Source organism: Algibacter sp. L1A34 (genome assembly GCF_009796805.1).
Taxonomy (GTDB): Bacteria; Bacteroidota; Bacteroidia; order Flavobacteriales; family Flavobacteriaceae; genus Algibacter.
The window spans coordinates 1932501-1990171 of record NZ_CP047029.1 but is presented as its reverse complement, the minus strand read 5'-3'; the positions used below and the strand labels follow the sequence as shown (position 1 = coordinate 1990171).

Here is a 57671-nt window from a genome sequence, read left to right as displayed (position 1 = left end):
CAGATTTAAAATATCACGACTTTTTTATGGCCGAAAACAGTATTCTTTTGTCCGATATAGGTCATTATGAAAGTGAGCAATTCACAAAAAACCTTTTAGTAGCGTATCTTACAAAAAAAATCACTAATTTTGCCATCATTTTATCAAAGACAAATACCAATCCTGTTAAGTATTTTTAAAGTATGGCTAAAAAGAAAGAAGTAACTGTTGAAGACCGCTTAAGAGCTTTATACGATTTACAACTCATAGATTCTCGTATAGACGAAATAAGAAATGTTCGTGGAGAACTTCCTTTAGAAGTTCGTGATTTAGAAGATGAAGTTGCCGGATTAAATATAAGATTAGAAAAGCTTGTTTCAAGCTTAGAAGCTATAGACAACGACATCACTGGAAAGAAAAATTTAATGGAAGAAGCAAAATCTTTGATTAAAAAGTACAGCGAACAACAAAAAAACGTTAGAAATAACCGTGAATTTAACTCTTTAACAAAAGAAGTTGAATTTCAAGAATTAGAAATTGAATTGGCAGAAAAGCACATTAAAGAATTTAAAGTGCAAATCGAGCAAAAAAAACAAGTCATTTCTGAAACTAAAGATCGTTTAAAAGAGCGTCAAAATCACTTGAAGCACAAAAAAAATGAGCTAGATGCCATTTTAAGCGAAACAGAAAAAGAAGAGCAAGCTTTGTTCCAAAAATCTGAAGATTACAAAACGCAAATCGAATCTCGTTTGGTTGCTGCTTATAACCGTATTCGCCAAAATGTGAAAAATGGTTTAGCTGTTGTGCCAATTGAAAGAGGTGCATCTGGAGGATCGTTTTTTACAATTCCACCACAAGTACAAGTAGAAATTGCTGCCCGTAAAAAGGTGATTACTGATGAGCACAGTGGACGTATCTTAGTAGATGCTGCACTTGCCGAAGAACAAAAAGCGAAAATGGAAAAAATGTTTTCTAAACTTTAATTCATTTCCAATACATAAAAAAAGCCTTTAGTTAATCTAGAGGCTTTTTTTTATGCCTATATTTTTGGCGATCCCTTTGGGTCGGGCTTTCCACTAAAGTTTTGGCTCGATGCGCGCCTCACCAAAAGCTACCGTTGCAATCCCTATCGCGGGCCACTTTGCCAAAAACAGTATAACACGCTATCTAAATCTATATTTAAAATTAATCTGGTAGACTAATTTTATACAACTCCCTTTAAGTTTTCATAACTTTATACGTCTAAAGCCCAAGAACAAAATATATTTTATGAAACATATTATTCCAATATTAGCAATTACATTATTTTTTAGTTGCCAAAATACAGCACAAAACAAACAACAGCAACTAGACGTTCAAACCGCAGACCCTATAGAGATGCCTATTAAAAACGGAAAAGCACGCGCCTACTTTGCAAGTGGATGTTTTTGGTGTGTAGAAGCCATTTACGAAAGCGTAAAAGGTGTAGACGAGTCTATTTCTGGCTATTCTGGAGGTTACACTACAAAACCCACATACGCAGCAAGTAATACCGGCAAAACAGGTCATGCTGAAGCCGTAGAAATTATTTACGACCCAGAAGTTGTTAGTTTTGAAACTTTAGTTGATGTTTATTTTGCATCACAGAATGTAACTCAGGTTAATGGCCAAGGAAACGATCGCGGTTCTCAATACCGATCTATTATTTTCTACCAAAACGATAAACAGAAACAAGTTATTTTAAATAAGAAAGCAGCTCTTGCCGAAAAGCTGAATGTAAAAATTGCAGCCGAAGTTTATCCATTCCAAAAATTTTGGTTAGCCGAAGATTATCATCAAAATTACGAACGCTTACATCCTGATCATCCTTACATTAAAAATGTATCAGTACCAAGATTAAATAGATTTAAAGCTAAATTTCCGAAGGAATTATTGAAATCATCACATTAAATTATTTTCAGTAAAAACCCAAAACTATAAAATGAGAATACATAAGTATATTTTAGTATTAGCATGCAGCATTACGTTTCTTGCTTGTAACGATAAAAAAAAAGAAATTGTAACGTCTTCTCTTCAAGAAGAGACAGCACCTCAAGTAAAACCAGCTTCAAAAGCAGAAATTATTTTAAACCAAGCTATAGAAGCTCATGGTGGCGATCTATACAATTCTGCCAATTATAGCTTTACTTTTAGAGACAATACCTATCATTTTAAAAATGATGACCAAAATTACACATACACCAAAATTTTTAAAAAGGATAACAACATAACTACCGATGTTCTTAAAAACGGTAAACTTTATAGAACCGTTAATGGAGATACTATAAACCTAACCGATAAACAAATTAAAGGAGCAACTGGTGCAATAAATTCTGTTATTTACTTTGCTACGTTACCACATAAGCTAAATGATGCCTCTGTAAATAAAACTTATATTGGTGACATAACTATTAAAGGAAAAAACTATGCTGTTTTAGGTATAACATTTAATCAAGAAGGTGGTGGAGAAGATTTTGACGATCAATACCGCTACTGGATAAATACCGAAACAAAAAAAATAGATTACTTAGCTTATAATTATTCTGTAAATAAAAGAGGAGTTCGTTTTAGATCAGCTTACAACAAACAGGTTGTAGACGGTATTACTTTTCAAGACTACACAAACTACGAAGCCGAAGTAGGTACGCCATTAGACCAGCTTCCAGAACTTTTTGAAGCTGAAAAACTAAAGGAATTATCTAAAATTAAAACAGAGAACATTATTAACTTATCGACTAAATAATATTTTAAAATCAAAAAACAGACAGACTTGTCTGTTTTTTGATTTTTTTATTTATATTTGCACTATGAAACATTCTGAAGTAAAAAATAGAATCATTGAAACGGCTTCGTTCTTATTTTATAAGAACGGCTATAATTCCACGGGAATCAATGAAATTATTTCAGAAGCAGGTATTGCCAAAGCAACGCTTTACAATCATTTTAAATCTAAAGAAGAGATTTGCTTGGCTTATCTTAAGTTTAAAAACACCAGTTTCATTCAAGATGTAGAAGATTTTACAACATCGAAACCAAAAGGTAAAGCTCAAGTTTTAGCTATTTTCGATTTTCTCGAACTCTTTTTCAGAGATAAAGATTTTAACGGGTGTTGGTGTATTAAAACAGTTTCTGAAATCCCGAAAGACAACGAAATTATAAGAACAGAAATTCAATCGCAAAAACATAGTTTTATTGATTTAATATCAAAACTTATTACAAACAATTTAGAAAATGTAAAAGAAGCGCAAGTTAAATCTCTTGCCAGACAAATATACTTACTCTACGAAGGTGCTGTTGGCGAAAGCCATTTACACCAAGAAGATTGGCCAATAAAAGAAACAAAACAATTGTGTTCGCAAATCATATCTTAAAAAAATTTACACAAACAAAGACAGACTTGTCTGTTCAATTATAAATTATAAATTATAAAAAATAAATAACATGAAAGAATTCGAAAACAAAGTAGCCTTAGTAATTGGTGGAACAAGCGGTATTGGTAACGCAACAGCAAACAGTTTATTAGAAGGTGGAGCAACCGTACATATTGTAGGTAGAAATATTGACAAAGTAGCAGATGCTCCTAACTTAATTAAACATGCCGTAAATATTTCTAAAACAGAAGAAGTGGATGAATTAGTATCTAAAATTTCAGAATTAGAAAATTTAGATTTTCTAGTAAATGCTTCTGGTATTTTTGGCCCAAAACCATTTTTAGACCATACTATGGAAGATTACAACTCTTATTTAGATTTAAATAGAGGGTTCTTTTTCATTACACAAAGTGCTGCTAAAAAAATGAAAGCAACTCAAGGTGGGTCTATTGTTAACGTAGGTTCAATGTGGGCAAAACAAGCAGTAAAAGCAACACCATCTACAGCATATTCTATGCAAAAAGCAGGTTTACACTCTTTAACGCAACATTTAGCCATGGAATTAGCAGAAGATAACATTCGCGTTAACGCCGTATCTCCAGCTTTAGTAAACACACCTGTTTATCACGGTGTTTTTGGAGGAGAACAAGCTGCAGCAGAAGCATTGGTTGGTTTTAACGGCTTTCACCCTATTGGACGTTTTGGAGAATCTCAAGATGTAGCAAACAGTATTGTATTCTTACTTTCAGACAAAGCATCATGGGTTACAGGTGCTATTTGGGACACCGATGGTGGCGTTATGGCTGGTAGAAACTAAAACACAAAATTATAAAAGCCATAGCTAACAAAACACAAAGTGCTATGGCTTTTTATTTCATTTTAATTTGAATCCATTTGATTAATAACATTAAAATGGAATAAACATTTACATAAAACATTATGAAAAATATAATTTACGCACTATCCATCCTACTCCTTTTTGCGTCTTGTAAAGACAACACCTCAGCACAAACCAAAACAGTAGAAACAAAAATAGAAACCTCTATTCAGCATGAAAATGTAGCTTACAAATCCATCGAAGTCAATGGAATAAATATAGCTTACCGAGAAGCTGGTAATCCAGAAAACCCAAGTATCGTTTTACTCCACGGTTTTCCTGCATCATCACATCAATACAGAAAAGTATTAAATCAGTTATCAAACGAATATCACCTCATCGCTCCAGATTATCCTGGTTTTGGCAATAGTGATTTTCCAGATTCAAATACATTTGAATACACTTTTGATAACCTAGCTATAACCATAAATGCATTTCTTGAAAAAAAGAACGTTAATACCTATGCCATAATGATTCAAGATTATGGCGCTCCAGTTGGTTTTAGACTTGCTACAGCAAACCCTGAAAGAATTACAGCCATAATTAATCAAAACGGAAACGCTTACGAAGCAGGTTTAGGTGATGCTTGGAAAGGCATAAGAGCGCTTTGGAAAGACAGAAACGAAACTACCGAAACAGCGTTATTACCAGCGTTTTCTTTAGAAGGTTTAAAATGGCAATACACACATGGCGTTAGAAATATAGAGACCGTAAACCCAGATAACTGGAATTTAGATTACTTAAGACTTTCTAGACCAGGCGCTCATGCTGTAAATTTAGATTTATTTTACGATTACCAAAACAATGTAAAATTGTATCCAAAATGGCAACAGTATTTAAGAGATAACCAACCGCCTTTATTAATTGTTTGGGGTAAAAACGATGCTTTTTTTCCTGAAAGTGGTGCTATAGCCTTTAAAAAAGACGTTACAAATATCGATTATAACATTTATGATACAGGGCATTTTGCTTTGGAAGAAGATGGCGATGCTATTATTAAAAAAATGAGGAGCTTTATGCGCAAGCATACAAAATAAATACGTCTAATCTCTCAATCAGCAATTTTTAACCTGAAAACAAAAACAATGAAACACTTAATAATTATTTCAATTTTAAGCCTAGCATTATTTGGATGTAACAGTATTAAAGAAGATAACAAAAACAATTTCTTTTTACCTCCCGCAACCACATACAACTATGCCGAGATTGATAGTGTAAAATTGTTTTACAGAGCTGCTGGTGATAAAAAGAATCCGGTTATAGTTTTACTTCATGGTTATCCATCGTCTTCACATTCCTATAGAAATTTAATTCCTATGCTATCAACGCACTACTATGTTATTGCGCCAGATAATTTAGGCTCGGGTTATAGCTCTCACCTAGACCCGAAAACAACTAAATATACCTTTGATTTATTAGCCAATTATACTCAGAAACTTTTAGAAACACTCCACATTGAAAACTATGTGATGTATATGCAAGATTTTGGAGCTCCTGTAGGTTATAGAATGATGATGGAAAACCCTAACCGCATTGATGCTTTAATTGTGCAAAACGCAAATGCTTATCTTGATGGTTTAACCGAAAAAAGGCAAGCCTTTTTTAGAACCGCCCAAACCGACACCTCACAAACAAAATACGATTTCCTATACAATCTAACAGGAAAAGACGCCGTGATTAACAAGCAGTATTTATTCGATTTAGATGAAAGAAATATGAACATCCAAAGTCCGGATGCATGGATACACGATTTAGCTTTTCTAAATTCTAAAAAAGACAGAGACATACAAGTGCAACTATTTCAGGATTACAACACCAATTTATTGAGCTATCCAAAATGGCAAAACATGTTAAAGGAAAATCAACCTAAAACATTAATTGTATGGGGTAAAAAGGATTTAAAATTTAATGCGAATGGCGCTAAAGCGTATTTAAAGGATTTGCCAAACGCGGAACTTCATCTTTTGGATGCAGGCCATTTTGCTGCTGAAGAAAAAACAGGAGAAATAGCCGAGTTAATCTTGAGATTTTTAGACAAGTATGATATAAAATAAAAAGCTACTTTTTTTTTAAATCTTGGTGGCTTTTAAAGTAAAAATTAAAGGATATAATTTGTCATTTGTAACAAACATACCATTATCAGTTTTAGTCAAATTTGGTAACACATTATAAGGACTCTCATTGTGCTCAGTTAAATAATCGATGCGCAATCCAGCTTCGGTAAGTGCAGAAATCACTTCGCCTAAACCATGGTTCCACCCATATTCCTTACTTGTTATTGTAGATTCTTGGTTAGCGTAAGTCCCTTCGTACTCTTCATAAATTACCTCATCTTGCATATAGCCATATGTTATTATTGGTTTTTCATTTAAATAATCGAACATCCAAACTATCGGGTGAAATTCTGCCATAAAAAATGTACCACCTTGTTTTAGGCGTTCGGCTATCATTTTTCCCCAAGGTTTTAAATCAGGTAACCAACCTATAACCCCATAACTTGTAAACACAATATCAAATTCTTCTTTTATATACTGAGATGTTTCCAAGACATTGCAACATAGAAACTCAGCATCTAACTTTAATTCTTTATTTAAAGATTTAGCAAGCTTTATACCTTCATCACTTAAATCCACACCAGTACATTTAGCACCTAGCCTACTCCAACTTAATGTATCTTGACCAAAATGGCATTGCAAATGCAGTAACAACTTTCCTTTTACATCTCCCAAAGCTTCCAACTCATACGGCATTAAAGAAGATTTCCCTTCCTTGAAAGCTTCCATATTGTACATATCACTTTCGGCATGTACTTTTACTTTTTGATTCCAAGTGGCTTTGTTTGTTTTAAAATATTTACTATTATTTGTCATCTTCAAAGTATCTTTACAAAAAACTAAATTATGAAAAACTTCATCTACATAACTCTAATAACGCTATTAATTACAGCTTGTAAAGACAATACAAAATCAATTCCTGAAGCGAAACCATTAACCATTGCCAAAAAAATAGCCAATGCGCACGGTTTTGAAAACTGGGAAAATATAAATGAAATTGCTTTTACTTTTAATGTAGACAAAGATAGCACACACTTTGAAAGACGCTGGATTTGGAAACTTAAAACCAACGATATCAAATCTATAACGAATATGGATACCATTAACTACAACCGCTCTGCATTAGATTCTATTAGCTTAAAAGTAGACCCTGGCTTTATAAACGATAAATTTTGGTTGCTTATACCGTTTCAATTAGTTTGGGATTCTGGCACAACTATTTCAGAACCGGTTAAAACAGAAGCTCCAATAAGCAAAACGGCTTTAAACAAAATAACGCTAACTTATTCTAGCGATGGTGGTTATACACCTGGCGATGCTTACGATATTTTTTATGATGATAATTTTTTAATTAAAGAATGGATTTACAGAAAAGCGAATCAAAAAGAACCATCGATGATGACTACTTTTGAAAATTATAAAGACATTAATGGGTTGAAATTTGCTGTAGATCACAAAAAACCAGATGGTAATTGGAATTTGAATTTCACCAATATTTCTATAAGGTAAAACCGAAGGCTTTTAAGCTAAATTCACCTTCATTGTAAACAAAAACGAGGTACCTATATCTACTTCGCTTTTCAGGGATATACTACCACCAAGCATTTCAATGTAAGCTTTAGCGATGGCTAAACCAATACCAGAACCGTGCAAAGCGTTTTCGTTTTCAACATCAACTTGATAAAAGGTTTCGAATATATTTTCAAAATTATCCTCGTGAATCCCAATTCCTGTATCTTTTAAATTAAAGACTATATAGCTCTCATCTTGTCGCTCACATGTTAATTCAATAGTGCCTTCATCGGTATATTTTATAGCGTTTTTTATTAGATATTTCAACACCGATGTTACCTTATCACTATCCGAACTTATATAAGTATCTTGAACCGCTATAGTATTGTTCAGAATAAACTCCAAACCTTTTTCATGTGCTTCGGGCAAAAAAGCATTGTAAACCGTATTTATATTATCGGCAATATTAAACATTCTAATATTTGTAAACATTAAACCCGATTCTATAATAGAAATATTAATAATGTCGGTCATAATATCTAGTAATTGCTCTCCGCTAGTTTCAATAACCTCTATATATTCTTGATAGTTTTCATCATCTTCATTGTATTCTTTTAAAAACTGAGCGCAACCTAAAATACCATACATAGGCGTTCTAATTTCATGACTCATATTAGCCAAAAAAGCCGACTTTAATTTATCGGATTTCTCTACTCTATTTTTGGCTTCCAACACATTATTATGTTTTTCATAGAGTTCAGCTTGCAATTCATTTCCTTTCAATAAAGCGGTGTGCAGTTGGTTTATTAAAAATGAAACTGAAAAAACTAATAGTAGATTAAAAAGTAAGTTATTAACTATTATAATACCTAAGACCTGAAATCCAGATTGCTCGAATAGAGGCAGGTTAAAAAGCTCGAAATACAAACCAAATAACAAAATAGCATAAAAAATGGCAATAATTAAAATCGTAAATAGCCCATGCTTTTTGCCATTAAAAAGTGTTATTAAAATAGATAAAGCAAAAATTAGTACACTGCCATTACCCTCAAACCCAAGTACCGCAAACATTACAATGGACAGGACAAGAAAATTAATTGAAAATAATATTTTTTTGGTGTAAAAACTAAGCCCACGATAAAACACCGTAAATATTAAAACCAGCATAGTGCTTGTGTTTAACACTACAATTATGTTTTCGTTTCTAGAGACTGCAACATAAGTACTAGGCACATAGGAAAGTGACCCCAATACAAAAGTTAATAATAAAATAGAAATAAAAAGTTTATCTCTAAAATATGGCAAGCCTTCCTTCTCCTTTCTATCAGAAAATCCACTATAATGGATGTATCTTTGAAGATATGACTCCCAAATTTCACCTAGCATAAACTTCTATGTTTTATACGTTAATTCAATAAAGTTAAACAATTCCTACATGAGAAATAAGAATTCGGCTAAATTTTTATTTGATATAATTGTTTTATTTTTGCTAGAAACAGAAAAACCTTAAACTTTGCCTGAATTTAAATTAGGTCTAGAATTTGCAAAAGAGCAAGACCAAACCGACATATTAAAATCTTACCGCACTAAATTCCACTTGCCTAAAAACAAAAACGGGGAAGCACTTATTTACATGACGGGTAATTCACTTGGTCTACAACCAAAATCTACCAAAGAGTATATTAATCAAGAATTAGAAGATTGGGCGAACCTAGGTGTTGAAGGCCATTTTGAGGCTAAAAATCCTTGGTTGCCATATCATGAGTTTTTAACCGAAAGCATGGCAAATGTGGTTGGTGCAAAACCTACAGAGGTAATAGTGATGAATACACTTACAGCCAATCTACATTTTATGATGGTTTCATTCTATAGACCAACAAAAAAACGACATAAAATTTTAATTGAAAGCGACGCTTTTCCTTCAGATAAATACGCTGTAGAATCGCAATTACGCCATCATGGATATAACGATAAAGATGGTGTTGTACTTTGGAAACCTAGAAAAAGCGAAGAACTTTTAAACTATGACGATTTAGAAGACATTCTAAAAACCCAAGGCGATGAAATTGCCTTAATCATGATTGGGGGCATAAACTATTATACTGGTCAATTTTTCGATTTAAAACGTATCGCTACTCTTGGACATAAATATGGTTGCAATGTAGGATTCGATTGTGCTCATGGCGCAGGAAATGTTGAACTAAACCTACACGATTCTGGTGCCGATTTTGCTGTTTGGTGTACTTATAAATATTTAAATGCTGGTCCTGGAAGTTTGGGTGGCTGTTTTGTTCATGAGCGTCATGCTCACAATAAAGAACTTAATAGATTTACAGGTTGGTGGAGTCATAATAAAAAAACGCGCTTTAACATGCGTAGTGAATTCGATCAGCTTCCTGGTGCAGAAGGTTGGCAATTGAGTAATCCTCCTATTTTATCTATGGCCGCCATAAAAGCATCTTTAGATATGTTTCAAGAAGTAGGTATCGGTAAACTCGTTGAAAAATCTAAAAAGCTAACAGGTTATTTCGAGTTTTTGCTTAAAGATTTAGGTGAAGATACTATTAGAATTATTACACCATCAAGCCCAGACGAACGTGGTTGTCAGCTTTCCATTCAGGTTAAAAATGCCAATAAATCATTGCATAACAAACTAACTGAAGCTGGAGTTATTAGCGACTGGAGAGAACCCGATGTAATTCGTTGCGCACCCGTTCCTTTGTACAATTCTTTTGAAGATATTTATAGATTAGTTGAAAAATTAAAAACCATTTTAAATGAGTAAACAACAAAACGTTATAATTATAGGCGCCGGACTTTGCGGAAGTTTATTAGCTTTACGCTTAGGGCAACGCGGTTTCCTTGTTTCGGTTTACGAAATGCGTCCTGATTTACGAAAAATAGACATAAGCGCTGGCCGATCTATAAATCTTGCATTTTCCGATCGTGGCAACAAAGCTATGAAGTTAGTTGGCTTGGAAGATAAAGTAAAAGCGCTTTCCATTCCTATGCATGGCCGAATGATTCATGATAAAGAAGGTAACACATTTCAATCTAATTACAGCGGAAGGAAACATGAATACATCAACTCCATTTCTCGTGGCGATTTAAATGCTTTACTTTTAAATGAAGCAGAGCAACACAAAAATGTAAATATGTATTTCAATAAAAAATGCAAATCGGTAGATTTTGAAAACACCTCTGCATTATTTAAAGATTACGAAACCAAACTAGAATTCACAGAAAACGCCGATATTATAATAGCTACCGACGGTGCAGGCTCTGCTTTAAGAAAAAGCTACTTTTTAGGTAAAAAGTTTCTATTTAGTTTTTCTCAAGATTATTTATCTCATGGATATAAAGAGTTAAGCATTTTACCAACCAATACAGGAGATTACAAAACTCATAAAAACGCTCTCCATATTTGGCCTCGAGGTGATTTTATGCTTATTGCTTTACCTAATTTAGACGGAAGTTTTACAGTCACTTTATTTTTAAGTTACAGCGAAGGCAAATACAATTTCGATAATTTAACCACGCCAGAGCTAGTAGAAACGTTTTTCAAACAAGAATTTCCAGATGCTTTAGAATTGATGCCAAATTTAACCAAAGATTTCTTTGAAAACCCAACAGCAGCTTTAGGTACCGTAAAATGTTCGCCTTGGCATTATAAAGGGAATACGCTTTTAATGGGCGATGCCGCTCACGCTATTGTTCCATTTTATGGACAAGGAATGAATGCTGCTTTTGAGGACGTTGTTGAATTTGATGCTATTTTAGACAAACATGAAGGCGATTGGCAAACGGTTTTTACACGTTATGAAAATCACCGTAAAAAAGATACAGATGCTATTGCCGATTTAGCGCTCGATAACTTTTTAGAAATGCGCGATCATGTGGCGCATCCTATATTTCAAGAAAAGCGTAAAATAGAAATGGCTTTAGAAAAGGAATTTCCAACCAAATATTCTTCAAAATATAGCTTGGTAACTTTTAATGAAAACATAGGCTACCAAGAAGCTATGTTAAAAGGGCGTGCTCAAGATAAAGCTATACTGAATCTGCTAACCAATAAAAACATAACCCCATCGGATAATTTAGGTTCTATTCTAAAAAAAGTACAGCAAGAAACTGAGAAAATATTAAAGTCGAATTTTTCGATATAGATTGAAAACCCTACTTTGTTTTGAAGAATTACAGCTTCATAAATCAACTAATATTTAACATTTGGAATATGCACAATTCATTATAAATTGTAACTTTATAAAAAGTTATTTCATATTCAAAAACTAATAAAACATGAGTAAACTAGTTTCTCCTTTAAATTTTAAAGCTTGGATTGAAGAAAACAGACATTTACTAAAACCACCCGTTGGCAACAAAGTGGTTTGGAAAGATGCCGATTTTATTGTTATGGTAGTTGGTGGTCCAAACAGTCGAAAAGATTATCATTACAATGAAACTCCAGAGTTTTTCTATCAAGTTGAAGGCGATATTATTTTAAAAATCATTGATAAAGGCACGCCAAAAGATGTGCATATCAAAGAAGGTGATATTTATTTATTACCTGCAAAAGTACCACATTCTCCACAACGTGGCGCCAATACGGTAGGTTTAGTTATCGAGTACAAACGTCCCGAAGGCATGAAAGATGCTTTGGTATGGTTTTGCGAAAACTGTGTAACCAAACTTTACGAAGAAGATTTTACATTAGAAAATATTGAAACCGATATGCCTAAAATTTTCGATAATTATTACAGTGATCAGCACAAACGCACATGCCCAAATTGCAGTGAAGTTATGCAACCTCCCAAAAAGGTTGAAATTGAATAGCATTTTTTAAAACTTTAGATATTTCTATTTAAAGTCGTAATCTATAAACAACATAAAACTTTTTTCGCTTTCGCTGAAACAAAACACATGAAACGTAAACTTAGAATTAACGGACATTCTCACTTACTTCCTTATCCGGAAGAAATACCAGACTACATGCAAGAAAAAGGCATTTTCTGGGTAGATAAAGACCGGAAATTCATGCTTCAAAAAGATTGGAAACGCCCCGTAACCGACTCTAGTTTTTTTCTAGATGAAAAGTTAGAATGGATGGAGCGTAACAAACTAGATCATGCTGTAGTTTTAAACCTATCGCAACTTTACGGCAATGGTTTACGTGTTGAAGAAATGAAAAAGGCGTTACGTTTTCAAAATGATTTTAATGCACGTATACAGCGCGAACACCCCAGTAAATTTACCTGTGGCTTTGTGGTGCATCCAGGCTTTATTCGCAGTGCCTGTTGGGAAATTGAACGTTGTGTAGAAACCCATGGCATGCAATTACTTTGCCTACCAACCCATTATATGGATACCATTGGTACGTGGCGTTGTATTTTTGATGAAGAAAACGAACCTATTTTTGAGTTGGCTAACAAATACAACTTAGCTGTAGAAATCCATCCTTACGATGGTGAAAAATTTATAAAATTAGAAAACATATCCTGGCGTTTTCATCTTATTTGGATGTTAGCTCAATGTGGCGATGCATATCATTTTTTAACATTAAATGGTTATCAAGAAAAATATCCAAATATGCGTACTTGCTTTGCTCACGGTGGGCAATTGGCTCAAATTAACTTGGGTAGACGAATTCAGGGTTTCGATGGTAGACCCGATTTATTCGAAGGTAAACACCACCCAAGAGAGGCTGTTGGCCATAAAAACATATTCTTCGATACTTTGGTCCATGATACTGGCGGACTAGAATTATTGATTAGAAATCATGGCTCTAAACAAGTTATTATGGGGTTAGACGATCCGTATCCTTTAGGTGAAATGGAAAGTGATAAGCAATCATCTTACCCTGGGAAAATACTAGATTTAGCTGTTGAAAGAGAAATTATCACCAAAACTGAGTATGATGATATTTGGGAACATAATGTAATTCAATGGTTATGTGGTGAAGATGAAGCTGCTAAAGAAAAATTGATTAATAGGATTTTAAGTTAAAACGCAAAACGCCTTTCATATAAATAATGAAAAGCGTTTTGTTTTTAAAAAATATTATATATTAATTAACCTTGGTATCGTTAGCTTCTTCTTTTATTTCAGGTAGCAGTTCTGCAATTAAACTTGGCTTTTCTATATACTTATTAGCTACTTTCTTGATGAATTTTGGTGTTATTTCAGAAAGCTTTTCTTCATAGTTACTAATATCTTTAAATTGTTCTTTCCAATATACTTTATTGTACATGTAATTAAACCAAAAAGCGTTAGTTTCAAGAGCTTTTTTTCGATTTAACAGCCAATTTTTCTTTACATTTTCCACCTCTTTTTTAGTTGGCCCTTCTTTTATAAATTCTTTTAAAATAAATAAACTTTCTTTCTCTAAAACTTCAATATTTGCTGGGGAACAGCTAAAATTTATAGATGCTGAATACTTTGAGTATGGCCTACTCACATGCCTTAAATTAGCACGTACAGTATACACCCCTCCTTTTTCTTCTCTAATTATATTACGCAATCTGGTGTTGTATATTTGCCCAAATATTTTTAAAGCATCACTTTCTTTTTTCACATGTTTAGCTTCTTTATTAAAAGTAATTAATAAGGTTGCTTTATCTTCTAGTCCTTTATGAACACCAATACGCTCATCAGAAATCATATTTTTATAAGTTGATAGTTTGTATTCCTCTCTTTCATCGGTGCTTGGTAATGATGCTAAATAGGTTTCTGCATAAGTTTTTAAAAGGTCTTCATCAAAATCGCCAATAAAGAAAAAACTAAAATCCCCTGCATTTTCAAAACGCTCTTTATAGGTTTTATATAACGTTTTATATGGTACGGAATCTAGCAAACGTTCTAAATTACTATTCTCATTCATATTTATATATCTAGGGTTTCCTGCTTGTGTAACTTTACTAATTTCACTAGAAAATATGTTACTAGGACTCAATTTTCTGTTTTTCGTAACAGTTTTTATCTTATCTACATAAGACAAATACATACTTTCATCGTTATTAAGACTTGTAAAATTTAAATAAATTAATTTAAAAAGTGTTTCTAAATCTGTAGTTCGAGTGGTCCCTTTTAAACCCTCATCGTAGGTTGAAACAAAAGAAGATACACCCACTTTTTTTCCTGCTAAAAATTTTGATAATTCGTGTTTTTTAAACCCTCCTACCCCAGTAACCGTAACAATAGGCATTAATTGCCCTATACTTTTTACATCTTCATCAGACATTAAAGAATTACCACCATAACTAAATGCTTTAAATCTTACCTGTTCTTTATCGAAGTCCGTTTTCTTATAAAACACCCTAGCACCGTTGCTTAAAACTATTTTTTTTATATCATATAAATCATCTTCTTCAGAAACAATAGTCCCTTTTGGTCTTAAATCTTTTAATAATTGAGTTTTCAACTTTTTAGGCTTGTATTCTGTAATTGTACTATCTAATTCGGCTAAATTTATAGTTTCTAACAATTCCTTTTCACTAGATAAAACCAAACCTTCTTTTTCTGGAGCTGTTAATATTACGGCTCTATTATCTTTGTGGTAATAAAGATCAAACACATTATTTACATCTTGTAAACTAACCTCTGGTATCGTGTTTTTGAAAAAATCATATTTCCAGTCTTTAGAATACAATACCCAATTGTTTTTAAATTCTTGCTCTAAAAGACTTAAATAACTACTAGAATACCAATCATCTTTATTTTCTAAAAAGGTTTCATTACTAGCTAGCTTATCTTTTTTTATCTGATCTAATTCCTCTTTAGTAAAACCATATCGTTTAATACGTTCTAACTCAAAAACCATATGTTTTAAAGCTATTTGTATTCCTGCTTCACTTGAAGTGGCGTTTATTGAAAAGCTATTATGATATTTACTAATTGTACTTCTATAACTCACACCTGAGCCAATAAAAGGTGGTGTATCACTATTAGACAATTCTATTAATCTTCTATTTATCATACTAATCACCATACCTCTTACAATGCTTTCTCTTTGGAGTTTTAGTAAAATAGTGTTTTTTCTACTTGGATATTTATCCATAAAACTTAAGCCAATAGAAGTTGTTGTTTGCTCAGGGTCTGTAATTATTTTTACACGCAGCTCTTTATGATATGGTACACTATCATAAGCTAATAATGGCTTTTCATTTATTGGATTTATTAACCCCGAAAAATGTTTTTTAATTTTATTTTCGGCATAAACTGGGTCTATATCTCCCGCAACTATAATTCCCATTAAGTTTGGGCGATACCAATCTTTATAAAAACGACGCATATCGTCAGTTTTGAAATTTTCTATATTCTCTATTTTATCATCAGAAAAATATTTTAATTGCTGCATACCTTCAAATAGAAACTCTGCGCTTTCTTTTCCTATACGTAAACTTTTTCCTAATTTCCCTCTAAATTCTTCTAAAACCACAGGACGTTCAGCATTTATATCTTCATCTTTTAATAACATGTTATGTGACCAATCTTCAATAATTTGAAAGGCTTTGTCTATCTTTTTCAAGTCTTTACTCGGTACTTTTAACTTATAAACGGTTTCATCAAAACCTGTATGTGCATTAAGGTCTGCGCCAAAAGTCATCCCTATGCTCTCTAAATATTTTACTAATTTATCTTTCTTAAAGTTTTTAGTACCATTAAAGCCCATATGCTCTAATAAGTGCGCCAACCCTTGTTGTGTATCATCTTCTTGCAACCTACCTGCTTTAACCACTAAACGTATGTAAACAATATCTTTAGGTCTATCATTTTCTTTTATATAATATTTTAATCCATTATCTAATTCTCCACGAATGGCAGTAGTGTCTTTAGGGATTTCTGTTTCTAAATTATAAGCTAGTAGTTTATTTTCTGTAGATTGTTGAGAAAATGAAACTGTTGAAATAAATAAAAGTAAAAAGACGAAGCTGTGTTTCATGTTTATAGGTTGTTGTTTTTTTAATAGATTAAATACTTATTATTGTATAGCCTACAAGTTAACGCCTTTATTGTAATAAAAGTTACACATTTATCCAGTTTTTTATTTGATTAATATAACCTCTTCCAGAGGTTATATTGGTTTTACTGTTATTACCAAGCTTTATTATATACCTACTATTGAAATATTTTTGAACCTCTTCAACCGTATTGATATTTACAATATACCCACGATGGACTCTTACAAAATAATTTGGCAACTCGCTTTCTATTTGAGACAATGATTTTTCGCTCAAGTAGTTATCTTTATTTGTAAAAATAGTAACGTACTTATTATTCGCTTCAAAGTAAAAAACATCTTTTAATTTTATAAAAATAAGACGGTCTCCTTTTTTAACCGTTATAGAAGTCATTATTGTTTCTAATTTTTCTTCAGTTAAAGATTTTATGACTTCCAAAATATTTTGAGAGATATTATCGGTATTAAAATGTTTTAATTTTTCTATAGTCTTTTCCAAACGTTCAACCCGTAAAGGCTTTACTAAATAATCAATACTATTGGTTTCAAAGGCTTTTAAAGCATATTCATCATGTGCTGTACAAAATACAATTAGCGGTATAATTTTTAAATTTTCAATTAATTGAAAACCCGTTAATCCAGGCATTTCAATGTCTAAAAAAATAAGATCTGGGTTTAATGCCTCTATTTTCTGCTGAGCATCACTACCATTTTTAGCAAAACCAATAATATGTATTGTTTCTGGAAAACACAAAAGCAATTTTTCTAGACGCTCTCTTGCCAAAGGCTCATCATCTATAATTAAAGTTGAATATAGTTTTTGCATGTTAAAATTATGTTTTAATGGTAATCGTTATTTGTTTCACGGGTTCATTTTCTATGCTTATTGAAGCATTATCGGCATAACTAAACTTAAGTAAATCATAAACCGTTTGCAAGCCATGACCACTAACTAAACCATCTGGAAATCGTGGACCATTATCAATTACCATTATAACAATTCCTTCTTTACTCCTATTAATCTTCAAATGAATCTTTCCTGCACCTTCTATTTTTGATACGCCGTGCTTAACAGCATTTTCTATTAATGGTTGAATAAGAAACATCGGGATTTCTATAGCTTCCAAACTTTCGTCAACACTAATGTTGAAAGATAAACGGTCTCCAAAACGAATTTGTTCTACTTCCAGATAGTTTTTAACCATCTCTACCTCATCGCCAATGGTGCTATTCTTTTTTCCTTTTCGGTTGATGGTGTATTTAAATAAATCGGATAAAGACAATGCCATTTTTTCAGTTTTAACTGCATCACTTTGTGCTAAACTTGCAATAGAGTTTAAGGCATTGTATAAAAAATGCGGATTTATTTGAGATTGTAATAATCTGACTTCGGCTTGAGCATTGGCTGCTTTTAGGGTACTTAATTCTATGTCTTTTTGTTTTACTAGGTTTTCTGAAAAGTGGTCTAGGTATAATAAAACACCTCGTCCTAGTGAAAATAGAAAAGCCCATGTAACAGGAGAGCGAAATCCTAAAAAATAATCATAAGATTTAATCCAGTTAATATGATGAATTTTATTCCATTCAATATCGGATAATATGATTGGAAATAAAAACGCTGGAACTAAAAAAACGAACAATGTGAAACTTGTTTTTAATACCAGTTGAGTAGTAAAACTCATTTCTCTTTTAACAATATACTTATCAAATAGCCATAAAAAGAATGCAATAAGGACTACGCCTGTAAACCAAACCAAACAGCTAAACCAAAATTTTTCTTGATTAAAAGGTTTACCTGTCGGAAAAAAATAACTATTAACAAAATTCAATTCTATAAGACATAGGTAGGCTATTAAAATAGGAACAAAATAGCTTAAAAATTTAAATCGATATTGTCTTTTATACAAAAGACTAAAAGCTAGAAAAAACAAAACTACAGCCAAAATAGCACGCGTCCAATTGGCCAATAACTTAGTATTTTCTTTGTTTACAAAATTAACAGCAGACCACTCTGGATACGTTTTAAACATATAATTTTTGTATTCTTGAACCAACGTTGGAGAATAGAATTTTTGAAGTAAGAACTTATCATACTCAGTAAATTCAAGATGCCATGAAGATGCTTCATTGCTATTCAACATCGCCCCTACAACTTCAGATTCACGATTAGTTCTTTCCTTAAATAGACTTGCACATGATATCATTCTAACTAAATAAAATCTCATCATTTCCATTCTTTCTTTTACAGTTTGACTTTCATGAAACTTAAAAGTAAATTGTCGACTATTGGGAACATAATCTCTTTTATTAGACCCAAGACCTCTTGTTCGGCTATTTACCAATTTCGTTCCATAATAATTAAGACTAACCGTTTTCAAGAACCTTTCATCATATAATGTATAAGCTTCTTTTTTTGATTCTACTTCTGTAATCCAAAGAGTTAAAGCGCGTCCCTTCAACTTAGAAAGCTTGAACCCGTTTACTACCTTGGGATCATCACTTTGAGGAACTCTTAATGAACTAACACCTGTGTAGTGTCTAAAATAATCGATATCCTTATCCGGTAACACCGCTCTTATTTCTTCAAAAACAGAATTTAAAGCTGTACTGTCTGGAAAATGAGCATTTACTAATTCAATTAATATAGGTCCAGAATAACTATGAAAATTTTGAGTTTCGCCTTTAAAAAGACGTTCCTTTACATATTCCCATTTATCATCTTTTGGTAAATCTGGGTAATGATTAATACGGTTTGTACTTTTACTAGAACCTGAGATTACAATAACAGGAATACTTATAAGAATAAGAGCAAGTAAAATGAGTCTTTTCATGATTGTAAATTTAACTATTTATAAAGCTCAAAGAAACTTGTTAAGATTTAATATTGAAACTGATTTCTGACGAACTGCATATATAGTTTCTAAATTACATTGAAATTAAAACGGATCTATAAAAAAGTGATACTTTTGGTTTTAATTTAAAAAGGTCTCGACTGCGCTCGACCAGACAAAACATGCATTTTATACCCGAAGAATTAGACGCCTACGTTGTAGACCATTCTGAAGACGAACCTTCATTATTACAGCAACTTACGCGCGAAACGTATCAGAAAATTTTACAGCCCATTATGCTAAGCGGTCCCTACCAAGGGCGCGTTTTAAGCATGATCTCTAAACTTAAAAACCCAAAAAACATTTTGGAACTCGGCACTTTTACAGGTTATGCCTCTTTATGTTTAGCTGAAGGTTTACAAAAAGATGGTGAGTTACACACTATTGATGTGAATGAGGAACTGTTTGATTTTCAACGTAAATATTTCGATAAATCGGAATACGGAAACCAAATTTTTCAGCATCTCGGGAATGCCATTGACATTATTCCAACCTTAGACAAAACCTTCGATTTAATTTTTATTGATGCCGATAAGCCCAACTACGTCAATTATTTTTATTTAATTATTGAAAAGCTAAATCCGGGTGGTATCATTATTTCCGATAATGTGTTGTGGCATGGTAAAGTGATTGAGCCACTGGACCCTAAAGATAAATCGACTAAAGCGGTTTTAGATTATAACACACTTTTAAAGGAAGACCCAAGAATAGAAACTGTGGTTTTGCCTATTCGTGATGGGTTAACGGTGAGTAGAAAGCTGTAATTAGGGCTATAAATTAATAAGATTTTCGCTTTCGCGGAAATTGGAAAACATATATTTTCAATGTTTAGTAAAGAAGAATCAAGAAAAATGCGAGAAGAATTCTGGACCAGTTTCGGAAAATCTTTCCCACGAAAGTGGATTTTATACAACACAAAATTAAAAGGTTTAAGTTTTAAATTTCATTTTGATAACCGAAGTGCTTTAATCGCTTTAGATCTTGAAGACGATTTGGAACACCGCATTAATCATTGGGAAAAACTAGAGGCCTTAAAATCTATTTTATTAGATGAATACTTGCCTGACGCCATTTACAACGAAGCTTATTTTTTAGATAATGAAAAAGAAATTTCGAGAATTTATGTGCCTTTAGAACAAAAAGTATCTATCCACAACAAAAATACATGGCGCGATGTGATGGAGTTTTTTAATGTAAACATGAATTTATTTGAAGCTTTTTTCGAGGAATACAAAGATGTTATCGAAGGTTAACACCTCAACTAAAACAACTTTTCCATTTCAAAATCGTCCATAACAAAGCCGTTTCCAATATCGGTAACAGATGCTTTTACGTTTTTAAAGCCTAATTTTTCGTAGGCTGCAATAGAAGCTGTATTATATTTATTCACCTTCAAACTAATGCCCGAAAGTTGTTGTTTTTTTGCTTCTTCATCTATAAAATTTAAAGCAACCCGACCAATACCATTTCCTCTAAAGCCTTCTGCAACGTATAATTTACTTAAAAACAAAAAATCCTCTTCCGGTTTTATAGCCATATAACCAACCGGTGTTTCACCATAAGTTAAATAGTAAAATTGCGCTCCTAAACGCACCTGCTCTTCAATCGCTTTCGCGGAATTAAACTTGTTCAGCATATATTCCACCTGCTCTAAACCAATAATATCTAGATAATGCTGATGCCAAATTTGGCTCGCTAAGGTTTCTACTAATTTAAAATCTGCTTGAGTTTTTGCAATTGTAACTGTTATCATATCACGTAATTAAAAATCATAAAAAAATGAAAAACGGCGCCAGCTAAAACAAAAAGATGCCAAATAACATGATTGTACGGAATTTTATGAATGGCATAAAAAATGATTCCAACGGTATAGGATAAACCACCGGCGAACAAAAATAAGATACCATTACCAACACCTTCGGATAAATGAGCAAAATCGAAAACAATAAGCCAACCCATCACCAAATAAAGCAATGTAGAAAACACCTCGAATCGCCCTGTAAAAAACAACTTTAAAACAACTCCAAAAACAGCAATGCCCCAAACCGTCCAAAAGAGTGGCCAACCCAAACTTTGGTCGAGAGTAATTAAACAAACAGGCGTGTAAGTACCAGCAATAAGGATATAAATACTAATATGATCTATAATCCGGAATATATGCTTATGCTTTTCTTTGGTAACCGAATGGTATAAGGTTGACGCGGTAAATAAAACGATAATAGATATGCCGTAAACAATAACGCTAAATAAACTCCAAGGCGTTTTATGAGTATTAAATACGATTAATAAAACTAACGCCACAATACCTAAAACAGCACCAATACCATGAGTTAAAGCGTTTAATTTTTCTTCAAAAGGGGTTTGAATTCGCATATTTTATGGTTTTTCGGGTTCGTGTCGCCACTTATCTACTAAGTTATAAAAATCGAACGGAATTGCCGATTTCTGACGTACTAATCGTCCGTTTTGAAAGTTACGTTGTAGAATATCTTCAATTAAATAATCTTCTTTTTCGTTTTCGGGATCAAATTCACGTTTCAACGAAATATCGAACATACTCGCAGTGGTATTATACCAAAAGGCACGCCAACCGTTACGTAATTCTTTCACTAAATCGAATGCCGTTCTCCCAGTTTGCCTGTGTATTAACTTTACAAGAATTTGCCCTTCTGTACGGCTCATCTTCTTTAATTTCTCAGAAAACTCCCCTTCAATATATTTCTGTATCTTCTTAGTGTATTTTCTTTTTTCTCGGTTTTTAGTAAGTGTTGCTAAATGCCTTGTTAAAGAATCTAATCTATCTGCCGCCATTTTAGCATACGGATACACTTTTATCGTTTTTCGTCGCAAAATTAAATAGCGAATACGTTCTTTTCTATCGCCAAATTTAAGTTTAGGCAAAATCATTACTTCCGCTAAATCGATCGAAGTTCTTGGAATACTATCGCCTTTAATTATTAAATATTTCTTCATGACCGTATCCTGCTCAACATCACTAATTTGAGCAATGAGCAGTATAGGAAATAACACGAATATGTATTTTAAAAATGTCATCAAAATATCATAAGACAATTAGTCTGCCAAAATTAATAATTTACACCCTTTAAAACATTTTTTTTCTATTTATATTATTAATTTAGTGCAAAACTTTATAAAGATGGCAAAGAAGAGTATACTTAACGAAAAGTCTATGGACTTTCTTGAAAAATATTTAAATAATGCAGCCCCAACTGGCTACGAATGGGAAGGTCAAAAAATCTGGATGGATTATTTAAAACCTTATGTTGATGAGTTTATTACAGATACCTATGGTACGGCTGTTGGCGTTATTAATCCAGAAGCAAAATACAAAGTTGTTATTGAAGGACATGCCGATGAAATTTCGTGGTATGTTAATTATATTTCGGACGACGGATTAATTTACGTAATTAGAAACGGAGGTAGTGATCACCAAATTGCACCGAGTAAAATTGTAAATATTCATACAAAAAATGGTATTGTAAAAGGTGTTTTTGGTTGGCCAGCAATACACACACGTAGCAAGGTAAAGGAAGAAGCACCTAAACCTGACAATATTTTTATAGATTGTGGCTGCAAAACTAAAGAAGAAGTGGAAGCTCTTGGTGTTCATGTTGGTTGTGTAATTACATATCCAGATGAATTTCATATTCTAAATGGCGATAAATTTGTTTGTCGTGCATTAGATAACCGTATGGGTGGTTTTATGATTGCTGAAGTTGCACGTTTATTAAAAGAAAACAAAAAGAAATTACCTTTTGGACTTTATATTACCAACTCGGTACAAGAAGAAATTGGTTTACGTGGTGCCGAAATGATAACTCAAACCATTAAACCGAATGTGGCTATTGTTACCGATGTAACGCACGATACAACCACACCAATGATTGAAAAGAAAACACAAGGCGATTTACAACTTGGTAGTGGACCTGTAATTGCTTATGCTCCTGCTGTACAACAAAAATTACGCGATTTAATTACAGAAACAGCCGAAGCTAAAGGGATTCCTTTTCAACGCTCTGCGCTTTCTAGAGCAACAGGAACAGATACAGATGCTTTTGCTTATAGCAATGGCGGCGTAGCTTCTGCTCTAATTTCTTTACCACTCCGTTACATGCATACTACAGTAGAAATGGTACACAGAGATGATGTTGAAAATGTTATTAAAATGATTTACGAAACGCTATTAAACATCAAAGATGGCGAAACATTTAGTTATTTTGAATAATTAAATAGAATAAAAAACCTAAAAGCCTCATTCAATTGAGGCTTTTTTAATTCAAGTATATGGACGAATATATTGATATAGTAACCGACACTGGAGAGCCTACAGGAAAAGTTGCTTTAAAATCTGAAGCTCATAAAAACGGTTGGTTTCACAACACCATTCATCTTTGGTTATTTACAGCTACCGGAGAAATTCTATTGCAACAACGCTCTCACAGAAAAGCAATCTACCCCTTACTTTGGGATGTATCTGCCGCTGGCCATATTGATGCTGGAGAATCTTTTGAAACTGCTGCCATTAGAGAAACTCATGAAGAGTTAGGTTTATTACTCGAGCCTGAAAATTTAATTAAGATAGGCGTAAATAAGCATAAAACGGCTTATATGAATGATACTATTTTAGATAATGAATTCCACCATGTTTTTATTGCTGAATTAAAAGTAGACATCACGGAACTCACTGCACAAGAAGAGGAAGTTGAAGATTTAAAACTAGTTACTTTCGCTCAATTTAAATCACTTCTAAAGGATAGTAATAACAATCATTTTGTAAAATCGAACAAAACATATTACGAGTTTGTTCTCGATAAAATAAGGGCTATTGTTTTATAAATTTAAGAGATTTCTTGTTTCCTAACTCATTTTGTAATTCAATAAAATACATACCACTCGTAAGTTTAGATACATCAATAATATTTGTATTATCTAAAGGTGATTTGAAAACTAATTGCCCTTGAATATCGAAAATTTGAAATTTAATCAAAACCTCTTTCGATTCAACATGCAACCTATCAGTAGTAGGGTTTGGATACACTATCAAACTGATATTATCTAAACTATTTACAGATAGAGAAAGCCCATTTAATTCCGCAACATAACTATCTACCGATTTACCATCTTCATCACCACTCCAATCACTACCGAACAACAAACGAGTTCCTGTAGGACTAATAGTTACATGTGGTTCTCCCCAATAATCAATATCATTTTCATCACTTCTATGGTGTGCTACACGATAAACATCAGAATCGAATTCATTCACTTTTGCTATAAAAATTTCTTGATCTAATAGCTGTACGCCATCTTCCTGGAACCCAATACACGATACAGCAACCCAACCGCCTTCACTATTTTTATGTGCTAACGCAGAAATATGTGTTCCTGTTTTTGGATAACCATAATCACTAACAGGTGTTACAGAAATACAATGCCCTGTAATAGCATTATGAGCGACCAAAGTACCTTGGCAACCTCCATTTGGACCTTCTTCATATCCAACAGTAAAATAGGCATCATCACCATTACTTAACCTCCCTATGCAAGAATGTTCGGTTCCATTATTAAGATTAAACGATAATACATAATTTCCGCTCGCATCATAAACATCTCCTTTATGATAAAACAAATTCCCGCTAGGAAAAGGCATTGGAGCAATATATTCTATATTTTCAATATTAAATTGAGTTAACGTTTCCGTAGAAATACGATAATAATATGCGGCCTCATTACCACAACGAAAACTTATTACATCAGAATCCCAAGACATCATTTGCACATCGTTACCTCCAGTAATGCCCGTATCACACCCAGACGCTAATCGAAGGTTTACTAATACATTTTTCACATTAGTTTTAACATTATAATTAACAAGATCAGTGGTTGTATTATCTATATAAAACAGCACATCGGGATCGAAAAAGTGCCAAAAAACAGTTTCTACATCATCTGGATTAATATCGGTTAAATCCCTAATAAACTTATAATTTTCACCATTTAAAAGTTTATGAGTACCACCACCGTAAACAATCATTAAACTTTCATCGGCATTCCATGCTTGAGTAGAATTGTACATAGGCGCAATAAAATCACCATTTGTTGCTTCGGAAATTCTTCTAATTTTAGTACTTGGGAATGATGGATCTGTAACCGCACTTAAATACTCTGGCTTACTCAAAGCTTGCATAGGATGTTGCTCCAAATCATTAGCCTTATAGCCAATAGATAGATCTTGAGCCTGCATAGATTGAAACATCAACAATGCGAAAATAAAAAGGAATTTTGTATTCATTTTTATGTATTTAACTAATTAGTTCGTAATTATGTACGTCGCAAAACACTAAAAAGTTTAAAAATTAAATAATTATATAACATCCCCAATCAATTTAATGGCATTACTCCTATCTGCAATTGTACCCGTTTTTCTAGTTATTCTTTACATTTACATCAAGGATAAACACGAAAAAGAACCAAAACGATTAATGCTTATTGCATTTCTTTTAGGCGCTATAATTAGTATCATTATCACCTCATTAATGTATTATGTTTTCGATTGGGTTTTACCTTTAAACGACCATACGAGCGTAATACAGCAGTTTATAAAAGCCTTTTTTGTTGTTGGTTTAACCGAAGAATTTAGTAAATATATTATTGTCCGTTATTTTGCTCAAACTAGAAAAGCATTTAACGAACCTTTCGACGGTATCGTTTACGCCGTAATGGTTTCTATGGGTTTCGCCGCTACAGAAAACATAGTCTACGTTTTAGAAAGTGGTTTTGAAACTGCATTTTTACGTGCCATTACTGCTATTCCTGCACATGCAACTTTCGGAGTCCTCATGGGATATTTTATGGGAAAAGCAAAATTTTCAAATAACAAAGTAGTTTTAAATCTATCAGGTTTATTATTAGCTATTATTTTTCATGGTGCTTACGATTTCTTTTTGTTTATCGAGTCTATACCCGGAATTTGGATAGGAGCTTTCGTATCTCTATTCATTGGTATTTTACTTTCTAGAAAAGCGATAATCAAGCACCAAGAAAACTCTCATTTTAAAAACCAATAGTCTTTTAATTAAGAATTAAAAAGGAAGAAATTCTACTCTAAAAGCTATTCGATTATTCGGATAGCTTTTTTTATTTATACCCAACGGCACTACTGTTTCAATTGATAAAAACAAAATTTAATCCTAAAATCCTTATATTTACTACAAACTAACCTGGACTTTATGAGCAAACATTTTATCACGAAAGTAAACGATAATCAGATTTTCGAAATTTCTCAAGACAATATATCTGCTTTAGATGCCATAAAAACATCTAAAAACAAACTGCATATCCTTCACCAAAACAAATCGTATAAAGCAGAAATCTCAAAATGTGATTTCCTTGAAAAATCTTATACTATCGAAGTAAATAACAACATCTACAGAGTCAATATTTCTGACGGATTAGATCTTCTTATAAAAGAAATGGGGTTTGAAAGCACTGCATCCAAACACATAAATGAATTAAAAGCTCCAATGCCTGGTTTAATTTTAGAAGTTTTTGTTGAAATAGAACAAGACGTTAAAGAAGGTGATCCGCTTTTAATTTTAGAAGCTATGAAAATGGAAAATATTATCACTTCACCAAGAGATGGAAAAATTAAATCTATTTCCGCAGTAAAAGGTGATGCTGTCGAAAAAAACTATTTATTAATTGAATTTGAATAATTAATATAAAAGCATGAAAAAAATATTAATTGCAAATCGAGGTGAAATAGCCATTCGTGTCATGGAAACAGCACAAAAAATGGGAATAAAAACTGTTGCGGTGTTTTCTACCGTAGACAGAAACGCTCCACATGTAAAATTTGCAGACGAAGCTGTTTGTATTGGAGAACCTCCATCTAACCAATCCTATTTACGAGCAGACAAAATTATAGAAGTCGCGAAAAATTTAAATGTAGATGCCATACATCCAGGTTATGGTTTTTTAAGTGAAAATGCCGCTTTCGCGGAAGCTTGCGAAGCTAATAACATTATTTTTATTGGTCCAAAATCTAAAGCCTTAAAAATAATGGGGAGTAAATTATCTGCTAAAGAAGCAGTAAAACAATATAACATCCCCATGGTTCCCGGAATTGATGAAGCTATTACAGATGTTAAGAAAGCAATAAGCATTGCAAAAAAAATAGGCTTTCCCATTTTAATAAAAGCTTCGGCAGGCGGCGGTGGAAAAGGCATGCGTGTTGTTGAAAAAGAAGCAGATTTGGAATCACAAATGAATCGCGCTATTAGCGAGGCTACATCGGCCTTTGGTGACGGTTCCGTTTTTATTGAAAAGTATGTAAATTCTCCTAGGCATATTGAAATTCAGATTTTAGCAGATAGCCACGGAACTATTTTACACCTTTTTGAAAGAGAATGTAATATACAACGGCGCCATCAAAAAGTAATTGAAGAAGCACCTTCGTGTGTTTTAACTCCAGAGCTTCGTGAAGAAATGGGAGAAGCAGCCATAAGAGTAGCTAAATCCTGTGATTATTTAGGAGCAGGAACCGTGGAGTTTTTATTAGATGAAAATAATAATTTCTATTTCCTAGAAATGAATACACGCTTACAAGTAGAACACCCTGTTACAGAGCTCATTTCTGGAGTCGATTTAGTAGAGCTTCAAATAAAAATAGCACAAGGTGAAGCACTTCAACTAAAACAAGCCGATTTAAAAATTAACGGTCATGCTATAGAGTTGAGAGTTTATGCCGAAGATTCTTTAAATAATTTTCTACCAAGTGTTGGTAATTTAGAAGTTTACAAACTCCCCGAAGGCGAAAATATTAGAGTAGATAATGGCTTCGAGCAAGGCATGGATATCCCAATTTATTACGACCCTATGCTAGCTAAATTAATCACCTACGGAAAAACAAGAGAAGAAGCCATTCAATTTATGTTGAAAGCTATTGATGGTTTTCAGATTGAAGGTGTACAAACCACATTAAATTTCGGAAAATTTGTATGCAATCATGAGGCTTTTAAATCTGGGAATTTCGATACGCATTTTATAAAAAATTATTACAACCCGGAAGCCATAAAAGCAGAATCGGAAACGGAAGCTAAAATAGCAGCACTAATTGCCGTTAAACAATATTTAGAAGACCAAAAGCTATTAAGATTACCTATTCGATAAGCCCAACTAAAATTTCTGAGCAACAATAAAAAACATGGATCCAAAAATAAACAAACTCAACGAACGTATTGACCAAGCCCATTTAGGGGGCGGACAAAAACGTATAGACAAACAGCACGCCAAAAAAAAACTAACAGCAAGAGAACGTGTTAATTATATAATGGACGAAGGTTCTTTTGAAGAAACAGGCATGTTAGTTACCCACCGAACTACCGATTTTGGTATGGAAAACGAAGTCTATTATGGCGATGGTGTCATTACAGGTTACGGGACTATTAATGAAAGATTGGTTTATATTTACGCTCAAGATTTTACGGTTTTTGGTGGTGCCTTATCGGAAACACATGCAGAAAAAATATGTAAAATCATGGATTTAGCTGTAAAAGTTGGTGCTCCAATTATTGGTTTAAACGATTCTGGCGGTGCTCGAATTCAAGAAGGCGTGCGTTCACTTGGTGGTTATGCCGATATTTTTTTTAGAAACGTTCAGACTTCAGGAGTCATTCCTCAAATCTCAGCTATTATGGGCCCTTGCGCTGGTGGTGCCGTATATTCTCCAGCCATGACAGATTTCACATTAATGGTTGAGAACACGAGTTATATGTTTGTAACAGGACCAAATGTGGTAAAAACGGTTACCAATGAAGAAGTTAGTAGCGAAGATTTAGGAGGTGCACACACACACGCTACAAAATCGGGTGTTGCCCACAAAACCTCAGCAAACGATATTGAATGTCTAGAAGATTTAAAAAAACTATTAAGTTACATCCCGCAAAATAACACTGAAACTCCAAAACATTTAGAATTCAATTTAAAAGATGAGGTTCGTGATGTATTAACAAATATTATTCCCAACAATGCGAATAAACCTTACGATATGCACGCCGTAATTTCTGGAATTATTGATACTGATTCTTTTTACGAAATTCATAAAGATTATGCTGAAAATATAATTGTTGGTTTTGCACGCTTAGGCGGACGAAGTATTGGTATTGTTGCCAACCAACCCCAATTTTTAGCAGGTGTTTTAGATGTTAATAGTTCTAAAAAAGCAGCAAGATTCACACGCTTTTGCGATTGTTTCAATATCCCCTTATTGGTTTTAGTTGATGTTCCTGGGTTTCTTCCCGGTACCGATCAAGAATGGAACGGTATTATTGTAAACGGCGCAAAACTACTTTATGCTTTAAGCGAAGCTACTGTGCCACGCATAACCGTAATTACTCGCAAAGCTTATGGTGGCGCTTACGATGTTATGAACTCTAAACACATAGGTGCCGATTTTAATTTTGCATGGCCAGGAGCCGAAATTGCTGTTATGGGAGCTAAAGGAGCAAGTGAAATTATATTCAAAAAAGAAATTTCAAGCGCAAAAAATCCTTCAGAGAAACTAGCAGAAAAAGAAGCTGAATATGCCGAAAAATTTGCAAACCCTTATCGTGCAGCCCAACGTGGTTTTATAGACGAAGTAATTCTTCCTAAAAATACTAGAAGAAAATTAATTAAAACATTTACTATGCTAGAAAATAAAGAGGTTAACGTCCCAAAACGAAAACATGGAAATATTCCGATGTAAAATTAAACTTTAACAACATCTGCATTATACATAAAAGTATCTTGCCAGCGTTCATAACGCTCATCAGATTTCTTAGCAAACACCAAATATTGGCATTTACCAATACTTTCGGGAGTTCGGGTAACTTCTGCTAAATTATTATTTCTAAATAAAAATTCAGCATCATCTATAATACACATTTGAAGTCTATTTAAATTAACCGCATTTAAATAAAACAGTCTATTTAATCGTTTTGGAGTCGCAATTATAATATCGGTACCATAATAAATTTCATCACGTTGGTCATCAATATTTTTTTCATCGTAAGCGCAATAAATTCGTAAGTCCGTACCGCGTGTATAGCTCTTAAATTCTAATTCCAAATCTAATGCCGTTTGCTTGTCTTTTACAAAAATCAAGGCTCTTGGCGCATCTTCGTGAGCATTTTTCAATTTCTGAACAACACTTATTATGATACTCGATGTTTTCCCAGAACCTTCTGGCCCATAAACATACAAGCTTGAACCACCTTTTATTCTAGATAAAATTTTCTTTTGAAGTGGTAAAGGCGTTTCAATTCCTTTGTTTTTAAGCGTATCTTTTAATGGCTCAATTAATTTTTTAAATGACATAAAATGAAGTTTCTTTTAATAGATTTTCAAAGATAGGCTTTTCAACATCCAAAATAGAAACCTTAAAAACAAAAAAGACGTTCATTTCTGAACGCCTCCCTTTTAATCTTAAAATATCAGGTTGTTATTAAAACTCTAAATCTGCAACTAAATCGAATTCATCGTAAATCGCTTTGTCTTTTAAACCATCAAAAAAGCTTGCAGAACCATATTTTACATCATATTTTGTTCTATCAACTTTTAAACTTGCTGTTGCTTTATTTCCATAGATAGAAATGGCGAAGTTTACCGGGTTTGTTTTTCCTTTTATGGTTAGATTTCCAATAACGTTATACGAGTTTTTACCCGATGCTTTTACTTCTGTAAACTCTAAAGTTGATGTACTATGTGTTTCTACTCCAAAGAAATCATCAGACTTTAAATGTCCTTCAAGCTTTCCTTTATACTCACCTTCTAAATCGGTCGAAGCAATAGTAGCCATATTTATTACAATGTTTCCACCAGTTAACTTATCACCTTCAAAAATTAATGAACCAGATTGAATATCTATTGTTCCTTCATGAGAACCTGTAACTTTATAGCCTTTCCAAACTAATTTACTGTTTTCTGTTTTAATCTCTTTTTGTTCTTTTTCGATAGCTGTAAAAGAAAATGTAAACAAGGCTACAAAAGCAACAAGTGCTAAATTTTTAATTGAATTTCTCATTTTAATATAAATTATTTTTCTGTTTAATTATTACACCACAAAGATGCGATGCTTTTAATTCTTAAAAATTGAAGTAGTTTATCAAATCATGTTAATCTAGATTAACATTTAACTTCAATATTGAATTAACACAGATATATAAATGAAGATTTAACTAATTTTCTATGGCTAATTGACTTTTAATTTTACTCAAAAACTCTTTCGTTATACCAAGAAATGATGCCACCAAATACTGCGGAATACGCTCTTCTATTTGAGTATATTGGCTTTTAAAATATAAGTAGCGCTCTTTTGCGGTGAGACTAAAATTTCTAACAATTCGTTTTTGAGAAGCCACAAAGGCACGCTCAACAATTTGCCTAAACAAACGTTCTAATTTTGGAATTTCGGCATACAATTCCTCCAACTCATCATAAGCAAACAAAATAAGCTCAGTATTTTCAAGACATTGCACATTATAATCGGCAGGAGTTTGGGATATAAAACTTCCCATATCTGCAGTCCACCAATTTTCAATAGCGAACATAACCATGTGTTCTTGCCCTTCTTGATCTAAATAAAATGTTTTTGTACAGCCAGAAATCACAAAACATTCATACTTACAAATATCGCCTTGTTGTATAACATATTGCCCTTTTAAATATTTTCTATAAGTTACTTTAGACTCCAAAAAAGCTTCCTCTTTTGGTGTTAAATCAATTAGACTTTTTATGTAATCTAAAAGTGGTTGTATGTTCATTTATATCAATTTATTCGAATCAAATTTAGCAATAATAATATAACGTTAATAAATGTTAATTGAATATATCTAGATTTATAATATTTTACCTTTGCGCGATGGAAAACATCAAAAAGGTAAAATTTGAATTTGTGGCTTTAATGGCATCTTTAATGTCTATTGTGGCACTATCGATTGATGCATTATTACCAGCTTTACCAGAAATTGGAGAATCCTTAGGTGCAACAACCGCAAGTAACAATCAGCTTTTAATCACCATGATTTTTTTAGGAATAGGATTTGGCCAGCTTATTTTTGGTCCTATTTCCGATAGTTTTGGCAGAAAACCCATTGTTTATGTTGGTTTTCTAGTTTTCATTATTGCTAGTCTTATATGTGTAACCACCAAAAATTACGAAATGATGCTTTTTGGTCGTATACTCCAAGGCATCGGGCTTTCATCCCCAAGAAGTTTAAGCACCTCCATGATTCGTGATGAATTTAGTGGAGATTATATGGCTAAAATATTATCGTTTGTAGTCATGTTTTTTATTTTAGTTCCTGTTATAGCTCCTATGTTTGGGCAGTTTTTAATTCACCTTTTTAATTGGCAAGCTATATTTTATTTCAACCTCCTTTTTGGATTAGCTATTATGGTTTGGTTCTGGTTTCGCCAACCTGAAACGCTCCCAAAAGAAAAACGCTTAAAATTCACCTCGCATTTATTTATAAACGGAGCAAAAGAATTCTTTAAATATAAAGAAGCTGTAGCTTTTACTTTAGTTTCTGGTTTTATAACCGGATCTTTTATGGTGTATTTAAGTACCTCCCAACAAATTTTCCAAGAGCAATATAACTTAGTAGAAATGTTTCCATATATCTTTGCTAGTCTAGCAATTTCAATAGGTTTCGCTACTTTTCTAAACAGCCAATTAGTTGAAAAATATGGTATGATGAAAATTGCTTACTACTCTACGCTTGCGTATGCTTTTATTTCAATTTTGTACGTTATTTTATTTTCTTCTGGACAAAACCCTAGTATTTATACTTTAATTTCTTTTTTAGCATTGCAGTTTTTTGCGGTTGGTTTCTTGTTTGGAAATTTACGAGCATTAGCTATGCAACCACTTGGACATATTGCAGGAATTGGAGCAGCAATTAATGGGTTTTTCTCAACAGTTTTAGCTGTACCTATTGCACATTTTATTGGTAGTTTTGTAAAAACCTCAGTTTTACCTCTTTTTATAGGATTTTCTGTTTTTGGAGTATTATCTGTTCTTATTTTTATTGTTTTAAAACGAAAAACGAGATTGCTAGAGGCCTAAAAACTCACTTTTAACCCCCTTAAAACAACACAATACATATTGTTTTATATAGTATTAAAAACATTAACACTTTCACATTTTTAACTAATAGCGTTTTTCAATATAAATTTATCACTAATTTCACTAATTACCTGCATTATCATAGGGTATTTCATCAATAAAACAGCATTACAACTTTACATTACATAAGCTTCCGCACCAATAAAAACTTTCGTAATTTTGCTAGCTTATAAGTTTCACTTAGTAACAAAAAATTAAGACATGAGTAAAATTATGACCGTCGACATTTTGTCGAGTATTAAAGGTGCGCAACCCTCCGAGGCTGTCAACAAATTATTTGATGTGATTAAAAATGCACAGCCAACAAATAATAACACCTTTAATAATAATCATAATAATAGCGTGTTGGTAAGCGATTTAAGAGACGATGTGGTTATTGAAAGTTCAGCACTCGAAAAACAAATCATTATCGAAAACTTTCCGAAGGAAAAAAATGGATATTTAGTAGTTTCTAAAGTGATAGAAGAATAAATATGGATTCTCAAATACATAAAATTCACCAACAATTGGTGGATAAAAAGATAACTTGTACAGCATTAGTACAAGACAAATTATCCCAATTAAAACAGAACACACATAACACGGTTAATGCCTTGTTGGATACTATAGCGCTAGATTTAGCTTCTAAAGTAGATGTTAAAATTGCCAACGGAGAAACCATTGGTTTGCTCGAAGGTATTCCATTTGGAATTAAGGATGTTTATATGGTTCAAGGAACGTTAGCAACAGCGAGTTCTAACCTTTTAAAAAACTACAAATCGGCATACACAGCAACAGCCATTCAAAATTTATTGAATGCAAGAGCTATCCCTTTAGTAAAAGAAAATTGCGATAGTTTTGGTCATGGGTCCTCTAGTGAAAATACCATTTTTGGCGCTGTAAAAAACGCGATAAACCCAGATTTAGTAAGTGGTGGCTCTAGTGGTGGTTCTGCAGTAAATGTGGCTAAAGATTACACCGTTTTTTCAATTGGAGGAGATACCGGAGGTTCTGTTCGCCAGCCCGCAGGTTACAATAATATATATGGTTTAAAACCAAGTTACGGCCGCATTTCACGCTACGGTTTAATGGCCTACGCATCGTCTACCGATTGTGTTGGACCCATTGCAAAATCCATCGAAGATATCCGTATTGTGCTAAACGTAATGAGTGGTAAAGATATTAAAGATCAAACCTCTTACGCTTCCGCGGAAATAACTCAGGCTCAAATTTTAAATTCCGAAGGCATTAAAACCGTAGGATATTTTAAAAACTTTATTGAAAGCAAAGCGATTGACCCTAAAATAAAAGCTGATTTTTTACAAGCTATTGAAAAAATAAAAGCCAAAGGTATTGAAGTGAAAGCTTTAGATTTCTTTGAATCTGAAACATTAGTTTCAACATACTATACGCTAGCCATGGCAGAAACGGCATCCAACCTTTCTAGGTTAGATGGTACAAATTATGGTAACCGTATTGAAGGAGATTCTTTAAAAGAAACGTATTCGGTAACACGTTCTGAAAATTTTTCTGAAGAAACAAAACGTCGTATAGTTGGTGGAAACCAAGTATTGTCACAAGGGTTTTCAGACGAAATTTATTTGAAAGGTCTAGCCTTACGCGACACCATTTCTACTAATTTTGAAAACGATTTTAAGGATGTCGATATCATTCTTTCTCCTGTTACACCAAATACGCCACCAAAAATTGGTGATAGTTTAAAGGATCCGCACGCCATGTATTTATCCGATGCTTACACCGTAGGTTTTAGTTTAGGTCAATTACCGACTTTAACGGTTCCTCAAGGCACAGCAACAGGTTTACAAATTACGGCAGCAAAACATAATGACGAACTCGTTTTGAAGTTTGCTAACTTCTTAAAAGACACGATATAATGGAACTAGAGCAATTAAACGAGCTTCTTAAAAAGCACGAATTAGAGTTAGTAATCGGACTAGAAACTCATGTACGATTAAATACAAAATCAAAATTATTTTGTTCTTGTCCTAATGAAGAAATCGATACTCCTAATCAAAATATTTGTTCCGTATGCACAGGGCAAATGGGCGTTTTGCCTTCTATAAATAAAGAAGCAATTACAAAAGCAATTTACTTTGGGAAAGCTGTAAAATCTTCGTTTGAAAACGAAGTGATTTCTTGGGATAGAAAACATTACGAATATCCAGACAACCCGAAAAACATACAAATCACACAGTTTCATAACCCTGTAATTCCTGACGGACAAGTATCATGCTTTAGAAATGATGGCTCGCAATTTACAGTGAATTTAACGCAAGTTCATATTGAGGAAGATGCTGCAAAACTAGTACACGAGAAGAAAATTTCGTTAGTAGATTTCAATAAAGCTGGTGTACCTCTTATTGAAATTGTTACAGAACCTTGCATTCGCCATATTGAAGATGCATCAACCTATGCGCAGTACATACAACGCATTGTTCAGAATTTAAAAATAAGTGAAGCTAACCTTGAAAAAGGGGAATTTAAATCGGATGTTTCTGTATCACTTCGTAAAAAACAGAGTTACGCATTAAACCCAAGAACAGAGATTAAAAACTTGAACTCGTTTAAGTTTATGGTCGATGCTTTAAAGGAAGAAATTGAAAAACAGCTTAACTATTATATAGAAAATAAAGCATTTAGACCCGACCAAACTACCGTACTTTGGGATGCCGATTTAAAGCAAACCAAAACCATGCGTAAAAAGGAATTCGAGGCGGATTACCGTTTTATCTCGGAGCCCGATTTACCTTTTGTAAGCATAAAAAATGTAGTAGAATCTATCGATGTAGATTTAAGCACATTACCTTTTGCTGTAGAATCTATTTTGATAAAAGGAGGTGTTTTGCCGCAAGATGCTAAGTTTTTTACAGCCGATTCTTTACGTTCGGAAACTTTTGTTGCCATTAATAATGAATTGAAAGATCCATCGTTCGTTGCAAAAACGTTGACTAATAATGTTAAAGCTGAAGATTATACAAGTATTGAAAATATTTCAGACTTTATAGAGATCTTCGGTTTATTCAAAAATGATAAAATAACATCTGTATTAGCTCAAAACGCTATTAAGTCGTTGTTAGAAAATTCAAAATTCGACTATAAAACTTATTTTGAAACCAATACCATTTCCGAAGAAAAAATCCATGATGCCATTGCAAAAGTAATTTCAGAAAATGAAGCTGTTGCCAATGATATTAAATCTGGAAATCAAGGAAAAGCCGGTATTTTAGTTGGAAAAGTTATTGCTATTATTGGTAAAGGTGCTTCTGGAAAAGTAATTCGCGAAGGTATTTTAAGTCAAGTTCAAGATTCTGGAGAAACAGCTCTAGAACAAACAAGAACAAATAGCGAGCAACCAACTACCAATAATACTCCACAACCAATAACCAAACAAGAAGAGGTTTTACCAGAAATCCCTTTAATTATAAAAGACGAATACCGAACACATGTAATTTCGGATGTTTCTGAAGAAAACATTTCGGAAAAAGTAACCTTTTCTGGATGGGTTTCTAGTGTTCGTGATCATGGCGAATTAATGTTTATTGATTTACGCGATTCAAGTACACAAATTTTTCAAGTACGTTTAAGCCGTGAATCTTTTGCGAATTTAGATGAATTAGTAAAACTAAAACCCGAGTCGGTAATTACCGTTACAGGTACTATTGTTCAACGTAAAGAAGATGATTATAATGCGTCTTTAAAAACAGGAACTATAGAATTAGAAGCGACAGATCTAGATATTTTAAACTTATCTAAAACGCTTCCTTTTGAAATAAAAAGAGCAACAAAAACCAATGAAAACGTTCGTTTTCAATATAAATATTTAGATCACAGAAACGATGATGTTCGTCGTGTAATCGTTAATCGCCATAAAGTGATTAAAATGATGCGTGACGTTTTAGACGATCAAGATTTTTTAGAAATTGAAACGCCTATTTTAAGTGCCGGAACCGATGAAGGTGCCCGTGAATTTATTGTACCAACTCGTAAACAAGCTGGTTTATTTTACACACTTCCACAGGCTCCTCAGCAGTTCAAGCAAATGCTAATGGTTAGTGGCTACGAAAAATATTTTCAAATTGCACGCTGTTTTAGAGACGAAGATTCTCGTGGTGATCGCCAACCAGAATTTACGCAACTCGATATTGAAATGGCGTATGCTAGCATGCAACAAATTATCGATTTAAACACGAATATGTTTAACGCTATCGTGAAGAAAATTTACGGTAAAAAATGGATTTTAAAACCATTTGAAGTAATTACATATAAAGAAGCAATGGATTTTTACGGTTGCGACCGTCCTGATTTACGCTTCGGGTTGAAATTACAAGACATTACAGATATTGTAAAAGATACAAGCTTCCAAGTATTTAGTAAACCTATTGATGAAGGAGGTATTGTGAAATGCATAAAAGTTTCGGCTGAAGAACAGGGTAAAAAACGTTTGTCTAAAGGCCAAATTGAAAAACTTACTAGTATTGCTCAACAGCATGGCTTAGGTGGATTGGCTTATATTATTGTAAATGAAAATGATTTACAATCACCAATAATTAAATTTTTAGGTGAAGATATTGCCGCTGGAATTATAAAAAAGACAAACGCACAAGTTGGAGATATTGTGTTCTTCTCGGCTGCAGATTATGCTACAGCAAATAAAGCTTTAGATGCGGTAAGACAAGAATTGGGAAGCATGTTACGCTTAATTAACCCGAAAGAATTACGACCTGCTTGGGTTGTAGATTTCCCAATGTTTGAAAAAACAGATGAAGGGCGTTGGACGTTTACACACAACCCATTCTCCATGCCTGCGATTTACGATATAGACAAGCACATGAATGGTAATGAAGATGAAATAGGAAGTATTATTGCGCAACAATACGATTTAATATTAAACGGTTACGAAATTGGCGGTGGCTCTGTGCGTGCGCACAAACCAGAAATTTTGGAAGCTACCTATAAAAATATGGGTTACAATAAAGCCGAAATGATGAAAAGTGTTGGAACCATGTATAAAGCGTTCCATTATGGTGCTCCACCACACGGCGGGATTGCTTGGGGTGTAGACCGATTAATGATGATTTTAGAGAAAAAAGCGTCGATTAGAGAAGTGATGGCTTTCCCAAAAACGGGAACTAGTGAAGATTTACTTTTTGGTGCACCTTCTTTATTATCTGATAAAAAAGTTGAAGAAATGAATGTTAAAGTGATGCGTAAGTAAACTTTAATTTTCTTTTAAAATAAATCTAAAAGCTTCAGTTAACTCTGGAGCTTTTTTTATTTAAAATTCATATAAAACCTATTTACTTTCATTATTTTCCGACATATAATGCAAACGTTTCAAACTTCTTTTAAGTAATGAAAATCGATAAATCCCTATCACAAAAAACAATGCACTAAAAACTAAACCTATAATAGTAAGATATCTAAAGTTTGGAAATTCTTTTATTTCGTACATAGCAAGACTTCCTAAAAGCAAATAAAGGGACGAGCGAATGTAGGATAATAAGGTACGCTCGTTTGCTAAGCGTGTACGCTCGATAGCAAGGTAATCTCTTAAAATAATTTGTTCGTCTGGTTTAAAATCACGCCCGAAATGTAAAAGTTTCATTTTATCAATTTAAATATAAAAGTACATTTTTTTAGTAAGAAAAGGGATTTACGATAAAATTTCAACTAAAAAAATATTAAAAATTCTGTAAACTTTAACTTTACAAACCGACTTTACATTAATATAAGCGCTTTTAAGCTTAACTTTAAACCATTAAAAATAATAGAATCTTCAATTATGAAAAAAACAACTTTATTAACAACAATCACATTTGCATTCTTAATGCTTTTATCTACAGGCGTAAATGCTCAAAAATTCAGTAAATTAGACAAAAGCCCAATGGATGCTGCTGCATTTCCAACATCTTACAAAGATGCCAACAAGCTAATTAAAATAGTTTACAGTCGTCCGCAATTAAAAGATAGAGAACTAAGTGCACTTGCTCCAAATGGAGAAGTATGGCGTACTGGAGCTAACGAAGCTGCCGAACTTACATTATTTACAGACATGAAATTTGGTGATACTACTATTAAAACTGGAACTTATACATTTTACTTAATTCCGAATGAAAAGGAATGGACTGCTATTATCAGTAAAGATTTAAATGTTTGGGGTTCTTACTTTTATAAGGAAGAAAACGATGTTGCAAGATTATCTGTACCAGTAACAACTGGAGATAGCTTAGATGCTTTTTCTATCGTTTTTGATGAAGCTGATGGTGCAATAAACATGCATTTAGGTTGGGGAACAGCTAGAGTTGCAGTGCCTTTTACTAAATAAAACAACATACTTCTAAAACTAAAATCCCGAGACATGAGTTTCGGGATTTTTTTATAATATCATTTAAAGTTCTGTTAAACATAATAATGAAAGGTTAAAATTTATTACCTTTATACAACTTATGAAACAAGTATCCCATAAAATAATGTCTTTTGTTATGGCTATTGTAGTGCTATGCTCTACAACGTCTTTCACATTGAACATGCATTATTGTGGAGATTCTTTAGTAGAGACTGCTATGTTTCATAAAGCAGAAGGTTGCGGCATGGAAATGCAAAAGCCAGCCACCAAAGATTGTAAGATTACAGAAAAGAATTGTTGTAGCGATAAAGAATTAGTTGTTGATGGTCAAGACGAGTTACAGCTACAAGTAGATGCTATTTCTTTTGAACAACAATTTTTTATAGCTTCATTTGTTTACACGTATATCAACCTTTTTGAAGGTTTAGACCATACTAATTCTTCTTACGAAGCGTATCAACCACCTCTCATAGACAAGCAACTCTTTAAGCTTGACGAGACCTATTTAATCTGATTTTTTTAACAATAGACTGTATTATCCTATGATTTATTTCATTAGGATGATGTCGCTGTATTCGATGTTTTTCTAACATCACTTTCTAATTGTTTTAAATATCAGGCTTTATGCTAAATAAGATTATTAAATTTTTAATAGAAAATAAAATCGTATCGGTTTTATTATTGGTCCTTTTTATTGGATGGGGAACTGTAAACGCTCCTTTTAATTGGGATACTGGCTTTTTACCAAGCAATCCCGTAGCTGTAGATGCCATTCCAGATATTGGCGAAAACCAACAAATTGTATTCACAAAGTGGGATGGTCGTTCTCCACAAGATATTGAAGACCAAATTACCTATCCTTTAACAACCACTTTACTTGGTATTCCTGGAGTAAAAACCATTCGTAGTTCATCGATGTTTGGCTTCTCTAGTATTTATATCATTTTTGAAGAAGACATTGAGTTTTACTGGAGCAGAAGCCGAATTTTAGAAAAACTAAACTCCTTACCGAGTAATTTATTACCAGAAGGAATAAATCCTGCTTTAGGACCAGATGCTACAGGTTTAGGACAGATTTATTGGTACACTTTAGAAGGTAGAGATAAAGACGGAAACGTAACTGGTGGTTGGGATTTACAAGAATTACGCAGCATACAAGATTACTATGTAAAATATGGTTTGTCTTCTGCAAGTGGTGTATCCGAAGTTGCTTCTATTGGTGGTTATGTGCAAGAATATCAAATTGATGTCAACCCAGAATTGATGCGCCAATACAACATTGGATTAAGTCAAGTTGTAAAAGCGGTTAAAGAAAGCAATAAAGATATTGGTGCACAGACTTTAGAAATTAATAAAGTTGAATATTTAGTCCGTGGTTTAGGCTATGTAAAATCGATTGAAGATATTGAAAATGCAGTCGTAACCTCTAAAGATTTTACGGCCATTAAAATTAAAGACATTGCTAAAGTTTCTTTAGGGCCTGCCGCTAGACGCGGGATAATAGACAAAGAAGGCGCAGAAGTTGTTGGTGGTGTTGTAGTGGCAAGATATGGCGCAAACCCTATGGAAGTGATTACGAATGTAAAAGCCCAAATAGAAGAATTAAAAGGTGGTTTACCTTCTAAAGTTTTAGCAGATGGACGTACATCACAATTAACAATCGTTCCTTTTTATGATCGTTCCGAACTGATTGTAGAAACTTTAGACACCCTTAGTGAAGCATTGACTCTTGAAATATTAATTACCATTTTGGTCATTATTGTGATGGTCTTTAACTTAAGAGCATCACTTTTAATTTCTGGCTTGTTACCTGTGGCTATTTTAATGGTATTTATTACCATGAAACTCTTTAATGTGGATGCCAATATTGTGGCATTATCTGGTATTGCCATCGCTATTGGAACCATGGTTGATGTTGGCGTCATACTCGCCGAAAACATGATTCGCCATCTCGATGAGGAAAGTGAAAAGTGGAAAGTGAAGAGTGAAAAGGTAAAAGAGGAAGGTAAAAATGGACGCGATAATGTCATTCCGACAGAGCAAGGCACGAGCGACGAGGAATCTCATAACAACAAACTATCCGTAAACGAAGTTATTTACAACGCTACTGCAGAAGTTTCTGGTGCTATTTTAACTGCTGTTTTAACAACTATTATCAGTTTTGTGCCTGTATTTACAATGATTGGTGCAGAAGGTAAATTGTTTAGACCTTTAGCGTTTACAAAAACGATGGCGTTGTCAGCATCATTGGTGATTGCTTTGTTTATCATTCCGCCTTTAGCAGCTTTTTTATTCCGTAAAACAACGCTAAAAAACTCGTTTAAACACATTATAAGTACTGCTTTAATTCTTGCAGGAATTGTAATTGTGATAAGCGGTCATTATTTAGGTCTTATAGTAATCGCTTTTGGAATTTCTGCCTTATTAGGTGTTTTAGGAAAGCTAGATGCTAAAAAAGTAAATCTTCTTAATATCATTATCTCATCAATTGCCATTGTATTTCTATTGGCAGAATATTGGAGACCTTTAGGTTTTAATCGTAGTATTTTTATAAACTTAATTTTTGTGTCTATTATTTGCTTCGGAATTTTAGGAATATTCTCAGTTTTTAGAAAATATTACGGTCGAATTTTACAATGGGCTTTAGCGAATAAGATGTTGTTTTTAATGGTTCCGATAACGGTTCTTATTTCTGGGTTTTGGATTATGAACAACACAGGAAAAGAATTTATGCCTTCTTTAAATGAAGGCTCTTTTCTACTAATGCCTACTTCTCTTCCGCATGCTGGAGTTGAAGAAAATAAACGTGTGTTGCAGCAATTGGATATGGCGGTTGCGACCATTCCAGAAATTGAAACAGTGGTTGGTAAAGCTGGTAGAACAGAATCTTCTTTAGATCCTGCTCCTTTGTCGATGTACGAAAACATGATTCAGTATAAACCGGAATATATGCGTAATTCCGAAGGAAAAAGACAACGTTATAAAGTGAATGCTGATGGTTTGTTTGAGTTAAAAACGAATGTCATTCCGACAGAGCGAGGAACGAGCGACGAGGAATCTCATAATCCTGCTAATAATAACAAATCAAAACGTTTTATTACTTCAGGAACATCCGTTGAAAGCGCTCAATTAATAGAAGACAACGACGGAGAATTCTTTAGAAACTGGCGACCAGAAATTAAAAGTCCAGATGATATTTGGAAAGAAATCATTAAAGTTACCAAGTTACCCGGTGTTACCTCTGCTCCAAAATTACAACCCATAGAAACGCGATTAGTTATGCTACAAACTGGTATGCGTGCGCCCATGGGAATTAAAGTAAAAGGACAAGATTTAAAACAAATTGAAGCTTTTGGGTTGCAATTAGAAAGTCTTTTAAAACAAGCTGAAGGTGTTAAAGTAGAAGCTGTTTTTGCGGATAGAATTGTTGGGAAACCTTATTTATTAATTGATATTGATAGAGAAAAAATAGCACGCTATGGCATTTCTATAGAGGATGTACAAAGTGTTTTAAAAGTTGCTATTGGTGGTATGGCTTTAACTCAAACGGTTGAAGGCCGAGAACGTTACGGCGTTCGCGTACGTTATCCTAGAGAATTACGTGGCAATCCAGAAGATATTAAAGACATTTATATTCCTGTTGAAAAAGGAAATCCTGTTCCTTTAAGTGAATTAGCGACTATTAAATATGAACAAGGTCCGCAAGTGATTAAAAGTGAAGATACTTTTTTAGTGGGTTATGTTTTGTTTGATAAAATAGATGGTTTTGCAGAAGTAGATGTGGTAGAAAATGCGCAAGCCTTGTTTCAAGAGAAAATAGACTCCGGAGAATTAACGGTTCCTAAAGGCATCAGTTATAAATTCACGGGAACTTATGAGAACCAATTGCGAGCAGAAAAAACACTAGCAGTTGTTGTGCCTTTAGCATTGGCTATTATTTTCTTGATACTGTATTTTCAGTTTAAATCGGTAACCACTTCGTTAATGGTATTTACCGGAATTGCAGTTGCATTTGCAGGTGGTTTTATTATGATTTGGTTGTACGGACAAGATTGGTTTTTCAATTTTAGCTTCTTTGGCGAGAATATGCGAGATCTTTTCAATATGAAAACCATCAATTTAAGTGTGGCTGTTTGGGTTGGTTTTATTGCCTTATTTGGTATTGCAACAGATGACGGAGTTGTCATGGCAACCTATTTAACGCAAACTTTTGATCGTGAAAAACCATCAGATAAAATGAGTATTAGAGCTGCTGCTTTAGAGGCTGCTAAGAAACGTATTCGTCCGTGTTTAATGACAACTGTAACTACTATTTTGGCATTATTACCTGTTTTAACATCCACAGGAAAAGGAAGTGATATTATGATTCCGATGGCAATTCCAATCTTTGGAGGAATGGTAATTGACATTACCTCCTACTTTATCGTTCCGGTTTTATATAGTTGGAGAGAGGAAATTAAGTTGAAAAGATTAGGGAGAAAAGAGCTTAGAAAATAGATATAAAAATATACAATGAAAAACTATAAAAATCATATCGTACAGAAAGCAGTCTTGTTTCTTTGTTTTTGCTTCTTGAGTCTTTTTACAAGTGCACAAGAGCTAGAAAACTACATTAACGTGGCTTTAGAAAACAACCCTGAAATTCAAAAATTCGAGCTGCAATATAGCATTGCTTCCGAAAAAGTGAATGAAGTAAACACCTTGCCTAACACAGAATTTGCTGTTGGTTATTTTATAAGTGAACCAGAAACCCGAACTGGAGCACAGCGTTTTAAGGTATCTGCTAAACAAATGTTGCCTTGGTTTGGTAATATTTCAGCTAGAGAAAATTATGTAAATGCATTGGCAGATGCAAAATATGAAGACATTGTTATTGCTAAAAGAAAATTGATGGCTTCGGTTTCGCAATCCTATTACAATCTGTATGCTAATAAAGCAAAACAAACTGTTTTAGTTAAAAATATAAAACTATTAGATACCTATGAAACATTAGCGTTAACTTCTGTTGAAGTTGGCAAAGCATCTGCTGTAGATGTCTTGCGTTTACAAATGAGACAGAATGAAATGCAACAATTATTAGAAGTATTAGGCCAACAATTTCTTGCAGAACAAACAAATTTTAACAAGTTTTTAAATCGTGATAAAGAGATTGCGGTTTCCATAGTAAATGAATTGAATTTACCTTCGGAAGATTTTGAAATAAACACTAAAAACTTAGCATTACATCCTGAATTGTTAAAATATGATAAACTGTATCAATCTGTAGAAAAATCAGAATTATTAAATCAAAAAGAAAGCAGTCCTTTAATTGGTTTTGGATTAGATTATATCAATGTTGATAAAAGACCAGACATGAGTTTTAGTGATAACGGAAAGGATATTGTAATGCCAATGCTTTCGGTTTCTATTCCAATTTTTAATAAGAAATATAAATCACAAACAAAGCAAAACGAGTTTCAGCAACAAGAGATTGAAGCTCAAAAACAAGAGCGTTTAAATACCTTAGAAACGCTTTTAGACAAGGCTGTAAACGACCGAGTTTCTGCAAGAATTAGTTATAATACGCAAGTTAAAAATCTACAACAAGCCAAAGATGCAGAAGACATTTTAATTAGAAGTTATGAAACAGGAACGATTGATTTTAATGATGTTTTAGATATTCAGGAATTGCAATTAAAGTTTCAAATTAATCTAATTGACTCGGTGAAATCTTATTACGTTCAATCTACAATTATTAACTATTTAATAACAAAATAATATGAAAGCTAATATAATATTACTCTTTTTAATAGCTTTAACAACAGGTGTTTTTGCACAAAAAGAATTGACGCACGAGAGGAATATAAATCATCTTCCTGTTAGAGAGCACACAATTACATTACGTAAAGCTACTGTTAATAAAGCAGGAAAAGAAGTTATGGGAATGACCGTAAACGGGACAATCCCAGGTCCTACTTTAGAGTTTACGGAAGGCGAATATGCTGTTATCTATGTGAAAAATGAAATGGATGTAGAAACTTCTGTGCATTGGCATGGACTTTTATTACCTAATTTTTACGATGGCGTTCCTTATTTAACAACACCCCCAATTGAGCCTGGACATACACAGAAGTATGAGTTTCCTATAAAACAATCTGGAACTTATTGGTACCATTCGCACACTATGTTACAAGAACAAAGTGGTGTATTTGGTTCTATTGTAATAAAACCCAAAGTACAGACTTTAGATTATGATAAAGAATTAGTCTTAATGTTGTCTGACTGGACCAATGAAAAACCAATGAATGTGCTTCGTAATTTAAAGCGAGGAAATGAGTGGTACAATATTAAAAAAGGAACAGCTACACCCTTAAATAAGGTTATTGCTCGTGGCGCTTTTGGAGCACAATTAAATTTTTGGAGACAACGAATGGAAGGTGCAGATATAGCCGATATATATTATCCTGCATTTCTTATCAATGGAGAACAAAGTATCGAGTATCCAGAATTTAAAGCTGGAGAAAAAGTACGATTGAGAATCATTGATGGAGGTGCTTCTACATCTTTTTGGATGACTTTTGGTGGTGAGGAACCATTGTTAATTTCTGCTGATGGTCTAGATGTTGTTCCTGTTAAAAAGAACAAAACTTTTATCGCAATTGCTGAAGCGTACGATTTTATTGTTACGATTCCCAAAGAAGGGAAAATAGAATTTAAAATTACGGCACAAGACGGTTCTGGCACTGCTTCTGCTTTTATAGGAAACGGAAAAGTGTTACCTGCCATGAATATTCCAAAACCAGATAAGATTGGAATGATGCAAAAAATGGCGAAAATGGATATGAAAATGGGAGCGCACTCTTTAAAGTTTCAACCTAAAAAAGATGAGCGTTTTAAAATAAAGGAGGAATACGGAATGCAGATGAAGAATATGCAAGGTATGGATATGAATCATTCTGAAAAGAAAGAGGATTCTATGGCAAGCATGAATACTTCTAAAATGGATGGAATGAATATGAAGAGTGAAACTATGCAAATGGATCATTCTAAAATGAAGGAAATGAACATGAAGAGTGATGGTTCCACGCAAGGAATGGAAGGCATGAACATGTTTTCTGAGTATAGTTACGATTACTTAAAATCACCAGAAAAAACAACGTATGACACTTCTGTACCTGTCAATGATATCTTGTTAAACCTTACAGGAAATATGAATCGCTATATATGGAGTATGAATGGCGTACCACTTTCTGAAGCGGATAATATTAAAATAAAAGCCAACCAAGTAACTAGAATTACTTTTAATAATTTAACCATGATGCATCATCCGATGCATTTACATGGTCACTTCTTTAGAGTACTGAATAAAAATGGAGCGTATTCACCTTTAAAGCATACAGTCAATGTTCCACCAATGCAAAAAGTAACCTTAGAGTTTTATGGAAATAAGGGAGATGAAAATGGAGACTGGTTTTTTCATTGTCATATTTTATATCATATGATGGGTGGTATGGCACGAGTCGTATCATATGATACACCAAGAGACCCAAGAATGGATGAATTCCCAGCTTCTAAAATTATTGCAGAAACAGATAAATGGTATTCTTGGGGAATGGTAGATGTTGCCTCACATACAACAGGTTTTAATCTCGTTACTTCAAATATTAGAAATCAGTTTAATGCTTCTTTTGAATATGGCTGGAACAAAAACATAGAAGGAGAATTTACCTACGAGCGCTATTTACATGATTATCTAAGAATCTTTGGGGGTGTTAATATAGAAAATGAAACACCAGAAAGTTTGGGTGATTTTAAAACAACCGCAGTAGTTGGTATTCGGTATTTAACACCTTACTTATTCAACCTTGATGCCCGTATTGATAATGAATTAAGACCCAGAATTGGCTTAGGAAGAAGTATAATGCTATTCCCTAAATTATCTGTTTTTGGCTATTATGAATATCAGATAGATTTAGGTATCGTAAATGATTTACCTATAAATAAAGACTTTACTTCAGAAACTGTATGGAGTGCAGGAGCAGAATATATGCTTTCTAGAAACGTATCACTAATGGCAAGTTACGATAACCGTTATGGTGCTGGAGGTGGTTTATCTGTAAGATTTTAACATAGAAAAACAATTAATAATAACATTTAAATAAATAAAAAATGAAACATTTAAAATTAACAACAATTTTGGCAATGGCCATTTTAAGCTTAATAGTAATGTCTTGCAAAGACGGTAAGAAAGAGCAGGCTAAAACAGAAAAGCATTCAGAAATGAATCATGACGCGAATGATGGTCATCACGATAGTGAAAAGAAAGGAATGGTGATGAGTAGTGATCAAAATGGGAATTCAGAAATGGTACTAAAAGGTTACTTCAATCTAAAAGATGCTTTAGTGGCAGATGATAATGCAAAAGCAAAAGAATTAGGAGCAACATTAGTAAAAAGTCTAAAAGGTTTAGATATTTCTAAATACACAGATGCAGAACAAGAAGAATTAAATGAAATTATTGAAGATGCTGCGGAACATGCAGAACATATTTCTGAAAGCCCAATGGCACACCAAAGAGAACATTTTAAAATATTGAGTAAAGATGTTACAGATATGGTTGCTATTACAGGAACAGCAAACACTTTATATGAGCAATTTTGCCCAATGTACGATAAAGGTTCTGCTTGGTTAAGTATGAGTAAAGACATTAAAAATCCTTACTACGGAAGCAAAATGCTAAACTGCGGAAAATTGCAAAAAGAGATTAACTAAATGAAAATTGTTAAAATCATAGCAATTATTGTATTGGTCGTTTTTGTGGGTATACAATTTATATCCACAGAACGTAACCAAAGTAACGTTGTACCAATAACCGATTTTATGCTGGTTAATAATGTGCCTAATGTTCTTAAAAGTAAGTTGCAAATATCTTGTTATGATTGTCATAGTAACAATACGGCATATCCTTGGTACAATAAAATACAACCTATTGCTTGGTTTTTAGAAGATCATGTTAAAGAAGGAAAGTCAGAGTTAAACTTTAGTGAATGGGATGTTTTATCAAACCGAAGAAAAGGAAGTAAATTACGATCAATAATCAAACAAATAGAAAGTGATAAAATGCCTTTAGAATCGTATACTTTGATTCATAAAAAAGCAAAATTTTCAGAAGAAGATAAAACGACCATCGTTAAATGGATAACTAAATTAAAGGACAGTCTCTAAAAATGAAAGAAACTATTTATATAAAAAATATGGTATGTAATCGTTGTATCTCTTCAGTTTTATCCATTTTTATTGCTGAAAATTATACGGTTGAATCTGTAGAATTAGGTAAAGTAATGGCCATAAAAGGAATAAATAGTAATCGCCAAGATTTAAATAATGCACTCATAAATATCGGTTTTGAAATTATTAAAAACGAAACAGAAACTTTGGTAGAACAAATAAAAGTAATGCTTATTCATAAAATTGAATTAGCAAAAACTGACGATTTATTTAAAACTTTAGGAAAAAAATTTAATAAAACGGAAACGGCTATAAGCAAACTTTTTAGCAAGTCTGAAGGTATTACACTAGAAAAATATACCATCAACTTAAAAATTGAAAAAGTAAAAGAACTTATACAGCTAGGGCAATTAAATTTTTCTGAAATAGCATATACCTTAAATTATAAAACAAGCAGTCATTTGGCAAGACAATTTAAAGCAATTACAGGAATGTCTATGTCAGACTATAAAAATTTACAAGATTGGGATAGAAAATCTTTAGACCAAATTGTATAAATAAGAATCAGAATTGTGAAAACAAAACAAATAACATCTGTTTAATTTTGATGTATAAAAATCAGATAAAATGAAACATACATATCACATACACGGAATGACTTGTAACGGTTGTCGTGGACACGTTGAAAAAACACTTTCTAAAGTAAAAGGTGTTTCTAAAGTTGCAGTAGATTTAGACAAAGCAGAAGCGACTATAGAAATGGAATCTCATGTTTCTTTGGAAACCTTTCAAGACGCATTAAAAAAGGATGGTGACAGGTATAGCATTCATAAATTAGGAGATCATAAACATACCGAGAAGGACATTTCCATTTCCGAAGAAACCGGAATGAAACACAGCTATCACATACACGGAATGACTTGTAATGGCTGTCGCGGGCATGTTGAAGACATCCTTTCAAAAGTAAAAGGTGTTTCTAAAGCTACAGTTAATTTAGAAAAAGCAGAAGCTACCATAGAAATGGAATCTCATATTCCTATTGAAAAATTTCAAGAAGCGTTAAAAAAGGATGGTGACAGGTATCGTATTCATAAGTTAGAAGAGCATCATCATATTAAAGAGGTTAAAAAAGAGCTTCCAAAAGGAAAAGGAACCGGTGTATTTTATTGTCCGATGCATTGCGAAGACGATAAAACGTATGACAAAGCGGGAGATTGTCCTGTTTGTGGAATGGATTTAGTTGAAGAGCAAAATTTATCCATTAACACAGCAGAACAATGGACTTGCCCAATGCACCCAGAAATTGTAAAAGATGAAGCAGGTTCTTGTCCTATTTGCGGAATGGATTTAGTGCCAATGCAGCCAGATATTTCAGTGGAAGATAAAACCTACAAAAGGCTCTTAAAAAAGTTTTGGATTGCAGTGGCATTCACATTACCAATATTTTTTATTGCAATGAGTGAAATGATTCCGAACAATCCATTATACACTATTTTAGAGCAAAAACAATGGAATTGGATTCAGTTTGCATTGTCTATTCCTGTGGTTTTTTATGCCACTTGGATGTTTTTTGAACGTGCTTACAGAAGTATCAAAACTTGGAACCTGAATATGTTTACACTTATCGGAATTGGTGCAGGTGTATCTTGGTTATTTTCGGTATTCGGTATGTTCTTTCCTGATGTTTTTCCTGAGCAATTTAAAACAGAATCAGGTGCTGTACATGTTTATTTTGAAGCAGCAACGGTTATTTTAACATTGGTGCTTTTAGGTCAATTATTAGAAGCGCGTGCGCATAGCAAAACAAATTCAGCAGTAAAAGAATTGCTAAAACTAGCGCCTAATAAGGCGATAAAAATAGTAGATGGAGAAGATGTAGCAGTCAGTATTGATAAAATTGAATTACACGATATTCTAAAAGTAAAACCAGGAGATAAAATTCCTGTAGATGGAATTATAACTGAAGGAAATACCACTATCGACGAATCTATGATTTCTGGAGAACCGATTCCTGTAGATCGCTCAGTAGGCGATAAAGTAAGTGGCGGAACCATTAATGGAAATCAAGTTTTTTTAATGAAAGCAGAGAAAATTGGTAGCGACACCCTACTCTCTCAAATTATTAAAATGGTAAATGATGCAAGTAGAAGTCGTGCACCCATTCAGAATTTAGCAGATAAAGTCTCTGGTTATTTTGTACCAGTTGTGGTTTTTATTTCTGTAATCACTTTTGGAGTTTGGGCTATTTGGGGACCAGAACCTGTTTATGTGTATGCATTTGTAAATGCTATTGCCGTATTAATTATTGCCTGTCCTTGTGCATTGGGTTTAGCAACGCCAATGTCTATAATGGTTGGTGTTGGTAAAGGCGCACAAAATGGTGTATTGGTTAAAAATGCAGAAGCACTAGAAAGAATGGCAAAAGTAGACACCTTAATTATTGATAAAACAGGAACTATTACCGAAGGAAAACCAACAGTAGAAAAAGCAGCTGCATTTAATAACGTTTTAAGTGATAAAGAAGTGCTGCAATATATTGTGTCTTTAAATTCTAATAGCGAGCATCCTTTAGCGGAAGCTACTGTAAAATATGGTAAAACCCAAAATACTGAAATTCTAAAATCGGAAGAATTTAGTGCCATTACAGGAAAAGGTGTTGAAGCCACTATTAGCAGTAAAAAAGTAGCCTTAGGAAACCCTAAAATGATGGTTTATGCCAATGCGGAAATCACTTTTAAAATGGAAGAAGAAGCTAAAACCTATCAAAAACAAGGTAAAACGGTTTCTTATTTATCAGTAGATAAAAAAGTTGTTGGTTATGTGGTTATTGGTGATAAAATAAAAGCAACAAGTGCAAAAGCAATTAAAGCGCTTCAAGATAGAGGTGTTGAAGTAATCATGCTTACTGGTGATAATTTCGATACGGCACAAGCAGTAGCGTCAGAACTTCATCTTGCCGATTTTAAAGCAAGTATGTTACCAGAAAACAAATTACAAGAAGTAACCAAATTACAAGAACAAGGAAAAGTAGTTGCGATGGCCGGAGACGGAATTAATGACGCACCAGCATTGGCAAAAAGTGATGTTGGTATAGCTATGGGAACAGGAACAGATGTAGCCATTGAAAGTGCAATGATTACTTTGGTTAAAGGTGATTTACATGGTATTGTAAAAGCACAACATTTAAGTGAAGCGGTTATGAAAAACATCAAACAAAACTTGTTTTTCGCCTTGTTTTATAACACTATTGGAATACCAATTGCAGCAGGTGTTTTGTTTCCATTTTTCGGTATTTTATTATCACCAATGATTGCAGCTTTAGCCATGAGTTTTAGTTCGGTTTCTGTAATTGCAAATGCCTTACGTTTAAAAAATATTAAAATATAAAATTATGAAAAAATATATCATTTATATAGCAGTGTTAGCTGTTGGTTTACTTTTAGGTTGGATGTTTTTTGGAGGAAACACTACATCTACAGAGACAGTGCACAAACATAATGAAGCTACAGAAACAAATCAAATGTGGACTTGCTCCATGCATCCTCAAATTATGCAACCAGAGGCTGGAGACTGCCCTATTTGCGGAATGGATTTAATTCCTGCTGCAAGCAGTGAAGAAGGATTATTAGCAGATCAATTTAAGCTTTCTAAAAACGCGATGGCTTTGGCCAATATTCAAACATCAATAGTAGGAGAAAGTGTTTCTAATGAAAATTCAGGTTTTATTTTATCAGGAAAAATTACCGAGAATGAGGATGAAACAGCAACAATGCCTGCCCATTTTAATGGTCGGGTAGAAAAATTGTTTGTAAATTCTTTAGGAGAACGTGTTAAAAAAGGACAAGCAGTTGCTCAAATTTATTCACCTGAATTGATTGCAGCACAGCAAGAATTAATTACAGCTTATAAATTAAAAGCATCGCAACCACAATTGTATAATGCCGTTAAAAACAAGTTTAAAAATTGGATGATCCATGGTAAACAATTAGAGGAAGTGGAACAAACCGGACAAGTAAAAAATAGTTTCACCATTTACTCGCATGTTTCTGGAGTAGTTACCGAAATCGCTATAAATGTAGGTTCTCATATTATGGATGGAAAACCGATATTTAAAGTATCTAATTTAAATACTGTTTGGGCAAATTTTGATGTCTATGAAAATCAAATTAGTCAATTTAAAAAAGGACAAGATATCGTAATCAATACAAATGCCTATCCAGATAAAACATTCAAAGGAAAGGTCGATTTTATTGATCCTATTTTAAATACCAAAACAAGAACTGTAAAATTAAGAGTCGTATTAAATAATAAAAACGAACTTTTTAAACCAGGCATGTTTGTAGAAGGTAAAATTAAAGGAGTTGATTCTTCAATTAAAAAGCAAGTTTTATCCATACCTACTTCTGCAATTTTATGGACAGGAAAACGCTCTGTTGTGTATCTAAAATCGAATGCAAATGAACCTGTTTTTCAAATGCAAGAAATTACATTAGGGAACCAATTTGGAGATAATTATCAGGTTATGGAAGGTTTAAATAATGGAGATGAAATTGTAACCAACGGTACCTTTACAGTAGATGCTGCTGCTCAATTACAAGGCAAAAAATCGATGATGAATAAAAAAGGAGGCAAAGTAATGACGGGGCATGAAGGACATCTTGGAATGGAAATGAATCCATCAGAAAAAACAGAACCTTTAGATAAAAACACAAGAATAAAAGTACCTGAAGAATTTCAGAATCAATTAAAAGCAGTCTTTAATGATTATATAATATTGAAAAATGCTTTGGTAAAAGACGATCTAAACAGCTCCAAAGCTGAATCAAAACAAGTATTGAATGATTTATATAAAGTAGATAAGACGTTATTAAAAAATAAAGAAGTTCATAAGCATTGGGTATCAATTGAAAAAGAAATAAAAACAGTCGCTACTTCAATTTCAAACACCTACACAATTGAAGAACAAAGAAAATATTTTAAAAACCTTTCTTCACATTTAACAGAAGCAGTTGAAGTATTTGGAATAAACGAAAGAGTGTATCGTCAATTTTGCCCAATGGGAGATAATAACAAAGGCGCTTATTGGTTGAGTAAAGAAGAGAAAATAATCAATCCATATTTTGGAAGTAAAATGCTTACTTGCGGAGAAGTAAAACAAATAATAGACTAATTAATAATTTCATACAATAAAAATAACGATTTTAAGTTTAGCCATTATAACTACAATTAGTTTAGTAAGTTGTAAAACGATGATAAAAAAACAACAGAAATAGTAAAAAACAGAAACTTCTAAACAAATGGCAAATACAAATATTTCTTTTGGAGTAAGAGAGAATTATGGTATGTATAAAAGAGCAATCGAAAAAGTAGAAAATAAATTATAAGGTGTCGAAAGTGTTGTTCAGAATGTTGATAAAAAGAAAATAGATGTCTCTTTTGATGATACTGAAATAAATGCTATATCAATACATAACGCCATTATACCTTCTAGTTATGATACCGATAAAATTATAGGAAGTAAAAAAACATATCAAAACTTATCTGCTTGTTGTAAATATGATTAGGGAATGGTAATGAACTAACAGAAGTACAAATGCATCCGCAGAATATGTCAATGCAAAAATAAAAGTAATAAGAATGCAGTTCAGAGGATTAACAAATATAAAGTTCTTCCTTTTTAGACTAACTAATATTTTACCTAGACCTAAATCTCACTACTATTTTGACCTAATCCCAACTTAGCTTGAAGTAAATAAAAAAAGCAATCAAAATATATAACCTAAGTTAGACTTTGTCTTCAAAAACCATAACCTACTCATACAAAGAGCCTTGTAGTTTATATTTTCATTTAAGTTTATAACAAAAAAAATCCTCAACAATTTCTTGTTGAGGATTAAAAAAGGCAACGACCTACTCTCCCACAAATGCAGTACCATCGGCGCTAATGGGCTTAACTTCTCTGTTCGGAATGGTAAGAGGTGAGCCCCATCGCTATAACCACCTTAAGTTATAGCTGCTCGCTATTAGATTTTAATCCTTTAGCATACAGCGTTTATCTCTTTGGATAAACAAATATCTTAACATATTGAAACAAAAATCATGAATATAATGTATTGTATAACTTATAAAAAAACAGGCGTACAATAAGCCTATGGGTTATTAGTACTACTTGGCTATGACATTACTGCCTTTACACCTATAGCCTATCAACGTGGTAATCTTCCACGACCCTTTAAAGAAATCTCATCTTGTGGTGGGTTTCGCGCTTATATGCTTTCAGCGCTTATCCCTTCCCAACGTAGCTACTCAGCAATGCTCCTGGCGGAACAACTGATACACCAGAGGTTAGTCCAACTCGGTCCTCTCGTACTAGAGTCAGATCCACTCAAATTTCTAACGCCCACTGTAGATAGAGACCGAACTGTCTCACGACGTTCTGAACCCAGCTCGCGTGCCACTTTAATGGGCGAACAGCCCAACCCTTGGGACCTTCTCCAGCCCCAGGATGTGACGAGCCGACATCGAGGTGCCAAACCCCCCCGTCGATATGAGCTCTTGGGGGAGATCAGCCTGTTATCCCCGGCGTACCTTTTATCCTTTGAGCGATGGCCCTTCCATACGGAACCACCGGATCACTATGCTCTACTTTCGTACCTGATCGACTTGTAGGTCTCTCAGTCAAGCTCCCTTATGCCATTGCACTCTACGCACGATTACCAACCGTGCTGAGGGAACCTTTAGAAGCCTCCGTTACTCTTTTGGAGGCGACCACCCCAGTCAAACTACCCACCAAGCACTGTCCCTTCAAAAGAAGGTTAGACTCTAGATAAGCAAAGGGTGGTATTTCAACAATGACTCCACAACGCCTAGCGACGCCACTTCAAAGTCTCCCACCTATCCTACACATTACTTATCCAAAACCAATACTAAGCTATAGTAAAGGTGCACGGGGTCTTTTCGTCCCACAGCGGGTAATCGGCATCTTCACCGATACTACAATTTCACCGAGCTCATGGCTGAGACAGTGTCCAGATCGTTGCACCATTCGTGCAGGTCGGAACTTACCCGACAAGGAATTTCGCTACCTTAGGACCGTTATAGTTACGGCCGCCGTTTACTGGGGCTTCATTTGAATGCTTCGCCGAAGCTAACATCTCCACTTAACCTTCCAGCACCGGGCAGGTGTCAGGCCATATACATCATCTTTCAATTTAGCATAGCCCTGTGTTTTTGATAAACAGTCGCCTGGACCTTTTCACTGCGGCCACCCCGAAGGGTGGCGACTCTTCTCCCGAAGTTACGAGTCTATTTTGCCTAATTCCTTAGCCATGAATCTCTCGAGCACCTTAGAATTCTCATCCCAACTACCTGTGTCGGTTTAGGGTACGGGCTGCTTCTCTTGCTTTTCTTGGAAGTCGATTTGCTAGATTATCACCTTGACCGAAGTCTCAGTGTACTATCGCGGTGTTACCACTCGCTTCAACGCACAATTCCGTCTGTGCGCACTAACTTTTCGCCTCCGTCACTTTTATTGAGAGCAGGTACTGGAATATTAACCAGTTGTCCATCCACTACCCCTTTCGGGTTCGCGTTAGGTCCCGACTAACCCTCAGCTGATTAGCATAGCTGAGGAAACCTTAGTCTTTCGGTGTGCGGGTTTCTCGCCCGCATTATCGTTACTTATGCCTACATTTTCTTTTGTAGCTTCTCCAGCATGCCTCACAGCACACCTTCGACGACACTACAATGCTCCCCTACCGATATTTCTATCCCATAGCTTCGGTAATATGTTTATGCCCGATTATTATCCATGCCGAACCGCTCGACTAGTGAGCTGTTACGCACTCTTTAAATGAATGGCTGCTTCCAAGCCAACATCCTAGCTGTCAAAGCAGTTCAACCTCGTTTTTTCAACTTAACATATATTTTGGGACCTTAGCTGATGGTCTGGGTTCTTTCCCTCTCGGACATGGACCTTAGCACCCATGCCCTCACTGCTGATTATCATTTTATAGCATTCGGAGTTTGTCAGGAATTGGTAGGCGGTGAAGCCCCCGCATCCAATCAGTAGCTCTACCTCTATAAAACTATAAATCAACGCTGCACCTAAATGCATTTCGGGGAGTACGAGCTATTTCCGAGTTTGATTGGCCTTTCACCCCTACCCACAGGTCATCCGAAGACTTTTCAACGTCAACCGGTTCGGTCCTCCACTGTATGTTACTACAGCTTCAACCTGCCCATGGGTAGATCACACGGTTTCGCGTCTACC

48 protein-coding genes and 2 rRNA genes (2 of these 50 cut by a window edge) are annotated in these 57671 nt (G+C 33.7%); 35 read left to right on the top strand and 15 right to left on the bottom strand.

Features of this window, described 5'->3' with window-relative positions:
• The 8 genes from GQR97_RS08535 to GQR97_RS08500 all read left to right on the top strand — a co-directional run.
• Positions 1-179: the 3' portion of a Nif3-like dinuclear metal center hexameric protein gene (locus tag GQR97_RS08535; RefSeq protein WP_158847421.1), read on the top strand. It extends 916 nt beyond the left edge of the window; only the last 179 of its 1095 coding nucleotides appear in the window; its start codon lies beyond the left edge, outside the window; the stop codon is at positions 177-179.
• Positions 180-182: 3 nt separating this feature from the next.
• Positions 183-962 (top strand): zinc ribbon domain-containing protein, encoded by a 780-nt coding sequence (locus tag GQR97_RS08530; protein WP_158847419.1) that lies wholly within the window; start codon positions 183-185, stop codon positions 960-962.
• Between the two features lie 286 nt (positions 963-1248).
• Positions 1249-1908 carry a peptide-methionine (S)-S-oxide reductase MsrA gene (msrA, locus tag GQR97_RS08525; protein ID WP_158847417.1) on the top strand — a complete coding sequence of 220 codons (660 nt, stop codon included), beginning with the start codon at positions 1249-1251 and terminating at the stop codon, positions 1906-1908.
• A gap of 31 nt (positions 1909-1939) precedes the next feature.
• Positions 1940-2740, top strand: a complete 801-nt coding sequence (locus GQR97_RS08520; protein ID WP_158847415.1) for a DUF6503 family protein — start codon at positions 1940-1942, stop codon at positions 2738-2740.
• A 64-nt stretch (positions 2741-2804) separates the two neighbouring features.
• The gene (locus tag GQR97_RS08515) at positions 2805-3368 is read left to right on the top strand and encodes a TetR/AcrR family transcriptional regulator (RefSeq protein WP_158847413.1); all 564 of its coding nucleotides are present in this window, start codon (positions 2805-2807) and stop codon (positions 3366-3368) included.
• Between the two features lie 70 nt (positions 3369-3438).
• On the top strand, positions 3439-4185 hold the full coding sequence (locus GQR97_RS08510) for an SDR family NAD(P)-dependent oxidoreductase (protein WP_158847411.1): 747 nt from the start codon (positions 3439-3441) through the stop codon (positions 4183-4185).
• Positions 4186-4307: 122 nt separating this feature from the next.
• Entirely contained in the window at positions 4308-5282 is a 975-nt protein-coding gene (locus tag GQR97_RS08505) for an alpha/beta fold hydrolase (protein ID WP_158847409.1), read from the top strand.
• A gap of 48 nt (positions 5283-5330) precedes the next feature.
• Positions 5331-6299, top strand: coding sequence for an alpha/beta fold hydrolase (locus tag GQR97_RS08500; RefSeq protein ID WP_158847407.1), 969 nt, complete (start codon positions 5331-5333; stop codon positions 6297-6299).
• A 15-nt stretch (positions 6300-6314) separates the two neighbouring features.
• Here GQR97_RS08500 and GQR97_RS08495 read toward each other — a convergent pair whose 3' ends face one another.
• Positions 6315-7115 carry a class I SAM-dependent methyltransferase gene (locus GQR97_RS08495; protein ID WP_158847405.1) on the bottom strand — a complete coding sequence of 267 codons (801 nt, stop codon included), beginning with the start codon at positions 7113-7115 and terminating at the stop codon, positions 6315-6317.
• A 30-nt stretch (positions 7116-7145) separates the two neighbouring features.
• Between GQR97_RS08495 and GQR97_RS08490 the strand changes: the two genes are divergently transcribed.
• Positions 7146-7808, top strand: a complete 663-nt coding sequence (locus GQR97_RS08490) for a hypothetical protein (RefSeq protein WP_158847403.1) — start codon at positions 7146-7148, stop codon at positions 7806-7808.
• Positions 7809-7820: 12 nt separating this feature from the next.
• On the opposite strand, the gene GQR97_RS08485 is transcribed toward GQR97_RS08490, so the two are convergent.
• Positions 7821-9197 (bottom strand): sensor histidine kinase, encoded by a 1377-nt coding sequence (locus tag GQR97_RS08485; RefSeq protein ID WP_158847401.1) that lies wholly within the window; start codon positions 9195-9197, stop codon positions 7821-7823.
• Between the two features lie 127 nt (positions 9198-9324).
• Here GQR97_RS08485 and kynU point away from each other — a divergent pair, with 127 nt between their 5' ends.
• The 4 genes from kynU to GQR97_RS08465 all read left to right on the top strand — a co-directional run bounded on the left by kynU (position 9325) and on the right by GQR97_RS08465 (position 13814).
• Positions 9325-10596, top strand: coding sequence for a kynureninase (kynU, locus tag GQR97_RS08480; protein WP_158847399.1), 1272 nt, complete (start codon positions 9325-9327; stop codon positions 10594-10596).
• Positions 10589-11977, top strand: a complete 1389-nt coding sequence (locus GQR97_RS08475; protein WP_158847397.1) for an FAD-dependent oxidoreductase — start codon at positions 10589-10591, stop codon at positions 11975-11977. The genes kynU and GQR97_RS08475 overlap by 8 nt, the downstream gene beginning before the upstream one ends.
• 133 nt (positions 11978-12110) lie before the next feature.
• Positions 12111-12644, top strand: coding sequence for a 3-hydroxyanthranilate 3,4-dioxygenase (locus tag GQR97_RS08470; RefSeq protein ID WP_158847395.1), 534 nt, complete (start codon positions 12111-12113; stop codon positions 12642-12644).
• Between the two features lie 87 nt (positions 12645-12731).
• Positions 12732-13814 (top strand): amidohydrolase family protein, encoded by a 1083-nt coding sequence (locus GQR97_RS08465; protein WP_158847393.1) that lies wholly within the window; start codon positions 12732-12734, stop codon positions 13812-13814.
• Between the two features lie 61 nt (positions 13815-13875).
• Here the strand turns inward: GQR97_RS08465 and GQR97_RS08460 are convergent, their stop codons facing one another.
• The 3 genes from GQR97_RS08460 to GQR97_RS08450 form a co-directional block, all read right to left on the bottom strand.
• Positions 13876-16749 carry a M16 family metallopeptidase gene (locus GQR97_RS08460; protein ID WP_158847391.1) on the bottom strand — a complete coding sequence of 958 codons (2874 nt, stop codon included), beginning with the start codon at positions 16747-16749 and terminating at the stop codon, positions 13876-13878.
• A gap of 82 nt (positions 16750-16831) precedes the next feature.
• Positions 16832-17593 carry a LytR/AlgR family response regulator transcription factor gene (locus GQR97_RS08455; protein WP_158847389.1) on the bottom strand — a complete coding sequence of 254 codons (762 nt, stop codon included), beginning with the start codon at positions 17591-17593 and terminating at the stop codon, positions 16832-16834.
• A gap of 7 nt (positions 17594-17600) precedes the next feature.
• The gene (locus GQR97_RS08450; RefSeq protein WP_158847387.1) at positions 17601-19598 is read right to left on the bottom strand and encodes a sensor histidine kinase; all 1998 of its coding nucleotides are present in this window, start codon (positions 19596-19598) and stop codon (positions 17601-17603) included.
• A gap of 182 nt (positions 19599-19780) precedes the next feature.
• Here GQR97_RS08450 and GQR97_RS08445 point away from each other — a divergent pair, with 182 nt between their 5' ends.
• Together GQR97_RS08445 and GQR97_RS08440 are read left to right on the top strand one after the other, a co-directional pair.
• Complete coding sequence (locus tag GQR97_RS08445; protein ID WP_158847385.1) at positions 19781-20422, top strand: O-methyltransferase; 642 nt, start codon at positions 19781-19783, stop codon at positions 20420-20422.
• A gap of 60 nt (positions 20423-20482) precedes the next feature.
• Complete coding sequence (locus GQR97_RS08440; protein ID WP_074939635.1) at positions 20483-20911, top strand: DUF4268 domain-containing protein; 429 nt, start codon at positions 20483-20485, stop codon at positions 20909-20911.
• Positions 20912-20919: 8 nt separating this feature from the next.
• On the opposite strand, the gene GQR97_RS08435 is transcribed toward GQR97_RS08440, so the two are convergent.
• From GQR97_RS08435 to GQR97_RS08425, 3 genes are read right to left on the bottom strand one after another with little or no spacing between them, the layout of a single operon-like run.
• The gene (locus GQR97_RS08435; protein WP_158847383.1) at positions 20920-21411 is read right to left on the bottom strand and encodes a GNAT family N-acetyltransferase; all 492 of its coding nucleotides are present in this window, start codon (positions 21409-21411) and stop codon (positions 20920-20922) included.
• Positions 21408-22031 carry a PAQR family membrane homeostasis protein TrhA gene (gene trhA / locus GQR97_RS08430; RefSeq protein ID WP_158847381.1) on the bottom strand — a complete coding sequence of 208 codons (624 nt, stop codon included), beginning with the start codon at positions 22029-22031 and terminating at the stop codon, positions 21408-21410. Before trhA ends, GQR97_RS08435 begins: the two co-directional genes overlap by 4 nt.
• A gap of 3 nt (positions 22032-22034) precedes the next feature.
• A complete protein-coding gene (locus tag GQR97_RS08425; protein WP_158847379.1) occupies positions 22035-22712 on the bottom strand; it encodes a DUF4294 domain-containing protein in 678 nt (225 codons plus the stop codon).
• 103 nt (positions 22713-22815) lie between these two features.
• Here GQR97_RS08425 and GQR97_RS08420 point away from each other — a divergent pair, with 103 nt between their 5' ends.
• Both GQR97_RS08420 and GQR97_RS08415 read left to right on the top strand, forming a co-directional pair.
• Complete coding sequence (locus tag GQR97_RS08420) at positions 22816-23904, top strand: M42 family metallopeptidase (protein WP_158847377.1); 1089 nt, start codon at positions 22816-22818, stop codon at positions 23902-23904.
• 59 nt (positions 23905-23963) lie between these two features.
• On the top strand, positions 23964-24515 hold the full coding sequence (locus tag GQR97_RS08415; protein ID WP_158847375.1) for an NUDIX hydrolase: 552 nt from the start codon (positions 23964-23966) through the stop codon (positions 24513-24515).
• On the opposite strand, the gene GQR97_RS08410 is transcribed toward GQR97_RS08415, so the two are convergent.
• Positions 24502-25971 carry a T9SS type A sorting domain-containing protein gene (locus tag GQR97_RS08410; protein ID WP_158847373.1) on the bottom strand — a complete coding sequence of 490 codons (1470 nt, stop codon included), beginning with the start codon at positions 25969-25971 and terminating at the stop codon, positions 24502-24504. The genes GQR97_RS08415 and GQR97_RS08410 overlap by 14 nt on opposite strands.
• A gap of 97 nt (positions 25972-26068) precedes the next feature.
• On the opposite strand from GQR97_RS08410, the gene GQR97_RS08405 reads away from it, so the two are divergent.
• From GQR97_RS08405 to GQR97_RS08390, 4 genes are all read left to right on the top strand, one after another.
• Positions 26069-26746: a PrsW family intramembrane metalloprotease gene (locus GQR97_RS08405; RefSeq protein WP_158847371.1), complete on the top strand. Its 678-nt coding sequence runs from the start codon at positions 26069-26071 to the stop codon at positions 26744-26746.
• 162 nt (positions 26747-26908) lie between these two features.
• On the top strand, positions 26909-27394 hold the full coding sequence (locus GQR97_RS08400; RefSeq protein WP_158847369.1) for an acetyl-CoA carboxylase biotin carboxyl carrier protein subunit: 486 nt from the start codon (positions 26909-26911) through the stop codon (positions 27392-27394).
• Positions 27395-27407: 13 nt separating this feature from the next.
• Complete coding sequence (accC, locus tag GQR97_RS08395) at positions 27408-28850, top strand: acetyl-CoA carboxylase biotin carboxylase subunit (RefSeq protein WP_158847367.1); 1443 nt, start codon at positions 27408-27410, stop codon at positions 28848-28850.
• A gap of 34 nt (positions 28851-28884) precedes the next feature.
• Positions 28885-30426, top strand: coding sequence for an acyl-CoA carboxylase subunit beta (locus tag GQR97_RS08390; protein ID WP_158847365.1), 1542 nt, complete (start codon positions 28885-28887; stop codon positions 30424-30426).
• A gap of 2 nt (positions 30427-30428) precedes the next feature.
• Here GQR97_RS08390 and GQR97_RS08385 read toward each other — a convergent pair whose 3' ends face one another.
• From GQR97_RS08385 to GQR97_RS08375, 3 genes are all read right to left on the bottom strand, one after another.
• On the bottom strand, positions 30429-31037 hold the full coding sequence (locus GQR97_RS08385) for a DEAD/DEAH box helicase (RefSeq protein ID WP_158847363.1): 609 nt from the start codon (positions 31035-31037) through the stop codon (positions 30429-30431).
• 127 nt (positions 31038-31164) lie between these two features.
• Positions 31165-31743 carry a YceI family protein gene (locus GQR97_RS08380; RefSeq protein ID WP_158847361.1) on the bottom strand — a complete coding sequence of 193 codons (579 nt, stop codon included), beginning with the start codon at positions 31741-31743 and terminating at the stop codon, positions 31165-31167.
• 154 nt (positions 31744-31897) lie between these two features.
• Complete coding sequence (locus tag GQR97_RS08375; protein ID WP_158847359.1) at positions 31898-32482, bottom strand: Crp/Fnr family transcriptional regulator; 585 nt, start codon at positions 32480-32482, stop codon at positions 31898-31900.
• 98 nt (positions 32483-32580) lie between these two features.
• Between GQR97_RS08375 and GQR97_RS08370 the strand changes: the two genes are divergently transcribed.
• The 4 genes from GQR97_RS08370 to gatB/aspS all read left to right on the top strand — a co-directional run bounded on the left by GQR97_RS08370 (position 32581) and on the right by gatB/aspS (position 39061).
• On the top strand, positions 32581-33786 hold the full coding sequence (locus GQR97_RS08370; RefSeq protein WP_158847357.1) for a multidrug effflux MFS transporter: 1206 nt from the start codon (positions 32581-32583) through the stop codon (positions 33784-33786).
• A gap of 261 nt (positions 33787-34047) precedes the next feature.
• Entirely contained in the window at positions 34048-34317 is a 270-nt protein-coding gene (locus tag GQR97_RS08365) for a hypothetical protein (RefSeq protein WP_199269917.1), read from the top strand.
• A 2-nt stretch (positions 34318-34319) separates the two neighbouring features.
• Positions 34320-35720, top strand: a complete 1401-nt coding sequence (locus GQR97_RS08360; RefSeq protein ID WP_158847355.1) for an amidase family protein — start codon at positions 34320-34322, stop codon at positions 35718-35720.
• A complete protein-coding gene (gene gatB/aspS, locus GQR97_RS08355) occupies positions 35720-39061 on the top strand; it encodes a bifunctional amidotransferase subunit GatB/aspartate--tRNA ligase AspS (protein WP_158847353.1) in 3342 nt (1113 codons plus the stop codon). Before GQR97_RS08360 ends, gatB/aspS begins: the two co-directional genes overlap by 1 nt.
• A gap of 78 nt (positions 39062-39139) precedes the next feature.
• On the opposite strand, the gene GQR97_RS08350 is transcribed toward gatB/aspS, so the two are convergent.
• A complete protein-coding gene (locus GQR97_RS08350) occupies positions 39140-39451 on the bottom strand; it encodes a DUF202 domain-containing protein (protein ID WP_158847351.1) in 312 nt (103 codons plus the stop codon).
• A gap of 177 nt (positions 39452-39628) precedes the next feature.
• Between GQR97_RS08350 and GQR97_RS08345 the strand changes: the two genes are divergently transcribed.
• The 10 genes from GQR97_RS08345 to GQR97_RS08300 all read left to right on the top strand — a co-directional run bounded on the left by GQR97_RS08345 (position 39629) and on the right by GQR97_RS08300 (position 54569).
• Positions 39629-40171 (top strand): DUF2911 domain-containing protein, encoded by a 543-nt coding sequence (locus tag GQR97_RS08345; protein WP_158847349.1) that lies wholly within the window; start codon positions 39629-39631, stop codon positions 40169-40171.
• 121 nt (positions 40172-40292) lie between these two features.
• Positions 40293-40706: an HYC_CC_PP family protein gene (locus GQR97_RS08340; protein ID WP_233267629.1), complete on the top strand. Its 414-nt coding sequence runs from the start codon at positions 40293-40295 to the stop codon at positions 40704-40706.
• A gap of 110 nt (positions 40707-40816) precedes the next feature.
• On the top strand, positions 40817-44689 hold the full coding sequence (locus GQR97_RS08335; RefSeq protein WP_158847347.1) for an efflux RND transporter permease subunit: 3873 nt from the start codon (positions 40817-40819) through the stop codon (positions 44687-44689).
• A gap of 15 nt (positions 44690-44704) precedes the next feature.
• Complete coding sequence (locus tag GQR97_RS08330) at positions 44705-45949, top strand: TolC family protein (protein WP_158847345.1); 1245 nt, start codon at positions 44705-44707, stop codon at positions 45947-45949.
• A 1-nt stretch (position 45950) separates the two neighbouring features.
• Positions 45951-48299: a multicopper oxidase domain-containing protein gene (locus GQR97_RS08325; protein WP_158847343.1), complete on the top strand. Its 2349-nt coding sequence runs from the start codon at positions 45951-45953 to the stop codon at positions 48297-48299.
• Between the two features lie 41 nt (positions 48300-48340).
• Complete coding sequence (locus tag GQR97_RS08320) at positions 48341-48943, top strand: DUF3347 domain-containing protein (protein WP_158847341.1); 603 nt, start codon at positions 48341-48343, stop codon at positions 48941-48943.
• Positions 48944-49396 (top strand): heme-binding domain-containing protein, encoded by a 453-nt coding sequence (locus GQR97_RS08315; RefSeq protein ID WP_158847339.1) that lies wholly within the window; start codon positions 48944-48946, stop codon positions 49394-49396.
• Between the two features lie 2 nt (positions 49397-49398).
• Positions 49399-49956, top strand: coding sequence for a helix-turn-helix domain-containing protein (locus tag GQR97_RS08310; RefSeq protein ID WP_158847337.1), 558 nt, complete (start codon positions 49399-49401; stop codon positions 49954-49956).
• A 70-nt stretch (positions 49957-50026) separates the two neighbouring features.
• The gene (locus GQR97_RS08305) at positions 50027-52786 is read left to right on the top strand and encodes a heavy metal translocating P-type ATPase (RefSeq protein WP_158847335.1); all 2760 of its coding nucleotides are present in this window, start codon (positions 50027-50029) and stop codon (positions 52784-52786) included.
• A gap of 4 nt (positions 52787-52790) precedes the next feature.
• Positions 52791-54569 carry an efflux RND transporter periplasmic adaptor subunit gene (locus tag GQR97_RS08300; RefSeq protein ID WP_158847333.1) on the top strand — a complete coding sequence of 593 codons (1779 nt, stop codon included), beginning with the start codon at positions 52791-52793 and terminating at the stop codon, positions 54567-54569.
• Between the two features lie 727 nt (positions 54570-55296).
• Here the strand turns inward: GQR97_RS08300 and rrf are convergent.
• Positions 55297-55404: ribosomal RNA gene (gene rrf, locus GQR97_RS08285) — 5S ribosomal RNA — on the bottom strand.
• 134 nt (positions 55405-55538) lie between these two features.
• Positions 55539-57671, bottom strand: a 23S ribosomal RNA gene (locus GQR97_RS08280); it runs 691 nt beyond the window's last position.

Excerpts from the sequence above, each read along its gene's own strand:
- GQR97_RS08530 (WP_158847419.1), top strand. The coding sequence starts at position 183 with ATGGCTAAAAAGAAAGAAGTAACTGTTGAAGACCGCTTAAGAGCTTTA.
- msrA (WP_158847417.1), top strand. The coding sequence starts at position 1,249 with ATGAAACATATTATTCCAATATTAGCAATTACATTATTTTTTAGTTGC.
- GQR97_RS08520 (WP_158847415.1), top strand. The coding sequence starts at position 1,940 with ATGAGAATACATAAGTATATTTTAGTATTAGCATGCAGCATTACGTTT.
- GQR97_RS08515 (WP_158847413.1), top strand. The coding sequence starts at position 2,805 with ATGAAACATTCTGAAGTAAAAAATAGAATCATTGAAACGGCTTCGTTC.
- GQR97_RS08510 (WP_158847411.1), top strand. The coding sequence starts at position 3,439 with ATGAAAGAATTCGAAAACAAAGTAGCCTTAGTAATTGGTGGAACAAGC.
- GQR97_RS08505 (WP_158847409.1), top strand. The coding sequence starts at position 4,308 with ATGAAAAATATAATTTACGCACTATCCATCCTACTCCTTTTTGCGTCT.
- GQR97_RS08500 (WP_158847407.1), top strand. The coding sequence starts at position 5,331 with ATGAAACACTTAATAATTATTTCAATTTTAAGCCTAGCATTATTTGGA.
- GQR97_RS08495 (WP_158847405.1), bottom strand. The coding sequence starts at position 7,115 with ATGACAAATAATAGTAAATATTTTAAAACAAACAAAGCCACTTGGAAT.
- GQR97_RS08490 (WP_158847403.1), top strand. The coding sequence starts at position 7,146 with ATGAAAAACTTCATCTACATAACTCTAATAACGCTATTAATTACAGCT.
- GQR97_RS08485 (WP_158847401.1), bottom strand. The coding sequence starts at position 9,197 with ATGCTAGGTGAAATTTGGGAGTCATATCTTCAAAGATACATCCATTAT.
- GQR97_RS08475 (WP_158847397.1), top strand. The coding sequence starts at position 10,589 with ATGAGTAAACAACAAAACGTTATAATTATAGGCGCCGGACTTTGCGGA.
- GQR97_RS08470 (WP_158847395.1), top strand. The coding sequence starts at position 12,111 with ATGAGTAAACTAGTTTCTCCTTTAAATTTTAAAGCTTGGATTGAAGAA.
- GQR97_RS08465 (WP_158847393.1), top strand. The coding sequence starts at position 12,732 with ATGAAACGTAAACTTAGAATTAACGGACATTCTCACTTACTTCCTTAT.
- GQR97_RS08460 (WP_158847391.1), bottom strand. The coding sequence starts at position 16,749 with ATGAAACACAGCTTCGTCTTTTTACTTTTATTTATTTCAACAGTTTCA.
- GQR97_RS08455 (WP_158847389.1), bottom strand. The coding sequence starts at position 17,593 with ATGCAAAAACTATATTCAACTTTAATTATAGATGATGAGCCTTTGGCA.
- GQR97_RS08450 (WP_158847387.1), bottom strand. The coding sequence starts at position 19,598 with ATGAAAAGACTCATTTTACTTGCTCTTATTCTTATAAGTATTCCTGTT.
- GQR97_RS08445 (WP_158847385.1), top strand. The coding sequence starts at position 19,781 with ATGCATTTTATACCCGAAGAATTAGACGCCTACGTTGTAGACCATTCT.
- GQR97_RS08440 (WP_074939635.1), top strand. The coding sequence starts at position 20,483 with ATGTTTAGTAAAGAAGAATCAAGAAAAATGCGAGAAGAATTCTGGACC.
- GQR97_RS08435 (WP_158847383.1), bottom strand. The coding sequence starts at position 21,411 with ATGATAACAGTTACAATTGCAAAAACTCAAGCAGATTTTAAATTAGTA.
- trhA (WP_158847381.1), bottom strand. The coding sequence starts at position 22,031 with ATGCGAATTCAAACCCCTTTTGAAGAAAAATTAAACGCTTTAACTCAT.
- GQR97_RS08425 (WP_158847379.1), bottom strand. The coding sequence starts at position 22,712 with ATGACATTTTTAAAATACATATTCGTGTTATTTCCTATACTGCTCATT.
- GQR97_RS08420 (WP_158847377.1), top strand. The coding sequence starts at position 22,816 with ATGGCAAAGAAGAGTATACTTAACGAAAAGTCTATGGACTTTCTTGAA.
- GQR97_RS08415 (WP_158847375.1), top strand. The coding sequence starts at position 23,964 with ATGGACGAATATATTGATATAGTAACCGACACTGGAGAGCCTACAGGA.
- GQR97_RS08410 (WP_158847373.1), bottom strand. The coding sequence starts at position 25,971 with ATGAATACAAAATTCCTTTTTATTTTCGCATTGTTGATGTTTCAATCT.
- GQR97_RS08405 (WP_158847371.1), top strand. The coding sequence starts at position 26,069 with ATGGCATTACTCCTATCTGCAATTGTACCCGTTTTTCTAGTTATTCTT.
- GQR97_RS08400 (WP_158847369.1), top strand. The coding sequence starts at position 26,909 with ATGAGCAAACATTTTATCACGAAAGTAAACGATAATCAGATTTTCGAA.
- accC (WP_158847367.1), top strand. The coding sequence starts at position 27,408 with ATGAAAAAAATATTAATTGCAAATCGAGGTGAAATAGCCATTCGTGTC.
- GQR97_RS08390 (WP_158847365.1), top strand. The coding sequence starts at position 28,885 with ATGGATCCAAAAATAAACAAACTCAACGAACGTATTGACCAAGCCCAT.
- GQR97_RS08385 (WP_158847363.1), bottom strand. The coding sequence starts at position 31,037 with ATGTCATTTAAAAAATTAATTGAGCCATTAAAAGATACGCTTAAAAAC.
- GQR97_RS08380 (WP_158847361.1), bottom strand. The coding sequence starts at position 31,743 with ATGAGAAATTCAATTAAAAATTTAGCACTTGTTGCTTTTGTAGCCTTG.
- GQR97_RS08375 (WP_158847359.1), bottom strand. The coding sequence starts at position 32,482 with ATGAACATACAACCACTTTTAGATTACATAAAAAGTCTAATTGATTTA.
- GQR97_RS08370 (WP_158847357.1), top strand. The coding sequence starts at position 32,581 with ATGGAAAACATCAAAAAGGTAAAATTTGAATTTGTGGCTTTAATGGCA.
- GQR97_RS08365 (WP_199269917.1), top strand. The coding sequence starts at position 34,048 with ATGAGTAAAATTATGACCGTCGACATTTTGTCGAGTATTAAAGGTGCG.
- GQR97_RS08360 (WP_158847355.1), top strand. The coding sequence starts at position 34,320 with ATGGATTCTCAAATACATAAAATTCACCAACAATTGGTGGATAAAAAG.
- gatB/aspS (WP_158847353.1), top strand. The coding sequence starts at position 35,720 with ATGGAACTAGAGCAATTAAACGAGCTTCTTAAAAAGCACGAATTAGAG.
- GQR97_RS08350 (WP_158847351.1), bottom strand. The coding sequence starts at position 39,451 with ATGAAACTTTTACATTTCGGGCGTGATTTTAAACCAGACGAACAAATT.
- GQR97_RS08345 (WP_158847349.1), top strand. The coding sequence starts at position 39,629 with ATGAAAAAAACAACTTTATTAACAACAATCACATTTGCATTCTTAATG.
- GQR97_RS08340 (WP_233267629.1), top strand. The coding sequence starts at position 40,293 with ATGAAACAAGTATCCCATAAAATAATGTCTTTTGTTATGGCTATTGTA.
- GQR97_RS08335 (WP_158847347.1), top strand. The coding sequence starts at position 40,817 with ATGCTAAATAAGATTATTAAATTTTTAATAGAAAATAAAATCGTATCG.
- GQR97_RS08330 (WP_158847345.1), top strand. The coding sequence starts at position 44,705 with ATGAAAAACTATAAAAATCATATCGTACAGAAAGCAGTCTTGTTTCTT.
- GQR97_RS08325 (WP_158847343.1), top strand. The coding sequence starts at position 45,951 with ATGAAAGCTAATATAATATTACTCTTTTTAATAGCTTTAACAACAGGT.
- GQR97_RS08320 (WP_158847341.1), top strand. The coding sequence starts at position 48,341 with ATGAAACATTTAAAATTAACAACAATTTTGGCAATGGCCATTTTAAGC.
- GQR97_RS08315 (WP_158847339.1), top strand. The coding sequence starts at position 48,944 with ATGAAAATTGTTAAAATCATAGCAATTATTGTATTGGTCGTTTTTGTG.
- GQR97_RS08310 (WP_158847337.1), top strand. The coding sequence starts at position 49,399 with ATGAAAGAAACTATTTATATAAAAAATATGGTATGTAATCGTTGTATC.
- GQR97_RS08305 (WP_158847335.1), top strand. The coding sequence starts at position 50,027 with ATGAAACATACATATCACATACACGGAATGACTTGTAACGGTTGTCGT.
- GQR97_RS08300 (WP_158847333.1), top strand. The coding sequence starts at position 52,791 with ATGAAAAAATATATCATTTATATAGCAGTGTTAGCTGTTGGTTTACTT.